Origin of the sequence: Blautia sp. JLR.GB0024 (genome assembly GCF_037000545.1) — a bacterium.
GTDB lineage: Bacteria > Bacillota > Clostridia > Lachnospirales > Lachnospiraceae > Blautia > Blautia celeris.
Genome location: NZ_JBANBF010000012.1, coordinates 1 through 57,671, shown reverse-complemented (window position 1 = coordinate 57,671; position 57,671 = coordinate 1). Strand labels below are relative to the sequence as shown.

General features: G+C 49.0%; 45 protein-coding genes and 6 tRNA genes (1 of these 51 running past the window's edge). 9 read left to right on the top strand and 42 right to left on the bottom strand.

All coding sequences use genetic code 11. From position 1 onward, the window contains the following. A protein-coding gene (locus tag V8Q34_RS21120; protein WP_033141453.1) for a YeiH family protein crosses the window boundary here: on the bottom strand, window positions 1-583 show its 5' portion. 449 nt of this gene lie to the left of the window's left edge; 583 of the gene's 1,032 nt are visible here — the first part of the coding sequence; the start codon lies at window positions 581-583; its stop codon lies beyond the left edge, outside the window. A 137-nt stretch (window positions 584-720) separates the two neighbouring features. Between V8Q34_RS21120 and V8Q34_RS21115 the strand changes: the two genes are divergently transcribed. Next, window positions 721-1,596, top strand: a complete 876-nt coding sequence (locus tag V8Q34_RS21115) for a LysR family transcriptional regulator (RefSeq protein WP_103732683.1) — start codon at window positions 721-723, stop codon at window positions 1,594-1,596. An 11-nt stretch (window positions 1,597-1,607) separates the two neighbouring features. Here the strand turns inward: V8Q34_RS21115 and V8Q34_RS21110 are convergent, their stop codons facing one another. The 3 genes from V8Q34_RS21110 to V8Q34_RS21100 all read right to left on the bottom strand — a co-directional run bounded on the left by V8Q34_RS21110 (window position 1,608) and on the right by V8Q34_RS21100 (window position 4,152). Then, entirely contained in the window at window positions 1,608-2,681 is a 1,074-nt protein-coding gene (locus V8Q34_RS21110) for an FUSC family protein (protein WP_033141455.1), read from the bottom strand. Between the two features lie 30 nt (window positions 2,682-2,711). Next, window positions 2,712-3,158, bottom strand: a complete 447-nt coding sequence (locus V8Q34_RS21105; protein WP_335836265.1) for a MarR family winged helix-turn-helix transcriptional regulator — start codon at window positions 3,156-3,158, stop codon at window positions 2,712-2,714. A gap of 124 nt (window positions 3,159-3,282) precedes the next feature. Next, window positions 3,283-4,152 (bottom strand): helix-turn-helix domain-containing protein, encoded by an 870-nt coding sequence (locus tag V8Q34_RS21100; protein ID WP_033141457.1) that lies wholly within the window; start codon window positions 4,150-4,152, stop codon window positions 3,283-3,285. A gap of 158 nt (window positions 4,153-4,310) precedes the next feature. Between V8Q34_RS21100 and uxuA the strand changes: the two genes are divergently transcribed. Both uxuA and V8Q34_RS21090 read left to right on the top strand, forming a co-directional pair. Further along, entirely contained in the window at window positions 4,311-5,378 is a 1,068-nt protein-coding gene (gene uxuA, locus V8Q34_RS21095) for a mannonate dehydratase (protein WP_018595261.1), read from the top strand. A gap of 2 nt (window positions 5,379-5,380) precedes the next feature. Then, window positions 5,381-6,991, top strand: coding sequence for a mannitol dehydrogenase family protein (locus tag V8Q34_RS21090; protein ID WP_335836264.1), 1,611 nt, complete (start codon window positions 5,381-5,383; stop codon window positions 6,989-6,991). Between the two features lie 56 nt (window positions 6,992-7,047). Here the strand turns inward: V8Q34_RS21090 and V8Q34_RS21085 are convergent, their stop codons facing one another. The 5 genes from V8Q34_RS21085 to V8Q34_RS21065 form a co-directional block, all read right to left on the bottom strand. Continuing rightward, complete coding sequence (locus tag V8Q34_RS21085) at window positions 7,048-7,407, bottom strand: YccF domain-containing protein (protein WP_033141459.1); 360 nt, start codon at window positions 7,405-7,407, stop codon at window positions 7,048-7,050. A 21-nt stretch (window positions 7,408-7,428) separates the two neighbouring features. After that, the gene (locus V8Q34_RS21080; RefSeq protein ID WP_033141460.1) at window positions 7,429-7,857 is read right to left on the bottom strand and encodes a hypothetical protein; all 429 of its coding nucleotides are present in this window, start codon (window positions 7,855-7,857) and stop codon (window positions 7,429-7,431) included. Between the two features lie 317 nt (window positions 7,858-8,174). Then, the gene (locus V8Q34_RS21075; RefSeq protein WP_335836263.1) at window positions 8,175-12,635 is read right to left on the bottom strand and encodes a diguanylate cyclase domain-containing protein; all 4,461 of its coding nucleotides are present in this window, start codon (window positions 12,633-12,635) and stop codon (window positions 8,175-8,177) included. A gap of 190 nt (window positions 12,636-12,825) precedes the next feature. After that, window positions 12,826-13,653, bottom strand: a complete 828-nt coding sequence (locus V8Q34_RS21070) for a MerR family transcriptional regulator (RefSeq protein ID WP_103731161.1) — start codon at window positions 13,651-13,653, stop codon at window positions 12,826-12,828. Between the two features lie 35 nt (window positions 13,654-13,688). Further along, complete coding sequence (locus tag V8Q34_RS21065) at window positions 13,689-15,995, bottom strand: EAL domain-containing protein (RefSeq protein ID WP_335836262.1); 2,307 nt, start codon at window positions 15,993-15,995, stop codon at window positions 13,689-13,691. Between the two features lie 157 nt (window positions 15,996-16,152). Here V8Q34_RS21065 and V8Q34_RS21060 point away from each other — a divergent pair, with 157 nt between their 5' ends. Further along, window positions 16,153-17,634, top strand: coding sequence for a GntR family transcriptional regulator (locus V8Q34_RS21060; protein WP_335836261.1), 1,482 nt, complete (start codon window positions 16,153-16,155; stop codon window positions 17,632-17,634). Window positions 17,635-17,679: 45 nt separating this feature from the next. On the opposite strand, the gene V8Q34_RS21055 is transcribed toward V8Q34_RS21060, so the two are convergent. Then, a tRNA-Arg gene (locus V8Q34_RS21055) sits at window positions 17,680-17,753 on the bottom strand. Window positions 17,754-17,986: 233 nt separating this feature from the next. Between V8Q34_RS21055 and V8Q34_RS21050 the strand changes: the two genes are divergently transcribed. From V8Q34_RS21050 to asrC, 4 genes are all read left to right on the top strand, one after another. Then, window positions 17,987-19,732, top strand: coding sequence for an ABC-ATPase domain-containing protein (locus V8Q34_RS21050; protein WP_033141464.1), 1,746 nt, complete (start codon window positions 17,987-17,989; stop codon window positions 19,730-19,732). 129 nt (window positions 19,733-19,861) lie between these two features. Next, a complete protein-coding gene (gene asrA / locus V8Q34_RS21045) occupies window positions 19,862-20,875 on the top strand; it encodes an anaerobic sulfite reductase subunit AsrA (RefSeq protein ID WP_335836260.1) in 1,014 nt (337 codons plus the stop codon). Beyond that, entirely contained in the window at window positions 20,872-21,666 is a 795-nt protein-coding gene (gene asrB, locus V8Q34_RS21040; RefSeq protein ID WP_033141466.1) for an anaerobic sulfite reductase subunit AsrB, read from the top strand. The genes asrA and asrB overlap by 4 nt, the downstream gene beginning before the upstream one ends. A gap of 12 nt (window positions 21,667-21,678) precedes the next feature. After that, window positions 21,679-22,647, top strand: a complete 969-nt coding sequence (asrC, locus tag V8Q34_RS21035; RefSeq protein WP_335836259.1) for a sulfite reductase subunit C — start codon at window positions 21,679-21,681, stop codon at window positions 22,645-22,647. 100 nt (window positions 22,648-22,747) lie between these two features. Here the strand turns inward: asrC and V8Q34_RS21030 are convergent, their stop codons facing one another. The 10 genes from V8Q34_RS21030 to V8Q34_RS20985 all read right to left on the bottom strand — a co-directional run bounded on the left by V8Q34_RS21030 (window position 22,748) and on the right by V8Q34_RS20985 (window position 38,317). After that, window positions 22,748-23,884, bottom strand: coding sequence for a glycoside hydrolase family 88 protein (locus V8Q34_RS21030; RefSeq protein WP_335836258.1), 1,137 nt, complete (start codon window positions 23,882-23,884; stop codon window positions 22,748-22,750). A gap of 27 nt (window positions 23,885-23,911) precedes the next feature. Then, on the bottom strand, window positions 23,912-25,093 hold the full coding sequence (locus tag V8Q34_RS21025) for a trimethylamine corrinoid protein 2 (RefSeq protein ID WP_335836257.1): 1,182 nt from the start codon (window positions 25,091-25,093) through the stop codon (window positions 23,912-23,914). Beyond that, entirely contained in the window at window positions 25,090-28,257 is a 3,168-nt protein-coding gene (locus V8Q34_RS21020) for a glycosyl hydrolase 2 galactose-binding domain-containing protein (RefSeq protein WP_335836256.1), read from the bottom strand. The genes V8Q34_RS21025 and V8Q34_RS21020 overlap by 4 nt, the downstream gene beginning before the upstream one ends. A gap of 140 nt (window positions 28,258-28,397) precedes the next feature. Further along, a complete protein-coding gene (locus V8Q34_RS21015) occupies window positions 28,398-29,897 on the bottom strand; it encodes an ABC transporter substrate-binding protein (RefSeq protein WP_227211443.1) in 1,500 nt (499 codons plus the stop codon). Window positions 29,898-29,974: 77 nt separating this feature from the next. Next, complete coding sequence (locus V8Q34_RS21010; RefSeq protein WP_227211445.1) at window positions 29,975-30,862, bottom strand: carbohydrate ABC transporter permease; 888 nt, start codon at window positions 30,860-30,862, stop codon at window positions 29,975-29,977. Between the two features lie 12 nt (window positions 30,863-30,874). Further along, the gene (locus tag V8Q34_RS21005; protein WP_227211447.1) at window positions 30,875-31,795 is read right to left on the bottom strand and encodes an ABC transporter permease; all 921 of its coding nucleotides are present in this window, start codon (window positions 31,793-31,795) and stop codon (window positions 30,875-30,877) included. Window positions 31,796-31,860: 65 nt separating this feature from the next. Continuing rightward, window positions 31,861-33,387: an ABC transporter substrate-binding protein gene (locus V8Q34_RS21000; protein WP_335836255.1), complete on the bottom strand. Its 1,527-nt coding sequence runs from the start codon at window positions 33,385-33,387 to the stop codon at window positions 31,861-31,863. A 286-nt stretch (window positions 33,388-33,673) separates the two neighbouring features. Further along, the gene (locus V8Q34_RS20995) at window positions 33,674-36,016 is read right to left on the bottom strand and encodes a helix-turn-helix transcriptional regulator (RefSeq protein ID WP_335836254.1); all 2,343 of its coding nucleotides are present in this window, start codon (window positions 36,014-36,016) and stop codon (window positions 33,674-33,676) included. Between the two features lie 197 nt (window positions 36,017-36,213). Continuing rightward, the gene (locus V8Q34_RS20990) at window positions 36,214-37,227 is read right to left on the bottom strand and encodes an aldo/keto reductase family protein (RefSeq protein ID WP_335836253.1); all 1,014 of its coding nucleotides are present in this window, start codon (window positions 37,225-37,227) and stop codon (window positions 36,214-36,216) included. 7 nt (window positions 37,228-37,234) lie between these two features. Further along, window positions 37,235-38,317 carry a zinc-dependent alcohol dehydrogenase family protein gene (locus V8Q34_RS20985; protein ID WP_197064107.1) on the bottom strand — a complete coding sequence of 361 codons (1,083 nt, stop codon included), beginning with the start codon at window positions 38,315-38,317 and terminating at the stop codon, window positions 37,235-37,237. 304 nt (window positions 38,318-38,621) lie between these two features. On the opposite strand from V8Q34_RS20985, the gene V8Q34_RS20980 reads away from it, so the two are divergent. Beyond that, window positions 38,622-39,485: a TraX family protein gene (locus tag V8Q34_RS20980; protein WP_335836252.1), complete on the top strand. Its 864-nt coding sequence runs from the start codon at window positions 38,622-38,624 to the stop codon at window positions 39,483-39,485. A gap of 139 nt (window positions 39,486-39,624) precedes the next feature. Here V8Q34_RS20980 and V8Q34_RS20975 read toward each other — a convergent pair whose 3' ends face one another. The 22 genes from V8Q34_RS20975 to V8Q34_RS20870 form a co-directional block, all read right to left on the bottom strand. After that, window positions 39,625-40,917 (bottom strand): M23 family metallopeptidase, encoded by a 1,293-nt coding sequence (locus V8Q34_RS20975; RefSeq protein WP_335836251.1) that lies wholly within the window; start codon window positions 40,915-40,917, stop codon window positions 39,625-39,627. A gap of 57 nt (window positions 40,918-40,974) precedes the next feature. Beyond that, window positions 40,975-41,289: a hypothetical protein gene (locus V8Q34_RS20970; RefSeq protein ID WP_335836250.1), complete on the bottom strand. Its 315-nt coding sequence runs from the start codon at window positions 41,287-41,289 to the stop codon at window positions 40,975-40,977. Between the two features lie 90 nt (window positions 41,290-41,379). Continuing rightward, window positions 41,380-41,940 carry a Fe-S-containing hydro-lyase gene (locus V8Q34_RS20965; RefSeq protein ID WP_033143673.1) on the bottom strand — a complete coding sequence of 187 codons (561 nt, stop codon included), beginning with the start codon at window positions 41,938-41,940 and terminating at the stop codon, window positions 41,380-41,382. Next, window positions 41,941-42,783 (bottom strand): fumarate hydratase, encoded by an 843-nt coding sequence (locus V8Q34_RS20960; protein WP_018595180.1) that lies wholly within the window; start codon window positions 42,781-42,783, stop codon window positions 41,941-41,943. It lies immediately after the preceding gene. A gap of 14 nt (window positions 42,784-42,797) precedes the next feature. Further along, a complete protein-coding gene (locus V8Q34_RS20955) occupies window positions 42,798-44,399 on the bottom strand; it encodes an FAD-dependent oxidoreductase (RefSeq protein WP_033143674.1) in 1,602 nt (533 codons plus the stop codon). A 12-nt stretch (window positions 44,400-44,411) separates the two neighbouring features. Continuing rightward, window positions 44,412-45,086, bottom strand: coding sequence for a 2Fe-2S iron-sulfur cluster-binding protein (locus V8Q34_RS20950; protein ID WP_033143675.1), 675 nt, complete (start codon window positions 45,084-45,086; stop codon window positions 44,412-44,414). A gap of 20 nt (window positions 45,087-45,106) precedes the next feature. Further along, on the bottom strand, window positions 45,107-45,961 hold the full coding sequence (locus V8Q34_RS20945) for an FAD/NAD(P)-binding protein (RefSeq protein WP_033143676.1): 855 nt from the start codon (window positions 45,959-45,961) through the stop codon (window positions 45,107-45,109). Next, window positions 45,961-47,001, bottom strand: a complete 1,041-nt coding sequence (locus V8Q34_RS20940; protein WP_033143677.1) for a 4Fe-4S dicluster domain-containing protein — start codon at window positions 46,999-47,001, stop codon at window positions 45,961-45,963. Before V8Q34_RS20940 ends, V8Q34_RS20945 begins: the two co-directional genes overlap by 1 nt. 3 nt (window positions 47,002-47,004) lie before the next feature. Then, window positions 47,005-47,979 (bottom strand): 4Fe-4S dicluster domain-containing protein, encoded by a 975-nt coding sequence (locus V8Q34_RS20935; protein ID WP_033143678.1) that lies wholly within the window; start codon window positions 47,977-47,979, stop codon window positions 47,005-47,007. Continuing rightward, complete coding sequence (locus V8Q34_RS20930) at window positions 47,967-48,410, bottom strand: hydrogenase iron-sulfur subunit (RefSeq protein ID WP_033143679.1); 444 nt, start codon at window positions 48,408-48,410, stop codon at window positions 47,967-47,969. The genes V8Q34_RS20935 and V8Q34_RS20930 overlap by 13 nt, the downstream gene beginning before the upstream one ends. Next, window positions 48,401-50,389 (bottom strand): CoB--CoM heterodisulfide reductase iron-sulfur subunit A family protein, encoded by a 1,989-nt coding sequence (locus V8Q34_RS20925; RefSeq protein ID WP_335836249.1) that lies wholly within the window; start codon window positions 50,387-50,389, stop codon window positions 48,401-48,403. Before V8Q34_RS20925 ends, V8Q34_RS20930 begins: the two co-directional genes overlap by 10 nt. 6 nt (window positions 50,390-50,395) lie before the next feature. After that, window positions 50,396-50,785: a 4Fe-4S dicluster domain-containing protein gene (locus V8Q34_RS20920; protein WP_033143680.1), complete on the bottom strand. Its 390-nt coding sequence runs from the start codon at window positions 50,783-50,785 to the stop codon at window positions 50,396-50,398. Continuing rightward, complete coding sequence (locus V8Q34_RS20915) at window positions 50,782-51,582, bottom strand: CoB--CoM heterodisulfide reductase iron-sulfur subunit B family protein (protein WP_335836248.1); 801 nt, start codon at window positions 51,580-51,582, stop codon at window positions 50,782-50,784. The genes V8Q34_RS20920 and V8Q34_RS20915 overlap by 4 nt, the downstream gene beginning before the upstream one ends. Window positions 51,583-51,607: 25 nt before the next feature. Beyond that, window positions 51,608-52,555: an L-lactate dehydrogenase gene (locus tag V8Q34_RS20910; RefSeq protein WP_033143682.1), complete on the bottom strand. Its 948-nt coding sequence runs from the start codon at window positions 52,553-52,555 to the stop codon at window positions 51,608-51,610. Window positions 52,556-53,134: 579 nt separating this feature from the next. Further along, on the bottom strand, window positions 53,135-55,405 hold the full coding sequence (locus V8Q34_RS20905; RefSeq protein WP_335836247.1) for a sensor histidine kinase: 2,271 nt from the start codon (window positions 55,403-55,405) through the stop codon (window positions 53,135-53,137). Then, a complete protein-coding gene (locus V8Q34_RS20900) occupies window positions 55,380-56,078 on the bottom strand; it encodes a response regulator transcription factor (RefSeq protein ID WP_335836246.1) in 699 nt (232 codons plus the stop codon). Before V8Q34_RS20900 ends, V8Q34_RS20905 begins: the two co-directional genes overlap by 26 nt. A 444-nt stretch (window positions 56,079-56,522) precedes the next feature. Further along, window positions 56,523-57,089 carry a GNAT family N-acetyltransferase gene (locus tag V8Q34_RS20895; protein ID WP_335836245.1) on the bottom strand — a complete coding sequence of 189 codons (567 nt, stop codon included), beginning with the start codon at window positions 57,087-57,089 and terminating at the stop codon, window positions 56,523-56,525. A gap of 119 nt (window positions 57,090-57,208) precedes the next feature. Beyond that, window positions 57,209-57,294 (bottom strand) — tRNA-Leu (locus V8Q34_RS20890). 4 nt (window positions 57,295-57,298) lie between these two features. Next, window positions 57,299-57,372, bottom strand: a tRNA-Asp gene (locus tag V8Q34_RS20885). A 34-nt stretch (window positions 57,373-57,406) separates the two neighbouring features. Then, a tRNA-Ile gene (locus tag V8Q34_RS20880) sits at window positions 57,407-57,480 on the bottom strand. A gap of 4 nt (window positions 57,481-57,484) precedes the next feature. After that, window positions 57,485-57,557: transfer RNA gene (locus V8Q34_RS20875), tRNA-Thr, on the bottom strand. A 36-nt stretch (window positions 57,558-57,593) separates the two neighbouring features. After that, window positions 57,594-57,665, bottom strand: a tRNA-Glu gene (locus V8Q34_RS20870). Between the last annotated feature and the right edge of the window lie 6 nt (window positions 57,666-57,671).

Genomic DNA, 57,671 nt, shown 5'->3' with positions numbered 1-57,671 from the left:
AAGAAGTATCATTGACAGCCGTCCCCGCGAAAATTCCGAAAGCTTCCCCGCTGTGCGTATCAAATCCGATCAAAGCTCCAAACGCAGGAAAGAGAACTGCCGCCAGAATATTGAATAGGAAGATAACGGAGATGGCCTGGGCCACTTCCTCGTCATCCGCGTCAATAACAGGCGCTGTAGCAGCAATGGCTGAACCGCCGCATATGGATGAACCAACCCCTACTAAAGTGGAAATTTTTCCGGGAATTTTCATAACCCTGTGCAGCACATAAGCGATAACCAGCGATGTGGTAATGGTGGATAAGATAATGGGAAGAGATTGTTTCCCCGTCTTCAGAACAACTGTGAGATTCATCCCAAATCCCAGAAGGATCACTGCATACTGCAGAATTTTTTTTGATGTAAAGGTAATACCCGGCTGCAAATCCGTCTTATCCTTCAGAAAGTGTGTTACTACCATTCCCAACAAAATGGCACAAACCGGACCGCCCACCACAGGGACCAGTTTTCCCAGATACCAGCCTGCTGCTGCAATGACCAGACAGAGCAGCAGGCCTTTCCAATTCTTTTTCACAAAATTCATACTTCCTTTCTCCTTTTAGCATTTTCTTTGGTATATCTTACCATGTTCTTATGATAAATAAAAATTATTTATATTTATTTTTCTATAAAAATACCTTATACTATAACCAGAATATATTTTTAGAGGGGGATAAGAAAATGCAGGATTTTCGTATGGAAACGTTTTTAACCGTATGCGAAGAATTGAATTATACACGTGCAGCCCATAAGCTTGGTCTGACACAGCCGGCTGTTTCTCAGCACATCCATTTTCTGGAAGAGTCCTACGGAACACACCTTTTCACCATACAGGGCCGGAAATTATATCTGACGGAGGCCGGAAAGCTTCTCCACGCCTCTGCCCAGACCATGAAAAACGATGAATCTCATCTCCGCCGCAGGCTCAGAAATGCGCAGCAGCCCAAAAAAGAATACCATTTCGGCGCCACTCTCACCGTAGCCGAATATATCCTTCCCGAGAAGATAACGAAAATCTTAAGCGATGACAAGGGCTGCCGCATGAAGATCACGGTCCAGAATACAAGAGAGCTGCTGCGCCAGATCGACACAGGGGTCATTGACTTCGCCGTGGTGGAAGGCTCTTTTCCCAAGGAAGAATACGACTTCCTGCCCTACAGCAAAGAGCCTTATATTGCTGTATGCGCCGCGGACTTTCCCCTTCCCAAGTGTCCCTGCGTTTTAGAGGACCTGCTGCCCTACACCCTGATCACCCGGGAAAAAGGTTCCGGCAGCAGGGATATCCTGGAGTCCATCCTGGCACAGCAGAACTTAAGGCTCGCTGACTTTGCCCGCGTGGTGGAATACGGCAGTATCGGCGCCATCAAGCGTCTGACCGCTTCCGGGTGCGGCATCACTTTTCTGTACAAAAAAGCCGCGGAACATGAGCTCCGCAGCCGAAAATTAAAAGAGATCAAATTACAGGAATTCCACCTGCTGCACGGACTTAACTTTGTGTTCCGCAAAGATACCATTTTCCGGGAGGAATACGCCCAGCTCTATTCCCTCCTGAAATGAGAAGAACACACTTACGCCGCATCCGCGGATTCCGTTCCCCGGGAGATACGTTCCGCCGCGCAGCATACCTTTTCAAACACAAAATCAAACACCAGACCATATACCACGCCGAACAGGTTATTTGCCAGCCTCAGCGCCACGGACCCTGTCATGCCGAACATTCCCGTAGCCATGGCAAGGGCCCCGAAGGAGTTGAACACTGTCTGCCACAGATAGGTTGCCGAGAATCCCACACCAACGCCGCCCAGCATACCGATACAGCCGTAAAAGCTCTCCGGCAGCACCGCGCACAGCCCGAAAAACAGAACACACCCAATGGCATTTCCCGGAAAACGGTATTTGAACCGATCGAGCAGATCCTTCCGGAAAGGCTGGATAATGGACATCATGGCAAATCCCGCCCACATCACTCTCGGAAGATGCAGGAGCTGCGCAAAAAACATGCCGGAGGAGATGCCAAGGGCCATGCGGAGCTGCCATTTCGTCCTGGCTGATGAAAGGGCAAATTCCCCCAGCAGATCCCTCAGTCCCCTCTTATAGGTAATCTCCCTGTGGTTTCTGTAAAAGACAAGCGCAGTCAGCAGTGCGCCCAATGCCAGCGCAAGGACCCGCATGAAATACGCATGTCCGGACACATCATTTCCCTGAAGCAGCAGATACCCCAGAACCCAGGTAGCGTGATTGGCCATGATAATGTTGTGGCATCCCAGCGTAAGGAGCAGAAGCAAAAAGACAAAATCCAGTAAAAACGCCCATCCCGCCGGCACCATATGGGTCAGCCTCGGCCCCACGGCCAGAACGGCAAACAAAATGACAATAACCCCCATACCGTGAGAGGCTTTGATTCCCAGATCCGCGGACCGGAACACCATCACGGTAAGCAGCACTACCACCCCGGCCACACTGTTGTCCTCCCCGAATATCTTTGTATAAGCTGTGACAAATGCCATACAGAATGCAAGCGTCAGAAATACTTTGAAAACATAGATGAGAAGATGCCTTCTCTTTTCCCTGCTGTCTTTACTGTTCCGGATCAGTGCCTTTGAACCGGCCTGATTCAACTGTAGTTCCTGATAAATACTCAAATGATCAACTCCCTGAATGATTGATTTCTGTTATTGTTTCATTTCCCCGGATTCCCCTGCCTGATGGTTCACCAGGCGGATCAGCTCCATAAGCCGGGCAAAGTTCTCCTCCCCGGCCCTGCGCCTCATGGAATACAGCGGTTCCAGATAATACTTATATGTGTGATCCAGCTCCTCCCGCCCTTTCTCTGTGATACACAGATAATAACTGCGGTGGTCTGCTGCACACGCCTCCTTCTCCAGTAATTCCTTTCTGCAGAGGCTATCCACCAGACGGCTGACTACCGGCTTGCTGATTCCCATCCCTGCGCAGAGCATATGGGATGTGAGTTTCTCCCCGGAGAGCGCCACCCTGGAGAGCAGATCCAGTTCCTGTGCAGAGGAGATCCCGCCTTTTTTTGCCCGCCTTACATGCAGACTGCAAAAAAGCCTGATATCCTGCATTCTCTCCATCATTTCTATCCAGTCGTATTCCATTTTTCTCTCTCCTGTATACGAATTTGTGAAATGTCCCTGTGGTTCTATTTAGTTAACATTATTAACTATCCAGATATACTACGCCAAATAGTTCATTTTGTCAACTATTTCCAGACATTTTATATTACAGCGTCACCTGCATATCCTTAAATTCCTTTGGCGATATCCCATACTCTTTCTTAAATGCCCGGTAAAAGCTGGAGTAATCCCCGAACCCGAACATGGGATACACCTCACTGATCCCCACATCCCCCAGTATGGCATCCCTGCAGGCGGACAGCCTTTTTTTGGTGATATACTGGTGGATGGACAGTCCCGTACTGTCCTTAAACACATGGGCTATATGGTACTTGCTCACATAAAACTGCTTCGCCAGATTCTCCAGGGACAAATCCCCATCCAGATTTTCTTCTATATAATCAGCCAGCCCCTGATACAGGTTCAGCTCCTCCCGCTCACTCTTCGGATAATTCTGTTCATGGACGATTCTGTTCAGGTGCAGGATCAGGTCATTGACACACAGGGATATCTTCGCCTCCCTGCCAAACCGTTTGGAGCGCATTTCATCAATAAGCCCGAAGACTTTAGAGCGGATGGTATTGAAGATCACCACATCCGTATGAAAAATGTAATTCTTCGTCACCTTTACATGCTGCATCAGATAGGCATAATCCGATGAAATTTCCATAAGACTGTTGCAGTATTCTTCCGTGATCCAGAATACAAAACGGCGGTATGGAAGCTCCTGGTCCCGAATCACAGCGTGGTGCCGCGCTTTCGGAGGTATCAGTACAATATCCCCCTGCCTCATGGAATACTCCTTCCCCTCGATGATCATACCCACATTCCCCTCCAGGAAAAAATAAAATTCATAGTAGTCATGCGCATGGTCCTTTACCTGGGACAGATAAAAATCACTGTAATAATAGACCTCAAAATCTTTGGAAAGCATATACTGCCTGGTGCTGAACGCTGTCTGCAGATTTTTTTTCACACCTGTCACCTCCGTCATTTTTTATAGATTATCACGAAACCGCAACTTTTGCAATGTAAACAACAAATCAGTCAATTGGCTTTTTCTCTGCAGTAATTATAATAATAGATAACAAAGTAAATGAATCCCAAGCGGAAAAGAGAAAGGATACAAAAACTATGGAAATGACATTAAGATGGTATGGTTCTAAATTCGACACAGTGACTCTGAAACAGATTCGCCAGATCCCAGGTGTGACAGGGGTTATCACCACCCTTTACGACACACAGCCGGGCGAAGTATGGAGCAGGGAACGCATCGCTGCCCTGAAAGAGGAAGTTGCCGCATCAGGCCTTCATATTTCCGGTATCGAGAGCGTCAACATCCATGATGCCATCAAGACAGGCTCTCCGGAGAGAGACATGTACATTGACAACTATATCGAAACTCTGGAAAACCTGGGAAAAGAAGATATCCATCTGGTATGCTACAACTTCATGCCTGTCTTTGACTGGACCAGAACAGAGCTGGCACGTGTAAGACCGGACGGCTCCACAGTTCTTGCGTACACACAGGAAGCGGTTGACGCCCTTGACCCGGAGAACATGTTTGAATCCATCGCAGGCGACACCAACGGCACGATCATGCCGGGCTGGGAGCCGGAGCGTATGGCTAAGATCAAAGAGCTGTTCGACATGTACAAAGACATTGACGACGAAAAATTATTCGAGAACCTGAAATACTTCCTGGAGCGCATCATGCCGGTCTGCAACAAATACGACATCAATATGGCAATCCATCCCGATGATCCTGCATGGAGCGTATTCGGCCTTCCGCGTATCATCATCAACAAAGCCAACATCCTGCGCATGATGGCAATGGTGGATGACCCGCACAACGGCGTTACCTTCTGCTCCGGTTCCTATGGCACCAACCTGGAAAATGACCTGCCGGATATGATCCGTTCCTTAAAAGGCAGAATCCATTTTGCACATGTGCGTAACCTGAAATTCAACTCTCCTACAGATTTTGAGGAGGCTGCCCATCTTTCCACAGACGGAACCTTTGATATGTATGAGATCATGAAAGCACTCTACGACATCGGATTTGAAGGACCTGTCCGCCCTGACCATGGCCGCATGATCTGGGACGAAGTGGCAATGCCGGGTTACGGCCTCTATGACAGAGCACTGGGCGCTACTTACTTAAACGGACTCTGGGAAGCAATCGTGAAAGGAGCAAGATAGTCATGCAGGTAAATGAACTGGGTTTAAAAAACAGAGAACAGTGGGAATGCAAAGGCTATTCCCTTCCGAAATTCGACAGAGCAGCCGTAACGGAAAAGACCATGGAAAATCCGTTCTGGGTCCACTTCGGCGCCGGCAACATTTTCCGCGCCTTTCAAGCAAATGTGGTGCAGAACCTTTTAAATGAAGGCGTTCTGGACCGCGGCCTGGTAGTTGCAGAGGGATTTGACTATGAGATCATAGAGAAAATGAACCGTCCCCACGACGGCTACAATATCCTTGTGACTTTAAAAGCAAACGGCTCTGTAGAGAAAACCGTTGTGGGCAGTGTTGTGGAATCTCTCACCGTTGACTCCGAGAATGACACGGACTTCAACCGTCTGCGTGAGATCTTCAAAAAAGACTCCCTGCAGATGGCCAGCTTCACCATCACAGAGAAAGGCTACAGCCTTGTTAACGGAAAAGGTGAGATGCTCCCCTCTGTTGTGGCTGACATGGAAAAAGGCCCGGAAAAACCGGAGAGCTACATCGGCAAAGTGGTAAGCCTTCTGTACACCAGATTCCAGGCAGGCGAAAAGCCTATCGCTATGGTGAGCATGGACAACTGCTCCCACAACGGAAGCAAACTCCACGACGCAGTCTTCGCATTTGCTGATAAATGGTCAAAGACGGGCCTGACAGACAAAGCCTTTGTGGACTATATCGAGAACCCGGCTAAAGTCTCCTTCCCCTGGTCCATGATCGACAAGATCACTCCCAGACCTGACCCGTCCGTGGAAGAGATCCTGAAAAAAGACGGCGTGGAAGAATTAGAGCCGGTGGTAACCTCCAAGAACACCTATGTGGCTCCCTTCGTAAACGCGGAGGAATGCCAGTACCTGGTCATCGAGGATGCCTTCCCCAACGGAAGACCCGAGCTTGAAAAAGGCGGCCTGATCTTCACCACCCGTGAGACCGTTGACAAGGTGGAGAAGATGAAAGTCTGCACCTGCTTAAATCCTCTGCACACCGCCCTTGCCGTATTCGGCTGCATTCTGGGATATGAGCTGATCTCCAAAGAGATGAAGGACGAGACCCTGAAAAAGCTGGTAGAGGGAATCGGCTACGCAGAAGGCCTGCCGGTTGTTATAAACCCGGGCATTCTGGACCCCAAAGAGTTCATTGACACGGTACTTGGTGTCCGTATCCCGAACCCGTTCATGCCGGATACCCCGCAGCGTATTGCCACAGATACTTCCCAGAAGCTGGCAATCCGTTTCGGTGAGACCATCAAGGCATATCAGGTGTCCCCCAAGCTGCATGTATCAGACCTGAAGCTGATCCCTCTTGTATTCGCAGGATGGTTCCGCTATCTGATGGGTGTGGATGACAACGGCAATGCTTTTGAATTAAGTCCGGATCCGCTTCTGGATACCGTACGCCCCTACGTTGCAGACGTAAAACTGGGCGAGGCCGTGGATGCGGAAAAACTGCTGAAACCGGTTCTGGAAAATGAAAAGATCTTCGGTGTGAACCTCTATGATGTGGGCATGGCTGACACTGTATGCAGTTACTTCTCACAGATGACAGCCGGTACAGGCGCTGTCCGCAGCACACTGGAAAAATACGTTTAAAACCCTTCGGGGCTGCACGAATCCTCCGCTCGTGCAGCCCCGATTTTTTCTTTTATTTAATATACTTCCGCTCCAAACGGCATAAGTGCCAGCTTGGCGATTTTAAAATGCTGCATTCCAAAAGGAATACCTACCACTGTGACACAGAGCAAAAAGCCGATCAGCAGAGATTCCAGAGCCAGGGGGATTCCTGTCACTATCATCCAGATGACATTGAGAAGCAGGGAGCCTGCTCCTCCGCCGTACTGCACTTCCTTCCCAAAAGGGAAAAAAGCCAGTGCAGCAAACTTAAAACACTGCATTCCCACAGGAATACCCACTATCGTGACACACCACAAAAGCCCTGCCAGACACCAGCTCAGCCCGCTGATACAGCCGCCGAACACAAACCACAGTACATTTCCAAGACATCCCATATAATTCCCTCCTATTCTATCTTATTCATTCAACAGGTCTCTCAGCTCCCCGAGAATCGCTCTCACCCGCATGATCGCGTCATCCACCTGCTCTCTGGCATCATTGATCTTCTTCTGCACCAGATAGTCAGCCACGATCCCATCAAAGAAGAAATCAGCAAAATTCAAAAATGAGCTGATGTCCATGCGCAGGTCAAGGGGAACCTGGACATCCCTAAGTTCTCTCTGGAAGACAAGGAGCTGGCTTTTTGCATCCTCCATATAAGCTGTGGCATCCGACATTTTTGAATGTTTTACCATGTCTGTGAAAAACCCGCCTCCCAGCATATCGAAGATTCCCCAGTTCTTTGCTCCCTGAAGCTTTTCTCTTGCATTTTCCAGGCTGTAAAGAGCCTTCTCACCTGCCGCTGCTGCTTCCTCAATCTCTCTTCTTCTCACTTCGTCTCTCATTTTTCTTTTCCTCCATTTTTTCAGCCGGCTTTCCTGCGGCGGATATCTGGAAGGTGTGCTGAAAATAGATGGAACTAAAAAAAGACCTCTATTATGACATCCGCCACAATAAAAGTCTTGCTATCTCATTTGATACGGACACCTCTCGGTATCGGTTGACGATTTCAAACCCGTTCATCTCTGAACGTTCAGCTACTCCCTTTCGATTGCTTGTATAGAATATAGCACAGAGCACACAACTTGTCAATATATTCCTTTATAAAAGCAGAGTTGCGGGACATCTTTCCGCAAGATGCCCCGCATTCTCCTGTTTTCACTCAGCTTTTCTGATCCTTGCCCTTTTGACTTCCCGCTTTCTGGTACTGCCTGTCAAATTCCGGCCTGGGAAGAGGTTTGTTGAAATAATACCCCTGAATATAGAAGCATTCCAGATTCTTCAGCACCTCAAGCTGTTCTCTGTTCTCCACACCCTCAGCCACCACTTCCATCTGCAGCTCCTGGCAGAGCGCCAGGATGTTCTTCACAATGATACGCGCGTTTTCATTGGTAAGAAGATTATTGACCAGCCCCTTGTCCAGCTTCAGGTGATTAAAACGGATTGCGGACAGGAAGGAAAGGTTGCTGTATTTGGCTCCGAAATCATCCAGAGCTATATGGTAACCTGCCTGGCAGATCTGCTTTCCGATCTGGGCCACTGTGTTGCGCTCCACCTCCCCCATACTCTCCGTGATCTCTATCTCCACGTACCGTTTGTCCACGCCATAGCGGAAAATGATCTCCTCCATCCGCTCTATAAGCTGCTCCTCCAGCAGGGTTGCCCTGGAAAAATTAAGGGAGACGGGAATCAGCTCCACACCTCTGCGCTCCCACTCTTTCAGGATTCTGCACACTTCTTCAAAGACAAAGAAATCTATATAATGTATCAGGCCCGCTGTCTCCAGATAAGGGATGAACTTCCCGGGCGGCACGATTCCCTTCTCCGGGTCCTGGTAGCGCACCAATGCCTCTGCGCCGCAGAGTTTGTTATTATATGTATCAATCTTAGGCTGGAGATAGACTGTAAACCTTCCCTCTGCGATCTCCTTTAACAGCGCCTTCAATACCCCTGCGTTTCTGTGGACTTCTGCGTAAGGATGCTCACTGTAGTAATCCTGTTTTGCTATCATTCTGCGCTCGTCCGCACTGGCGATGAGAAAATCCAGGCTGATATCCGTATCCGACCAGGCGCTTCCCACAGAAATGCCTGCCACATCCCGCATCCTCTCCCTCATTTTCTTCAGACGTTTTATGAAAGAGTCGTGGGATATATTTTCGCTGACCAGCAGAAACTCGTCACCGGTAAAACGGTAGATCCTTGCCGCCGGAAATTCTTCCTGCATGATACCCGCAGTAAATTGTACCACATTGTCACCGTATGCATTTCCATATACCCTGTTGATATCCTTTAACCCGTTAATGTCCAGGGAAACGACGCCAAGTGAGATCAGGCTCTCCTCCTTAAGACCGGAACAATATTCTTTATAACTGTTCCGGTTGAGCACGCCTGTCAGCTCATCGTGATGCATGAGAAATTCCTGCTTTTCCTGCAGCCTGCGCTTTGTCAGTTCATTTGCCATAAAATACTGCATGGTACTGAGAACTGCCGTATGCTCTGTGTTTCTTGTGGGATTGTCAACGCCCATGTAGCCAATCAGCTTATCCCCTTCCTCAAGCCCTGCCGTAAAGCAGGACTCAATACCCAGGCTCTTCATAGCTTTATACAGCCCCCGGCGCTTCTCCCTCCACGGTTCCACATCACGAATGTACTGAAGCTGCCTTAATTCCTCCCATTTCCAGCCGCCCGGGCCTCCCGGGTACAGATAAGGCCTCATGCCGGAACAGATGGAAGACGCTCCCTCCTTCTTCCACTCATAGACATCCCTGATACCTCTGCTCTCCGGTTCACATTCGATCACATACGCCCGGTCCGCACCGTAATAGACAGCCAGGGATTCCAGCACCTGTTCCAGTGAATGCCCAAAATCCATCGCGCCGGTCAGCGCAAACATACTCTGCAGCACCACCTTTTCTCCCTCACTGTCATGCTCTGTATGGGGCATACACTGCCCGGTTCCCCTTATGCCGGGATTATCCGGCTTATATTTCTTCAACTGCTCGCTGTAGACAAAGACACCGCTCCTGCCCATGGATACGCCTGTCTCCAAGGCTGCCCTTGCCTTCTGGTACAGTCCCTGAAAAATATTGTCGGACCTGCTGTCAAAAATAATACCGCAGGACACATTGACCGCCCGGCTGATATTGGGAAACATATAGGGAAGTGCAATCGCCCTGACAACCTCCTCCGCGCACTGCCGTACAAATTCCATCCTGGGATTGTTATACACAAAGACTACAAACTCATCCCCGTAGAATCTGCCGATAATGGCGTCCTCTATAAACCTCATTTTTAACTGGTTGCTTATCTCCTTCAGCACATCATCCGCAGCCACATAGCCGATTTCATGTACCAGCTTTGTAAAAAAGTCCACATTGAATACCAGCAGCGCATAGGACTGTCTTCTGCCGTGGTTTTTCAGCAGTGCATCACCTATCATCTGTATGGCGGTATCTTTGTTGTACACACCTGTCTGCACATCATACTCCGCCCGGAATTTCAGGGCAAGCTCCAGATTTTTCTTCTCGTTGATATCCTCCAGTGTACCATAGACATAGAGGTCTCCGTTCTGTACATCCCGCACCAGACGGGCCACGGCATTGACCCAGGACAGCCTGCCGCTGCCTTCTTTTCTGCGGTATTCAAAATTAATGGTTGTATTTCCCTCTTTATAGGCTCTGCAAAGCGCCTCACGGTTCATGAGTTTCAGCAGACGCAGTTTGTCTTCCTCGTTGGCTATACTTTCATTGTGAAGCACCATCAGCTCCTCATATGTCATTCCCGGAGAATACTCCCTCCGAACTTTTCCGTCTACATACTCTACACAGTTCTGATCAAGATTACACCGGAAGCTGGCGATCACACCGCCGTCATAGGTCAGCCTGAGCTGCATCTCCTGCTGGCAGATCATCTCTGCTTTTTTCTGCTTTGTGATATCCTCCCCCACAGCAACTGCGCTGCAGGGCACATGCTCCCCGTCATAGAGCATGGCATAGGTGACCCGTTCCCACCACCAGTAACTTCCGTCTGCTGAGCGGGTGAGAATATCCGCCTGCACATGGCTCTGCCCCTTCTCCAGCCTGCGGTACAGGTCAAGCAGATCCTGACGGCTCCGCGGATGTATATACCCCTCCTTAAGCAAGGCTTCCGGCGCATTGGCCATCTGCCGAAAGCCATGGCTCTCCTGTGCTCCCTCTGTCAAAAACAGCGTACGGGTCTTCAGATCATATTCCCATACATTGATGCAGGCTTCCTTAAGCGCTGTCCGGTAAACCATCTCCTTATGGGAGGACTCCTTCATTGGAAGCAGGGCGGGGACTTTTAGTTCCTCTGCTTCTTCTGCCGTGTTCGCCCTTCGTTCTCCATATATACTGTACTGTCCCTTGCCGTTTTTCTTTGCCTGGTACATGGCAGCATCCGCTTTTGCGAACAGGGACATAAAATCCGTGCCGTGTTCCGGGTAAAAGCTGACTCCGATGCTGCATCCGATACTGCAGATAGTCTCCCCGTTGGTGTAATGGTCAAAGATATTGCGTATGGCATTTACTTTGCTGTCAATCACATTGTTCCTCTGCAGATTGGTCATAAATACCACAAATTCATCCCCGCCGATCCGTGCCGCAATGTCCTCATGTCTGAAAATGGCCCTGAGGCTTCCCGCGGTTTCCCTCAGCACCCTGTCACCGAACAGATGCCCATAGGTATCATTGATCTGTTTGAAATTATCCACATCAATGAGAAGCATCGCCGCGGGATTATGCCCCTGCTGCATATAACGCTCCACTCTGGCCTCACATTCCCTCCGGTTCAGAAGTCCGGTGAGAGGATCTAAGGCAGCCGCTTTCTGAGCTCTTATGATCTCCTTTTTTCTCTGGTCAATATCTGAGATAATGCCCAGGATCTTCAAAAGCTTCCCGTCCCTGTCCCGAAGCGCAGTCGCATGGACATCCACCCAGAGATAAGAGTTGTCCTTTGCTTTGAGACGGTACTCACATTCCATCTTGTCATTCCCCTTTAAAATGGCCTGAAATCCGCTCCGAAGTCCTGCCTTATCCGCCTCATACACAATATCTGTGGCAAACATGGAATCCGGGAAACCATCTGATGGAATCTGATACCCGAATTTTTTCTCAAAATTAGGGGAGTAATATATTTCATAGGTGACACAGTCCAGCTCAAAAATAATATCCTGCATCTGGGAGAGCACGATCTCATACCGCTTCTCACTGATAGCGAGCTGTCTCTGTGCCTCCTTCTCCCTGCTGATATCATGAAAGATACAGTGGAACCAGTCTCCCTGTTCCTTATCTTCTATAAGCTCTGCACTGATCCAGGCCCAGCAGATCGTGCCTCCTTTTTGGACCAGACGGTTTTCGTACATGAAAACCTTGCTGTTCTTCAACTGTCTGTGTATCTCCTCCATGACCATTTTCCGGTCACCCTCATAGACGGTGTCCAGAATATGGTCGTGAAACAGCTCCGAAAATTCTTCCCTGGTATATCCTAAAAACTCAAACAGATAATCATCCGCATCGATCAGGGTGAAATACCTGTCATACCGGCAGTTAAATACGCCTCCGCCGATCTCCTCCATCCCGTCAGAACTGTTCTCTTTTTCATTCATCCTCAATCGGCCTCCTTCTGTCTTCTGCTCCCTTTCCTCCCACACCCGTTTATATAACTCCTATTGTATTACAACTTTGACGGTTTTTAAACTTTTCCGGGTAAAATTGTAATTTTTTTCCATATATCCGGGCAGAGTGCAGGCAACTTGCAGCAGTACAGAACAGAAAAGACCTGCCGCAAAGGCAGGCCTAACTATCCGGCTCCGTCAGGATCGTCACCTGGGTGACATATTGTTCTATATCCGAGACTGCTATTTCATTCATTCCGATTTCATAGGCATATCCTGTGATCCGTAAGCCGTGCTCTTCCGCAAAAGCCAGCATCCGGCTGTAAAGTCCGGGCAGTCTGTCCCAGCTTCCTGTACAGATGCCCCGCAGATAAGTACCTTCCGGCTTTCTGTAAAATCCCTCCACCCGCACAGGACTCTCTAACTGGGTATATAATCCGTCATAGATTTCAAATTCACCCTGCCGGATTTTTTCCACAGACAGTATGCTGCCGCAGCTTGTCTTATATTTGCTCAGATCCCAGGTCTTCTGCAGATGCTCCAGCAGAGTGGGCATATCCACGAATTCTCCCTGCTGTGCCTCAGAGGACAGTGGTGTTATAAAAACATACTCCTCCTCACAGTTGATCAAATCAATCTGCCCGTCCTCCACCTCCATACAGAGCCGCAGCATATCCTGTTTCTTCTTCAGAACGTTTTGCAGGTTCTCCAGATTGCGGATGGTATCTTCAATCTCCCCTATCTTTTTCTCTGAAAGAGATATAAATCCCTGGGCTGTGGGCTTGTTCAGATATTCTTTGATCTCCCCGATGGACATATTCAGCTCCCGGAGCGCCAATATACTTTCCAGTTCCGCACTCTGCCGGTATGTATAGTAGCGATATCCGTTCTTTCCCTTGTATGCAGGAGAAAAAAGGCCGATGTCATCATAGTAATGCAGTGTCCGCTTGTTTAAATGATGCAGCCTGGCAAACTGCCCTGCTGTAAAAAGTATGGAATTCTGAAACATGTCCTACCCCCTTGCGTTTTATCCTCTGTACGCTCTCAGACCATTATACCACGCACATATTTTTCTTCAAATGCATCAGCCGGCATCGGCCTTGCATAGACATACCCCTGTATCATATCACAATTTACCTGCCGCAGATACTCCACCTGCTCCGGTTCCTCTATTCCCTCCGCCACGGTCTTCACATTCAGCTTCTTTGCCAGCTCCATCAGACATGCGATCACATCTCTTGCCTTCTCACTGTGCATATCCAGAAAGAAGAGACGGTCCAGCTTCAGAGCATCCACATCAAATTCTTTTAAAAGGCCCAGGGAGGAAAATCCGGAACCAAAGTCATCCAGAGAACAGGTAAATCCCAGTGCGTGCATCCGATGTATACTGTCCTTTACCACATCAATCTGCTCCTCATCCAAAAATATGGATTCTGTCAGCTCAAATTCCAGCATCTCTGTCCTGACACGATACTGTTTCGCGATACCGGAAAACTCCTCCAGAAAGCCCGGTTCCCTGAAATGCTGTCTTGACAGGTTGACAGAGACAGGAATCAGCCTTTTTCCCATTCGCTCCCACTTTGCCATGAGAGCGCACACCTCCCGGAACACATATACATCCAGCCTGCATATCTTTCCGTTTCTCTCAAACAGCGGGATAAAATCCGATGGACAGATCACGCCCCGCTCCGGGTGCTGCCAGCGCACCAGCGCTTCCGCCCCCTCTGCCTCACCGGTCCTGGGGCTGACCTTTGGCTGCAGATATACCCGGAAATGACGGCTGCGGAGGGATTCCTCAAACAGCTCGTTCATCTCCTCCTCCCATTTCAGGCGCTTTACAAAACTCTCATCATAGAAGACACATTCCTCCCCAGCCTTTTTCTCCACACTCTGCTCCGCCAGGCGCGCATGATCCTGCAGAATGGTGATCTCCTCGCCTGGGTGTTCAATGATACAGGCTCCCTGACGGAATGCCACAGGATGGCGGGGAGTTTCGGATCCCGAAAATGCATTCACTTCTGTAATAATATCCCTGAGCCTTGCCCGGATACGCGCAGGCTCCGCATCCCGAAGACACAGGAAAAAATTGTCCGATTCATTTCTGGCGGCAAATTCATCGTCAGATGGTTTGATATGACGCTGCAATACCCGGTGGATATGGCGCAGCATCTCATTGCCTCCCTCAATGCCGAATCTCTCGTTGACCATTTTAAAGCCTTTTACATTCATCATGACAATACAGTTGGAGGAGGGGGCCATTTTACAGGCCAGCTCCTCATATTTCAGACAGAAAGCCGCCTGGTTCATGCCTCCGGTCACATGGTCCTCAAACGCATAGCGCTCTAGTTCCCTTCTTCCTGTGCTGAAAAAGCGGTACACCTTTATAAGGAAGATAAAAAATACGGCCATGACAAATATGAGGATCAGAAAAAATCTCCATATACTCCCCTCTGAGCTGCCTGCGATCAGGTCTGAAGGTATGATGGTCAGCAGAACCCAGTCATTTACTCCCAGCGCGTCATAGGACAGATAGAGTTCATCCTGATGCGTGGATGTAAATGCCAGGATTCCGCCTGTGCCCCTCCGCATATTTTTCCGCATCTCATCAATCTCAGATACAACTTTCCCGTCTTTGCTCTTCTTGAAAATATCATCCAGCTGCAGAAATGGCTTTAAATCCGTGGGGGAGAGAATCACCTTACCGCTGCTGTCTATGATACAGCTCAGGCTTTGTCCGTCAAAGCTCTTGGACGCGATCATATCCTGCATTTTTTCCTTGCTGCGGATGCCGACCATGACATATTCCACGGATTTCTCCCCATCGCCGCCATAAACCGGCACGGAATAGATGATTTCCTGACCCCCGAGATAGCTGGTTCCTGTTCTCCCCTTAAAGGCTGCCCTGACACAGTCCAGTTCTGCCATTCCCTTCAGTTCCGCCTTGCCAATGGTCTCCGGCACCTCTGTATGCACCATTTTTCCCTGCCTGTCAATAACCGTCAGAAAATTAAACTCCAGCACTCCGGCCTTCTCTTCCAGAAAATTTTGAAGCTCTGCCGTATCCTCTCCCGACCCAAAGGAATCCGGCAGATACCCCGCGGCAAACTCTGATATCATTGCCAGGTCCTCGGATTTGTGATGCATGGTATTGCCAATCTCCCCTGCCATACGCATTGTCACATCATTTAAATATTCCTCCGTGCTGTGATCCAGCACCTTCCGGAGGTCAATGGCATTCCAGGCGGAAATGAGCAGCGTGATCAGGATGACCACCCCGATGATCCCCACCTGCATTCCGCTTATCAAAAAAGGCCCCTGATATACGGAGCCTTTTCCCACCCTTCGTCTCATGTTCCATACTCCTGCCAAAATACGATTCTGTTTTTCCTATTTTTTCTCTTTAGAATATTTTACACTGAATTTATTTTGAAGCGCAATCTTATATTTGTGTACATATACATATAGTATTATAATAGAGATATACTATCAGCATAAGGGAGGCTGCACCATGGAACAGAAGAACAGATTATTTGATTTTTTATACCAAAGTCTGAGGGAACAGATTGAGACCGGACTTCTTCCTTACGGAAGTGCGCTCCCCTCCATGAGCCAACTCTGCGAAATATACCATGTGGGAATGCGCACAGTCCGGGAGGTACTGAAAGCCCTGGCAAAGGAAGGTCTCATCCAGACAGCCGAGCGGAAACCCTCCCGCGTCATATACCGCCCTTCGGGGAACCACTCTCCTGAGGAACCGTCCGTGCGCACAGTCCTGGAGCACAGAGACTCTATCCTATCTGTGTATGAGACCATGACTATCCTGATGCCTCCTCTCTTTTCCTTCTCTGCCCTGGTCTGCGGGGAGGAAAAGATGCAGCACTGCCTCTGGATTCTGGCGCATGAGAAAAAAGTGCGCAGGAATAAGTGGCAGACCTATTCCATGTTCCTGCATGAAATTCTCTCCGCCTCCGGCAGTCTGCTGTTCCGTGACCTGTATATCAGCTTGGAACTCTATGCCCAGATTCCCTTTTTCTGGGAGCGCAGAGGTTCCATTGTAAGACCCTGGGAAAATGTAATAAGTCATAACACTTTCTGGGACACCGGACTGCTGAAGCCGGAAAACGCCGAGGAGGCTCTGCACTATTTTACCGCGCTTTATCGTTTTACGACAGATATCATACAGGAACATCTGAAAATACTTGTCTCAGAAAACCCACAGGTAAAGGCAGCCGGTAAAAACGTCTACTCCTGGAACGCCGACCTGGGACGTGATCATTATTATATGCAGATTGTACGGGATATTATTGACAAGATCGGAATGGGCCTCTATAAGGACAGGGAATTTCTGCCTCCGGAGGGAATACTCGCCGGACAGTACCAGGTCTCTGTCTCCACGGTGCGCAAGGCGCTCTCTGACCTGAACCGTCTGGGCTTCTGCAGAACCTACAATGTCAAAGGAACACAAGTCACCCTCTTTAATGACGAGGCAACCTTTGTCTGTATGAAGGATAGAACCTATAAAAAAGACACGCTGCTGTACTTAAGCGGCCTGCAGTTCATGGCGCTTGCCGTCCCCCCTGCTGTCAGGCTGACCTTTGACCGGATAACGGATGAGATCCTGGATTCCCTGGCGCAGAGATTCCGAGAACCCAATGCTATTCCCCTTGATTTGATCATGGACTGTATCATAGAGCAGATGCCTCTGTACCCTTTTCGTATCATTCTTAAGGAAGTGAGAAAGACACTGCACTGGGGATATTATTTCTCTTTCTATGCGGAAGGCAATCAGATGTCCAATATCATTAACCAGATGGGGCTGCAGGCTTTTGAATATCTCTGCAGGAGAGACCGAGCTGCCTTCACGGAGCAGCTCAGTGCATGCTACTGCCATATCCTGACTTTTGTCCGCAACTTCATGACCGGCTGCGGCCTTCCCGAAGCTTCCGATATCGCGGCACCGGATATGTCCTTTATCCGCCTGTATATCTGAACAAAAAGAAACCCTTGTAAAATTTTCATTCTACAAGGGCCTTGACGTGCGCGAGAGGATTCGAACCCCCGACCTTCTGGTCCGTAGCCAGACGCTCTATCCAGCTGAGCTACGCGCACATCCAATAATTGGATAGATATTAATTTGTTATTGCCTCAGCAACGAAACTTATTATATCCTATGGTGCGAAAAATGTCAATAGGTTTTTGAAACTTTTTTTAATCACTCTTTTACCGTCATACTTAACAGATGACTGCCGGAAGCAAACAGTTACACTTGCCATTTTTCAGCGGATTGTTTATAGTAAAGGGTAAGCGCAGTCTGCTTATTTATATAAAGGAGTGACAAGAATATGAAATCATCATCAGATCTTAAGACCATGCTGGCCTCCATCCACCGGAAAAGCTATCCTGCCTACAAGGATTTGCGGGGTATCTACTCCTTCGGTGACTATACATTATCTATCGATCATGTGCAGGGGGACCCCTTTGCGGCGCCCTCCAGTCTGAGTGTAAAAATCCCCCTGAAGACCGCCGGTTTTCCTGCCCATTATTATAAGGAAAGGCATACCAGAATCGCCCTTCAGGACTATCTGAACAGACAGTTTGAACAGCAGGTATACCATTTCAGCTTCAGGGCCAAAGGCTCGGGAAAGAGCGGACTCATCTCCGTCAGCCGCTGCGGGCAGGAAATCCTGGACCGCACTGCCTGTGAGATCACCGATACCGACGTGACCGCCCGCTTCACTGTGGGCTTTCCGGCAAACGGCAGGACCATCAACGCTCCTGAGCTGGAAAAAATCCTGTTCGAATTTCTGCCTGTATGCGTGCGGAAATCTTTCCTGTATAAAAACCAAAACGCAAAAACTGTGGAAAATGTGTTTTTTCTGGCAGAGGACCAGCAGTTCATCCGGGAGGAACTGAAAAAGCGTAAGCTGGCTGCCTTCGTGGCTGACAACGCCATCCTCCCAAGACAGAGCGGTGTATCGGACAAGCCGCTTTCCGACTGTGTCCCCTTCATCTCCCCGGACTCCATGCGCACTGAGCTGACTCTTCCCCACAAAGGGAAGATCACCGGCATGGGCATCCCGGTGGGCATCACCCTCATTGTAGGCGGCGGCTACCACGGAAAATCCACTCTGCTGAATGCCCTGGAATCCGGTGTATACAACCACATCGCCGGGGACGGCAGGGAGTATGTTATCGCGGACGACACAGCAGTGAAGCTGCGCTCCGAGGACGGACGTTTTGTAAAGGATGTGGATATTTCCATGTTCATCAATGACCTTCCCAATAAAAAGGACACCCGCTGCTTCTCCACCCCGGACGCCAGCGGAAGTACGTCCCAGGCTGCCGCTATTGTGGAGAGCATGGAGGCAGGTTCCCATCTGTTTTTCATAGATGAAGACACTTCTGCCACCAACTTTATGGTCCGCGATACCTTTATGCAGCATGTGATCAGCCGCCATAAGGAGCCGATCACTCCGTTTTTGGAGCGCGCCCGGGATCTGTACACCGAGGCCGGTATCTCCACCATCTTAGTGGCAGGCAGCAGCGGTGCCTTTTTCCACATTGCAGACACCATTATCCAGATGGACTGCTACCGCCCTGTGGACATAACACATGCCGTGAAGGAACTCTGCAGAGACTTTCCGCTGCCCCCGGCAGACACGCCTGCCTTTGCGCTGCCTCAAAGCCGCAGAATCATGACCACACCTGATTTTCGTGAGCCCCAGGGACGGTCAAGGGGCCGCAGACCGGAGGAACACAGCCACGGACAGAGAGAAAACAGAGGTCTGAAGACCAAGACACATGACCGCTATACCTTCTCCATCGGCAAAGAATCCGTGGACCTGCGGTATGTGGAACAGCTTGCGGACTACGAACAGACGGCAGCTCTTGCCTCCATCCTGCGCTATGCATGTGAGAACCTCATCGACGGCAGAAAGACCCTGGACCAGGTAGTGAAGCTGCTTCTGCACCAGCTTGAGACAAAGGGACTGTCCTCTGTCTGCGGAACCTCCTACACGCCCTGCGGGCTGGCCATGCCCAGGCCTCAGGAGATTTACGCCTGCTTTAACCGGTTCAGAAGGCAGTAAAGCACAAAAAACTTTATAAATCGTGAGAATTATCACGGCATTCCCAGACTGCTGCGGCTATACTTATCTGAAACGAGTGAAGCCGCAGCTTTTCTGCGCCCTCACACCATTTATGAAAGAGGTGAAATTATGGGTTATTGTTACAAGACGCAGGATTTACAGCAAGTCTTTTCTGCTCTTACCGAAACTTATGACCTTTACGCTCCCAGACTTTTTCCGAATAAGGGAGCCTTTTCCGATACGAATCTGGTCCGCTATGACAGGATCACTTCCCCTGAGGAAATCGTACTTGACAGGAAGTCACGCTTCTCTCCCAAGGAAGTGCTGCTCCCCATTTCCCAGACCTTATTTTATTTCACAGAGGACAAGGTAACCGAACCGAATCCGCCAAAGAAGGATGCTGTCATCTTCCTGAGAAGCTGCGACCTTCACGCCATACGCCGTCTGGATTATATGTATCTGGAAAACGGCCCTGAGGATTCCTACTACAGGCAGCTCCGCGACCATGTAAAATTCGCGCTTCTGGGCTGTTCCTCCTGTTTTGACTCCTGCTTCTGCGTGGATATGGGAACCAATAAAAACACGGATTATGATTTCAGCCTGGACCTTACAGGCGATACCTGGAAAATAGATGTAAAATGGCAGGAGCAGGAAGAACTCTTCCGAAAATATGCCGTTTCCCAGGAAACCGTCTCCCCGGCTTTCGTGACAGAGACAAAGACCCGCGTACATATTCCCGAAAACCTGACAGCCAAAGCCGCTAAAAGCTCTGTCTGGAAAGAATATGACAGCCGCTGCATCAACTGCGGACGCTGTAATTTTTCATGTCCGACCTGTACCTGCTTCACCATGCAGGATCTGTTCTATACAGACAACGGCAAGGTGGGCGAGCGCCGCAGAGTGTGGGCCTCCTGTATGGTGGACGGCTACACGGACGTGGCAGGCGGAGGAAGTTACCGTAAAACCAACGGGGAACGTATGCGCTTTAAAGTCATGCATAAAGCACTGGATTTCAAACAGAGAGCGGGCTATCAGATGTGTGTGGGCTGCGGACGCTGTGACGATGTCTGTCCGGAGTATATTTCCTTCTCACACTGCCTGAACCGCCTTTCTGATGCCATGAAGGAGGTGGAAGATTTATGATAAAAAATGAATATATTCCTTTCCGATCAGAAATAAAAGAAGTAATTCGCCACACAGCAATTGAGTACACCTTCCGCATGGAATACACAGGTGATGTGAAACCGGGCCAGTTCTTTGAGGTATCCATCCCCAAATACGGCGAGGCTCCCATCTCTGTCAGCGGCATCGGCGACGGCTGTATAGACCTGACCATACGCCGGGTTGGCAAGGTCACAAACGAAGTGTTTGAGCAGTATGAGGGGGACACCCTGCTGCTGCGCGGACCTTACGGAAACGGATTCGACCTAGAAAATTATAAAGATAAAGAGCTTGTTATTGTGGCAGGCGGCACCGGTGTTTCCCCTGTCCGCGGGGTGATCGACTACTTTGCACGCAATCCCGGGGCGGCCAAAAGCGTCACCGTAATTGCAGGCTTCAAAACGCCGGATGACATTCTGTTCCGCCGGGATCTGAAGCTCTGGGAAGAGAATTTAAACCTGATCCTCACAGTGGACAGCAGGGAAGGTGACGAGTCTTACAGAGAGGGACTGGTAACTGCCTATATCCCTGACCTTGAATTTGGTAATATGGATGACGCCTGCGCCATTGTTGTAGGCCCGCCCGCCATGATGCGCTTTTCCACCATGGCCCTTATGGACCGGGGCCTGAAAGAAGAACAAATCTGGATTTCCCAGGAGCGCAAAATGTGCTGCGGCCTTGGAAAATGCGGCCACTGTAAGATCAATGATGTCTATGTATGTCTGGACGGCCCTGTCTTTAACTTTACCAAAGGCCGCCAGCTGCTGGATTAGGAGGTGCAGGGAATGGATGTCAATACAAAGGCTTTAAAGAAAAATGCATTCCGCGTCACAAAAGAGCGCGGCAAAACAGCCTCCCGTGTCCGTGTACCGGGCGGTCATATGGATGCCTGTTATCTGTCCATGATACAGGATATCGCTGAAAAGTACGGCAACGGAACCGTACACATTACCAACCGCCAGGGATTCGAGATTCCCGGCATTGACTATGCAGATATGCCCAAAGTCAACGAAATGCTGCAGCCCATCATTGAAGGACTGGACATCAATCAGACGGACCCGGGCACAGGCTATCCGGCTTCCGGGACCAGAAACGTAAGCGCCTGCATCGGCAACCGCGTATGTCCTTACGCCTGCTACGATACCACGGCATTTGCAAAACGGATCGAGGAGGCCATCTTCCCAAACGATCTGCATTTCAAGATTGCCCTGACCGGATGTCCCAATGACTGTGCCAAAGTCCGCATGCATGATTTCGGCATCATGGGAATGACACTTCCCCGTCTGGACCCCAGCCGCTGTGTAAACTGCGGTGCCTGTGTCAAATACTGCCGCCGCAAATCCGTGGAAGCTCTGGAGACTGTAAACTACCGTCCAAAGAGAAATGAAGAGAAATGCATCGGCTGCGGTGAATGCGTTCTGAACTGTCCTGCCTCCGCATGGACCAGGGATGAAAAGAAATATTACCGTCTCACCCTTCTGGGACGTACAGGAAAGAGAAATCCGCGTCTTGGCGAGGATTTCATCAAATGGGTGGATGAGGACAGCATCATCAAGATTATCCTGAACACCTATAAATATGTAGAACACTACATTGACCGTTCCGCTCCCGGCGGCAAGGAACACATCGGCTACATTGTGGACCGCACCGGATTTGAAGAGTTTAAGAAATGGGCGCTTGAAGGCGTGGAACTGCCTGAAATTGCGGAAGTTACCACTCCTGTGTACTGGAAAGGTGTCCATTATACAAAATAAATGTCCGGTCCGCCGGACTTACGCGTCGAAGCGCGGCCATGTCGGCCGCCCATTCCAGCGCACAGAGAACCTCCTCCTCACTTCTCTGTGCGCTTTGCTTTTACCAAAGTGAAATCAAATGATACGCTTTCTTTGCCAGCAGCTCCATAAAAAAATAATCCCCGAACAGAGTATAGTGATGCAGCCCGTTAGACTCCCGCACCATTCCCGGAATCTGTGTATTGCTGTCAAAATATTTTTCTTTTATCAGCTCTCTTGTCACCTCATCGCAGTAGGACCTGAGCTTCTCGTTGCCTCTGTATTTTACGATCTCACAGATCGCACTGGCTGTAATCGCTGCGGCAGATGTGTCCTTTGCCTGCTCTTTTTCTTCCGGCAGCCTGAAATCCCAGACAGGTATCACTGCATCCACGCTGTCCGCCTTCACGGAATCTATGAACTTCTCACAGATCCGTTCCGACATATCCAGATATTTCTCATCCCCGGTGTGGATATAGCAGTCTGCAAATCCATATATGGCCCAGGAAGCACCTCTGGCCCAACTGGATTCTTTCCCGTAGCCGCAGTAGTTTTCCCCTCCCAGCGCCCTGCCCGACTTCGGGTCAAACCTGTATGCGTGATAGACCGTGCCGTCCTCCCTTACAAAATATTTCATGACCGTATCGCTGTGCCTCACCGCAACCTCCCGGTAAAACGGATTTCCTGTCACCTCACTGGCCCAAAACAGCAGAGAAAGGTTCATCATACAGTCAATGATCGCCACACCTGCCCTGTCATCCCCCTGGTCCCCGGCACATCCCCAGGCGCGCAGGAAACCGCCCTTCAGATTAAACCGCTTTGCAAGCTCATCTGCCGCCTTCAGAGAAATAACCTTATATGTCTCCTCCCCGGTGCTCCTGTACATTCCCACAGAATAGAGGATATAGAGGAAACCCAGATCATGCATGGTCTGCTCACTGTGCAGAAATACTTTATCCCTGTAAATCTGCCGGAATCCTTCCAGCCATTTTATATACCGCTCATCCCCTGTCACCTCCCAGGCGATCAGTGCCTGCCCCGTAAAAAAGGACGGCTGCCATGTCTCTGTATTCATAAAATCCTGCGGCGCCTGCTCATATCTGTGAAAATAATCCCCTGTGCTGCACGCATAATATTCCGGCAGGGAACGAGGCATATCCCGCATGGTGTTTTCCAGCTTTTTCAGACAGATTTCCAATACATTTCTGATCTCTCTCATATCTTTTCCTCATATTTTCCGGACAGGTCATGCCCGGAAAGTACCCTCCACATCGCTCCAGTTCTTATCCGCGTATTCCAGCAGCCTTTCCGCCTGTTCCATGGACATCTCCGGGAACATGAGGAAAAGGCTGTGAGAGCCGTACTTCTGTACAATCCTGTCCACATTACTGAGCCAGTCCTCAAACTCTCCGGAATACACCTTTACCCAGAGAGATTTTCCCGCAGCTCTTGCCTTGTCGTAAATGGCGTCCCACTCTTCCAGCGTTCCGTCAGGCCCGGCATCCCCGCTGGTCCACTGAAGTGCATCAATTTCCTTGATCTCCATAAGGGCGTCCAGATGACGGATTGCCTGCGGCCCGTCCAGATGATAAAGCACCTGGTCTGCTCCCTGTGCCTGTTTTCTAAGAGACTCCTGTACAAAATCCCTGAAATACTCCGGAGAGATCATGGCTGACAGATCACACTGCAGCTTCACTGTGCGCCCCGGTCCCCAAATCTGGAATACTGTGTAAGCATTGCCGCCCTCCTCATCCCGAATCACATCATAGAACCTGTCATAGTATTGGTAATACAGGTCATCCACCTGTTTTACTCTCTCCCTGATACTCTCCGGGTCCTCCAGCATATCGCAGAGAAGCTCCTGTGCATTTTTAAGAGAAGCCAGCACATCCAGATTTTCCATCAAATCCGGCATATCCACATAGAAATCATCTCCTGCCAGCTCCCTGCACTTCCTGACAAGATCCAGATGTTTCCGGAACCAGGGATTTTCCGGGTCAAATCTGAGAACAGGTGCCTCATCCCAGTCTTCAATACAGGGATGGAACCAAACCGTGTCCTCCTTGAAACTGATGTCAGAACCGAGATACGCTGCCAGGGAGCCGGGGCCGAAATCCACGTTCAGATTTGGAAAGCTCTCCCCCAGAAAATCATGGGTCTCACAAAAATGACGATACCTGCCCACGATCTGTTCCGCATTCAGATATTTATCCTCCATACTCTTCCATTTCAGTTCCTCGGGCAGATCATAAAAGAGCCCCTGGCAGATAATATCTTTACATCCGCCCTCCACAGGCTTTCCCTCCGAGAACTTTTCAACCTCCGGTTTTCTGGCGATCACACACATAAGAGGTCTTCCGGTATTCTGCTGTTTCCAGTAATTTCTCCATTTTACTCTTGCCTCTTCCCAGTTCTTTTTATATTTCATTTCTCTTCCTCTCCTTTTCTCTCTCTGTTTTCGGGGCTTATCATCCGCACAGCAAATTCTTTTGCCGCCGGGTTGTCTTCCATACGCCCTGCTAATTTCACCTGGCAGATATAGATTTTTCCCTGTCCCATGGGTATCTCTGCTGCCGCGGCAGCATGGCCCCACTCGCCGTTTTCATCTGTGTTTCCGCTCTGCAGTATGGGGATAAATCCCTCTCCGGTGAATGTTGTCTCCAGAATGGGTGTGATCCTGTCTGCACTGCGGTCATACCAGTTTCTGAAATCACAGGGGCCAAAGCCTTTTGTCAGCCTATGCCCTGTATCGGAAGACACAAAATGCATGGGCAGCATGCCGCTGTCCTTCACAGTGATGACAGCCTCCCCTATGCGGTAGGTACCGGGATCCAGCTCTAAAAAGATTATCTTAAATCCCTCTGCTGCCTTATCAAGAACCTCTTCTTCCATCCTCTCAAACACACTCCAGTCATCCGCCAGGAACACATCTCCCGGCTTCATTTCCCCCATCTGTCTTATCTGCAGTCCCAGTTCGCGGGCCGCCTCAGAGGCTTTTCCTTTATCTCCGATCAGACAGACGCCCGTTCCATCCGGTACACTAAAATCCCTGCGCACCTGCAGCTCCATTTGGTTATAATGAAGTAATTCTCCGTCTTCCTTCCGGATACCCGCAGTGAGAAGAAGAGTCCCTCTTCCTTCTCTGCACCCAAGCTCTCTTGGAATCTCAAAGTCTACACTTCCCAGGTAAGAACTGCTGCATGCAGGAAGGTTTTTCACCGCGGTCCCCTGTCCGATCAAAATTCCCGGACATGCATTCCCCGGCTGCTCTGTCTCCCCGTACCACTCAGCCTGATAACAAATGACGGCATTCTCATACCTTCGGTTCTCATCATTGCATCCCCATACCTCCACAGATACCCTCTGCTCCGGGCAGTAAGACATCCTGTCTGCCCTTAGGCTCAGCATCACCGGAGTCAATGCATCCCTGTAGGCAAAATAGGCAGGCTTCGGATTCCTGTCCGCATCCATGACAGCCTTCATCCATCCTGCAGGAAACGCGTCGATGAAAAGATGGAGCGCCATGGAGACCATTCTCTTGTTCCTCCTGAACGCCTCTGTCATCCATTTTGTGGCCCGGGCCTGATGCTCCTGTGATGCCTGTATCCACCCTTTCAGGGTATGGGGTGTATCATAGAAGAAAAAGTGGAAATTCCAGGACTGGGATGCCACAATTTCAGCCGGGGTCCAGTCCTTCTCCCCGCAGGCAGCATCCGGCAGCCATTCCCCGGGATAATACTTTTCCATCATCTCCAGAGAGTCCAGACCCTCTGTACCGAATTCACCGCAGCCGTAATTCCAGTCCTTTTTCACAGGAAGCCAATATCCTTTATACAATGCCCCCGCGTCCACTCCGCTTCCGTTGTACCACATGGTATAGCAGTGATTGTCAGGCAGGGTTGTACTTGGGGGATCATAGTCACCGTCCACATGTTTTGTCACACGTTCCGGGTTGTTCATCCTCACCACCTCATCTGCACATGTGAAAAATCTCATCAGATCCGTTCTGGAGAGATGGCGGTGCGGCTGGTTGTAGGCATTTGGAAATGGCTCATTGATATAGGAAACCAGAATATTACACGGATGTTTCCGCACTATCTTCTCCATCTCCTCTGCCTGTCTGAGCGCTTCCGCGAACTGCGGGATCCGCAGCACGCCGAACAGGGGCAGATCCGTCTGGGTCATCAGGCCCAGCATATCACAGTACTCATAGACCTCCTCCTGCACCGGCCTCTGGGTCAGGCGGAGAAAATTCATGTTGCATATTTTTGCCAGCAGGATGTCCTCCGCAAGCTGTTCCATATCGCCCTTCATAACGCACTGCTGTTCGTGTCCCATGGTGTTCGCCCCCCGGAGCCTTATCTTCTCTCCGTTCAGATAAAAGTTCCCTCTGGGAATTTCCTCTGTGTCCATGTAAAAGCTGCGCATTCCAAAGCTCTGTGAAGCTCTGTGCAGCACACAGCCTCCTCGGTCCCTGAGCTCTGCCTGTATCTCATACAGATAAGGTGCCTTCTGTGTCCACCACCTGAATCCCTTCATGGAAATGGGAATCCTAAGATAATTCATACCCTTTTCCATAAAAAGCTGTACGGGCCTTTCAAGCTCCCCTGTGGCGGTCAGGTTTGCCTCTGTAAAACTGTCTCCCAGGCCGACAGCACAGCCGGTAGACGGCTTGTAACACAGATTTTCAAAGACTGTTTCCCGGAAATTACGGCCGTAAAGGGATAGATTTACCTGTATTTCCTGATATCCGGGGTCACTTTTGAAGATTTCCATCCAGACTTCCGCCCTGTCTTCTTCGGGCAGAGGCCGCACATAGATATCCCGGATGGAACACCTGTTTTTCACTTCCACATACACAGGCTGCCAGATTCCCATTCCGGGCGGGCAGTGATGCCAGCCCATCTGCGGGTCATCGTATCCCGGGCCTGTCGCCGCATAGATTTTATCCCCGCCGTACATGGTCTCACCACGCCTGCGCTCATTCCTTTTATGGACAAAATCATTCTTCACACGCACTACCAGTGTATTTTCCCCTGCCTTTACATATTTTGTTATGTCCAGCTCAAAGGGCGCAAAGAACCCTTCATGGCTTCCCGCCAAAGCTCCGTTCACAAACACATCCGCAATATAATCCACACCTCTGAACAGAAGATAGATTCCCTCATCGCCGTTTCTCCCCGCCGAAAATCCGGTCCTGTAATAAGTGACCGCATTTCCCAGAGGGCCGCCGTAGTGGGGGATTGTAACCTTCTGCCATTCTCCGCGTCCCTCCAGCACGCCCGGAAAATCGGTCCTGTCCGCCTCTGTCTCCTCCCTCCAGTAAAACTCCTTCAGTTCCTGTCTCTGCTCCAATGTCTCAAAAGCAGGAGCCAGTTTTCTCATAAACGGGCGGTATTGCTCCTTCTGCCTTTCCAGCTCCCGGTACAGTTCCTCCCTGGTATGCATTTTAGGGGGGAATGTATAGGGTGCTTCTGCGGATTCCAAAGTCCAGACCTCTTTTGTGAACACCTCCGGTTTTGGTGCCTCCAGCCCCTTTCCCTCTGTGCTGACGCCGCCTGCCGCAATATTGGCAAATTCATCATTCCTCATCTTGGATATCACCTCTTACTCCTTTTGCCCTTATCATAGCGGAGAGCACTGTGCGTTTCTACTACAAGAAAAAGACATTTATTTACTTTTGCGGTGAAAAGCAGATAAATGTCTTTTTTACAGTATGATTCCATTTTGCACTATGGCCTGTTCTCTGTCCAGTCCCGAAGCTGGCGCTCCATTTCCTCAAGGATTTCCCGGCTTCCGGCCTCCTCCAGTTTTTCCAAAAATGCAGGGTATTCCCTGCCGGGGTCGGTCATCCCCGTATCCAAAGGCACTCTGTACTGGGACAGCACAGCCTGTACTGCCGCAATCTGGCTGTTCACCCGGCTGGTGTCAAAGGAAAAACCGAGAGCCGGGGACCGCTCTGCCTTTTGGTTCTCCTCTTTTGTCTGTTCCCATATGTCCGGATCCTGTCCTTCCCTGGGCATTGCCAGATACTGATTGCCGAAAGCCCAGTCTGCATTGGGATGATAGCCGCCGTCCTCCAGGACATGGACCGTGCCGTCTTCATTCACGGTGTAATGCTCCCCCTCAATACCGAAGCATAGCAGGTTATAAAGCGTTTCATCCGTATTTACAAGGGTCAGAAGCCGGAACGCTTCCTCCGGATGCCTGGATCTGGCACTGACCGCGTTGATGCTGGAGGATATGCTCTCTGTCGTCATCCACGGGTCAGAGAGCGTGGCAAAGACTACTTCCCTGCCGCCGAAACTGGATGTTTCAATCGCCTCCACTCCCGGCTTGAACGCTGCATTTACGCTGGCAATGGCAGTTCCGGCCTTCATGTCCTCCAGTCCGTTATTGGACACCATGGCCGCATCCTCCCTCACAATACCGTCCGCGGCCCAGCGGTGCACCAGCTCATAGTAAGACTTTACCGCATCTAGGCTGTACTGATTCACCACGGTAAGCCCCTCATCCCCCACAGATATGGCACCCGGCAGAAACTCTCCTGCCAGATTCTCAAACCCCAAGGCAAGCTGTATCTTCCCCATAGCTCCCGCTTCGGAGAGCGCCAGAGGAAAGATTTCTTCATGATCAGCCTTAACCTTATGGAAAAAGTCATCCAGATCTTCCAGCCTGTGCACCTTACTCATATCCAATCCATACGCATCCGCGTATTCTTTCACCACAGTCACATAATTCTGTTTGAAAAACACCTGATTGGAGGGAATCCCGTAGATTTTCCCCTGTACGGTGACTCCTTCCCATACTTCCGGCAGAATCATCTCCTTCAGCGTCTCCTCCCCCTCCAGATACGCATTTAACGGCAGGTATTTTCCTTTCCCCGCATAATAGTAATAATTGCTGCTCCAACTGGATGTATAGCAGATATCATACTCCGCGTCAGACGCCAGCACCATTTTCATCTTATCTCCGTATCCGGCAAAATCATACATGACCAGATCCAGGTCCAGATTCATGTGATACTTCTCCTGCAGATACCTGCCTGCGGCCTTCTCCACTGCCGCCTCATCCCTCTGCTGCCCCTCGCTGCACAGATACCATGTAAGCCGCACTGTCCCCGGCTCCTCCGGGGCCTTGTCCGGCGTGCTTTCACCTCCGCATCCGGCCAATATTCCGGCCAGCAGCATTCCCCCTGCGGCACGAAAATATTTTTTACCTGGTCTTTTCATCTCTCCTCCTCCTGTATTACAGAACAAAAAACACCTGTTTTCTACATTCTAATAGAAATCAGGTGTTTTTACAATCCTTATCCTTTTACCGCTCCAACGGTAAGCCCCTTTACAAAATACTTCTGGAAGAATGGGAAAACTACCAGCATCGGCCCTGCGGCCAGAATACAGAGCGCCATTCTCGCTGTCTCACTTGGAAGGCTGGCGATATCAATGGAAATGTTGCCCGCCTGCATGGAGGTGCTCAGATACTGAATATTATTCATGATACGGTACAGATAAAACTGCAGGGAGTTAATATCCGGACTGTCAATATACAGCATAGACTGGTACCAGTCATTCCAGTAGGTAAATGCAATGAACAGGCCCACTGTGGCAAGTGCCGGTTTGGAAATGGGCACTATGATCTTAAAAAATGTCTTGACTTCCCCGGCTCCGTCTATTTTAGCCGCCTCGATAAGTGAGGTCGGGATATCCGCCAGGAATCCCTTCATCAAAAATACATGCCAGGGCATGATAATGTAGGGAAAGATCAACGCCCAGATGGTATCCTTCAGATGATAGTATTTTGTCAGCATAATATAGGTTGGCACCAGGCCGCCGTTAAAAAGCATGGAAAAGAATATCATGAAGGCGAACACACGCCCTACTTTAAAATCCTTTCTGGCGATCACATAGGCCAGCATGGTGGTGACCAGAAGGCTGACAGCCGTTCCGCCCAGGGTGACCAGGATCGTCACCCCATAGGCGTTGATAATGGGCTTCGGACTTTCCAGTATGTACTTGTATGCCTCCAGAGAAAAGCCCCTGGGCAGAAGGGAATACCCTTCCTTTGTGAGCTGTATCTCATCGGACAGTGAAGCGGACAGAATATACAGGATGGGCACTACGCAGAACAGTGCCAGCAGTATAAACAGCAGGGTAAGGACTTTATCCGCTGCCTTCTCTTTTTTACTTTGTACCATAACAGAACCTCCCTAAAATAACGCGTAATCTTCGTTGCGCCTTTTGACGATCAGATTCGTGACCAGCACCAGGATAAAGCCTACCAGGGACTGGTAAAGTCCTACGGCAGAGGACATACCGATATTTCCCATAACCCTCAGCATTCTGAATACATAGGTATCAATTACATCCGTCACCGGATACAGCACCCCTGAATTTCTCGGCAGGAACCAGAACATTCCGAAATCCGCATAGAATATCTTACCAATCATCAGCAGTCCCATGAGTACGATCGTAGGCATCAGATGGGGAATGCAGATATAACGGATCCTCTGCATTTTAGTGGCCCCGTCGATGGCAGCCGCCTCATGCTGGCTGGTGTCCATTCCCATGAGAGTGGCGTAAAAAATAAGCGCATTGTATCCCACATGCTTCCAAAAATAAGAAGTGGTCAGGATAAACGGCCAATACTTTGGCTCACTGTAAAAATTAGGTGCCGCAAGGCTGAATTTCTCCAAAAGGTTGGGAATCACACCCATATCCGGACTCAGCAGGGCATAGATCACGTAACTTCCCACTACCCAGGAAATGAAATACGGTACAAAGAGGCATGTCTGGAATATTTTCACCTTTCTCTTGGACAGTTCAAACAGCCCAAGCGCCACGATCACGGATAAAACCAGAGTCATGGAGATGAAAACGGCATTCAGCCCTATGGTATTTCTCGTTACGGTCCAGGCATCCGGGGACTGGAAAAAGAATTTAAAATTATCCAGTCCGCACCAGTCGCTCCCGAAAATCCCCTTTGCCACATCCATCTTCTTAAACGGTATCACCAGGCCGAAAAGCGGGACATAATAATATGCGATCAAAAAGAATAATCCCGGTACAGCCAGCGCCAGAAGGCCCCAGTTCATAGCCTTTCTCTTTTTCTTTACTTTTCCGCTGTTCATATATTTTACTCCTTTTCTGAAAACAGAGGACGGAACCTCTCTGCCCCGTCCTCTTACATCCGCTGTTATTTATTGGCTGACTTCCACTCGTCAATCTGGCGCTGCATTTCCTCAATGATCTTGTCAGCACCTGCTGTCTTTAATTTCTCCTGGAATTCAGGCAGTACGGATGCCGGGTCAGTTCCGCCTGTCTCCAGGGATTTCCCGTACTGGTCATACACGGCACTCACGCTGGCGATCTCGTTGGTGACAGTTGTGGAGTCAAAGGCAAATCCCAGGGCTTTGGATTCCACTGCGGAGTCGTTGATCTTCTTTGTCTCCTCCCACACGTCTGCATCCTGACCTTCCCTTAAAAGTCCGTTGAACTGATTGCCCATCATCCAGTCCACATTGGGGTTATAGCCCTTGGCGTCATCTGTCTTCACAGTGCCATCCTCATTCAGGATGTAGTGTGTTCCCTCCACGCCGAAGCAGAGCAGGTTATACAGATCTTTGTCTGTGTTCACCAGATTCAAAAACTGTACTGCCAGTTCCGGGTGTTTGGAAGTCTGGCTGACTGCGTTCAGACTGGAAACCAGGTTCTCTGTTGCCAGGTATGGCTCAGACAATGTGGCAAATACCACCTCTTTGCCGCCGAAGTTGCCGGATTCCAGAGTTTCCACACCCGGTTTGTATGTAGCATTGATGGCTGCAATATGTTTTCCCGCCTTCATATCAGGCACCGCGTTGTCCGCAACGGTAACCGCATCCTTGCGTACAAGGCCTTCCTGTGCCCAGCGGTACATCATTTCATAGAATTCCTTTACCTCCTCTGACTCAAATTGGTTATATACTTTCAGTCCGTCATCCCCGATTTTCACAGCACCGGGAATGTTGACGCTGACAATGGATTCATATCCCAGGGCCACGTTGTGTTTTCCCATAAGCCCGTTGCTGGATGCGGCAAAGGGATACATATCCGGATTGTCCTCTTTTACTGCCTTGAAAAATTCCTCCAGGTCGCTGAGCTTCCGGACTTTGCTCACGTCCAGTCCGTACTTATCCGCATATTCCTTTACAATGACAACGTAATTCTGTTTCGGAAATATCTGCTGGGAAGGAACACCGTAGATATTTCCCTTTACGCGGACAGCATCCCAGATGGATGTGTCCATAGATGCAAGCAGTTCGGGAGCTTCCTTCTCCAGCAGCTCATCCAGTGGGATAAATGCATTCTTGTTCACATTGTCATAATAGTTGTTGTTCCAGCTTGAAGTCCAGCAGATGTCATATTCCTCTCCCGATGAAATGACCATCTGCATTTTCTGGGGATAGTTTGCGTAGTCTGTGGCAATGATCTGAAGGTCCACATTCATATCATAGTTGTCCTTCAGGTATTGGTTCACTGCATTCTGGACTGTAACTACATCTGCCTGGGGGCCGGAACCTGCCAGATACCACTTTAAGGTGACTGCCTCACCTTTATCTGCTGTCTTCTCCTGTGCTGTGCCCTCACCGGATGCTTCCTCTTTTTTGTCACCGCAGCCTGCAAGACATCCCGCTGCAAGAATGCCTGCCATGCCAAGTGCCGCCCATTTTTTCAGTTTTCTCATTTTTGACCTCTCCTTCTTTTTCTTTCTTATTTTTGCGTAACATATGTGCCGCCTGTACCTCACGATTCTGTACACTGTACGGCTGCATTTTCTGCTTCGGCATTTTGTTCTGCCGCTCTTGCTGATAACCCGATTCTAGCAGGGGTTTATGGGTTCTGACTACTGAAGGATACGGATAAACACTGCATATATGGCAGAGATGTTTCGATTTTACAGTCCCTTTTTCAAAAGTGAAGTGTTTTCAGCCAAAAAAAGAATCCGGCAGGCCGGACTCTTCTTATACACTCTAATCTTTTCTGTTTGAGAACTCTCTTGGGGTACATCCGTAGACTTTCTTAAACAGGCGGTAGAAATAATTCTCATTCTCTATCCCGATATTGTCCGAGATCTTATTGACCGGCAATTTGGAATGGAGAAGCAGCTCCGCTGCCTGTTTCATGCGGATATCCAGGATATATTCATTCAGGGATATCCCTGTGCACTGTTTGAATTTCTTCATAATATAACGGCCGGACATATTCATGTAGTCCGCTATGGACTGGGAAGAAAGGTTTACATCCGTGTAGTTCTGGTTTACAAACTCCATGACAGTCTGCACAAAGATTTTCTCTTTGTCATTTTCCTTCTCCTTCTTCTGGTAAGTCTCAGAGAGAATGGAGCTGATGTATTCGGACAGTTCCTCAAAAAGCGTGCTGATGAATTCCACCTCGATCACTCTTTTGTACATCTCATTAAAATGTATGGTCACCGGAAGGTTTCTCGCCATGTTGATCTCGTTCATCACTGTATTTACCTCTGTCACCAGTGACATCATGCTGATACTGATATTATCGCAGCTTAGTTCTGACACCGCCTCCTGTATTTTGTCCAGGACGCCCCGGATCTGCTCCATGCTGCCCAGCTTCAGGCTCTCTTTCAGTCTGCGGTTCAGTTCCCTGGGATATGTACTTTCAGTGTTTGACATATTTTTCCTGCACTCTTTTTCACCCAGAAGACTGCCCGGACCGTATACCAGGCGGTATCCTGCGTATTTTCTGGCCTGTTCATAGAGAGACGACAGTTCCTCCGGCTTCCGGCTGGAATGGCTGACCGCAGCAGAAATGGTCACGTCAAAAGCTGTCTTCATATATTTCTGTGCATAGCTGATGCGGTCCCTTACGTCTGCTGTGTCCAGCAATTTCTCCTTGCTGCCCAGAATGATAACAAGGCAGGAATTTTCCTTTTTCACCGGCTCCGCAATGTAGCCGGCCAGCATTTCCGTCATGACATTGGATACAGTCTCCAAAAGCAGGGAGCTGTCCCCGGGGGTGAAGCCGTATTTATTTTCCGTATAGGAATCCAGGTAGAAAATCGCCACTGCAAGCTCCCGCTCCTCTTTGCTGGACAGTCCGCTCTCCGGCATGCTCTTTCTGTATTTTTCCCAGTTTTTTTCCGTGCTCTCCTCCAGCAGGTTTGCCAGCAGATATTTTCTCAGACTTTCCCTTGTGGATTTCTTCTCCTGGAGAAGTTTTTCTTTTACATCATTGGTCCTCTGGTACACATCCCTCAAGTGGGCGAACTCGTCCTCGCCTTCCATGGCGGCCCGGCTCTCACTCTCCCCCTCCAGCCCGGACACATATCCAACCAGAGAATTGACCGGACGGTATATTTTCCAGGACAGATGGATCAGCATGAAAATACCGATGATTCCGAAAATGCAGCAGAGCACCAGAAAGTCGTTCCGAAGCTGAATCAGATTAGAAAATATCTGCTCATATGCCTGCACCATAATAATATAATTGCCTCTGTCCTCCAGATCAATATAGGATACCAGGAACTTCTTTCCTTTGTATTTTTCCACATAATATCCCTGATTCTTCTCCCCGGCCTGGGCGGAAATGTATTTCTGCATACATTCTCTTACAAGTTCCTCCTCATTTACGGAGGTTTCTTCCTTCTGATAGCCGAATATATCTCCTGACTCCCCCGCCAGATAAAGGGAGGATGGCAGGCTTTGAGCCACTGCCCCGGTCAGGTTGTCAATCAGCCAGCTTGCATTCTGGTTCAGTACAAGATAGCTGTCCTGCCCGGATGAAGGATCCTGATATTCATACATAAAATAAGAAAAGACATACTGGCTCGTCTCTATCTGCCCGTTGATCTCACTTAATTTTCTCAGAATGGGCCGCAGCTTTGGCGTACTGTTCTGTTCTCCCACAAACTGCTGCAGAACCTCTCCCTGTGCCGCCGCATCCGAATCCGTGGAATACCATTCCTTTCTCTGTCCATTGTAGATCTGAATGGAGGAGAGGCTTGGCTGGGACTGGAGCACATTGTCCCTGAGATTCTTCAAAGTGAGGTAGAGCTGGTTGTAATCCACCTCGCTGTTATACATCACCGCATTCACATCATATCGGAAAAAGGTAGAGAGGCAGAGCGCTGAAATGTTTTCCGAGAAATAGGTGTAGTTGAATTTCATCTGCCTTAAGACCTGCTCATTGGACTGATTGATATTTTTCAGCATGTTCTGCTGAGATTTCCGGTACAAAAGTGCAGTGAAGGGCAGGATCACTGCCAGCACAAATGCAAACATGAGAATCAGTATTTTTTTATAGTATGATTTGTGTGTTTTTCCAAAAATCTTTTTCATATTTCTCCGCCTTCTGCTCTTCCCGGCCCTTCCCGGTCGGTGGTCTATATGCTTATTTTGACTGTAAAATCGGCATATGGGTAATGCTGTTATATTCAGTTTAGCAACGCAAAATGGCACTGTCAACGGACAGTGCCATTTTCAGAGTATATGGCGCATTTTTATAGTATGTGACGCCCACAAACTACCCTGCATTTCTATTTCGTGATCGTCCCATCCAAATCCCACAAATCTTCCCAGCTCTCTGCCCCCGGCCAGAGGAATACCTGGCCTTTTACCAGGCGGCAGTTCTTGTCGGCAAGGCGGATTTTCTCCATCTCCTCTTCTGTCAGAGGATCTTCGGTGGTACATTTCAAATTGCTGATATACTGCGGTTCCTTCACAGAGAAAGGAATGGGCACCTGCCCCCGCTGTACCGCCCATTTCAGGCACACCACCGCCGGATGTATCTGATGGGCTTTGGCGATCTCCAGAATCTCGGGCATCTGGGTGTCCGCAACGTCCTCAGAGGTCCTGTCACGCTCCGGGCGTGAGGGAGAACCAATGGGGCAGTAGCCGATGGGCACGATCCTGTGCTCCAGCGCGTACGCAAACAGCTCGGGCTGCTGAAAGCCCGGGTGAAGCTCCATCTCAATGGCTGCGGGCTGTACTTTGCAAAAGGGAAGCACAGCCTCCAGCTTCGGTATGGTCATATTGGACATACCGATGTGGCGCACAAGACCTTCCTCTAAAAGCTGTTCGCACTGTCTCCACACACTCATGAACTCCTCTGTGGAAAAGGGTTTTGAATCCGGGTTCCTGGAATCCCCGTCACAGCCCGGCGCGTGGTAATTCGGAAACGGCCAGTGTACAAAGTACAGGTCCAGATAAGAAAGCCCCAAATCTGCAAGGCTCTGCTTACAGGAAGCTATAACCTCCCCTTCCCCGTGCATGTCATTCCACACTTTCCCTGTGATGAACAGCTCCTCTCTCTTTACAACTTTGTTGTCAAAGAGACGTCCGAGCACAGCACCGATCTCCTTTTCATTCTGATAGACGGATGCACAGTCAATGAGGCGGTATCCGTTTTCCACGGCACCGTAAACTGCATTTGACACCTGCTCTGCGGAATACTTGTCAGAGCCAAAGGTACCTATACCGATCGCCGGCATTCTGGCTCCTGTATATAAAGTTCTGTAAGGCACTTTTGCCGGGTCTACTCCTTTTGTCATCCTGTGCCTACCTTTCATCCTGGTCGCCGAAGACTACAGCTACCTTGCCGCACTGTCCGCCGGCCATGAGTTTATATGCTTCGCCCGCTCTCTCGATGGGGAACTCGTCTGTGATCAGATCTTCCGGATGGATATTCCAGCGCACCAGCCTTTCCACCAGTTCTTCCATTCTCCACAGGCTTGTCACCCAGGAACCAAAGATTGTCTTCTGTCCGTGAATGATATCCGGGCTTGGGTTAAATGTACAGGTTCCGCCTTCACCTACGAAGGCAATTTTGCCCCATTCTCTTGTGGCGCGGATGGCAAGCTGACGGCCAGCATCATTGGCGCTGGCATCAATCGCACGTTCAACGCCGTATCCTCCCGTCACTTCCAGTATCTCATCCACGGTATTCTCGCCCGGTTTGAAGACATGGTCCACAAGACCCAGTTTTTTAGCCAGTTCAATACGGTAGTCATTCATTTCCACACCGATCAGTTTATTCGCGCCCAGCGCTTTGGCAAGCATGAGGGCTGCCAGGCCTACAGGTCCAAGTCCCGTCACCAGAACCGCATCATTTCCGCTGATGCCGATTTTCTCAATTGCCTCGTAAACCGTACCGAATCCGCAGGCAACCTGCGCACCGTCTTTGTAGGTGAGTTCATCGGGCAGGGCGATCAGGTCCTTCTCCTCCGCCAGAATGTACGGAGCCATGCCGCCGTTTCTCTGCCAGCCGTATGCCTGACGGAATTTGCTCTTACAGGAAATGTAATATCCTCTTCGGCAGTCATTGCACACACCGCATCCGGAAATGTGATATACGATCACTCTGTCACCCTTTTTAAACCTGCGGAGGCCTTCGCCCTCCTCCACGATCACGCCGCAGGGCTCATGACCTGCCACCATACCCGGAATATATCCTTCCGGTCCTTTTCCCACGTGTTCTCTGTAAATGCATCGGATGTCACTGCCGCAGATCGTTGTTGCCTTTGTCTGGATCAATACCTGTCCGTGACCCGGCTTCGGAACATCGAACTCCTTCATTTCAACTGAGCTGTTGCCCGGAAGTATTGCACCTGCCATCTTTTTCGGAAGCATTTTTACTGCCATAACTGTTGTCCTCCCAACCGTAAATTCCAGCATTTTCTGCTGTTTTTTATTTGTCCTTATTATACCATTCTGCGCGGAGGTTATTAGAGATATCTGCGACACCTTGCCGTCTTTCATGTCGTGTTTTCGTATATTTTTTAAACTGCCTTCCGTCATGCAGGCCCTTCTGTATACTTACGGACATCCCCGCCAAAGGTGACAAAAATGTAATAAAAGTTCCGAATTTGTAAGGTAAATCGATGGCAGATATCCCTGTCATACCCTATAATCAACACTGTAAAACAAATATCACGGAGGGTTTGAAATGAACGAGATTGCAATACCAAATAAAACAGCCGCTGCCAAATCGGGGTTCACTTCCTATTCTTTGAAGGTTCTGGCGCTTCTGCTGATGACACTTGACCACATTTATTATTACCTGGGAGGCGGGATTCTGCCGGTCCCCCACATATTTACTCTGCTGGGCCGGATCTCAGCACCCCTGTTTCTGTTTGCCATGGCGGAGGGCTTTTCCCATACACATGACCGGAAGGCGTATCTCAAACGGCTGTATATCGCCTCTGTGCTTATGTCCGTGGGAAATGGCCTGGTCAATGCCTTTCTGCCGCATCCCGGCGGGGCTATGGTCATTAACGGTATGTTTGCCACTTTATTTCTTGTGGGGCTTTACATCTGGGCCATTGAACTGCTCATGGAAAGCGGAAAAGAGAGAAAATGGAAAAAAACAGGAACTGCTTTGGTGATGCTGCTCATTCCCGTGCTCTCGGGAATTGCGGTTATCCTGTTTATGGGAAATACGGCAGAGCTTTCACCTGTAGGCAGAATTGCCTTCCAGGCATTGTATACTCTGGTACCCTCACCTGTTTTTGTGGAGGGCTCTGTAGTCTGGGTAGTCCTTGGAATCGGATTCTACTTTCTCAGGAATAAGAAAATTGGGCTTTCTGTCTTCTATGTACTTATGTCCGGATTCTTCTTTTTCTCGGCAGCCGGTGCGGGACTGACCTATGAAAATCTGTTCATCCTGAATGACCAGTGGTTTATGATCTTATCGCTTCCTTTTATTCTGCTCTACAACGGTCAGCGGGGGCGAAAAATGAAATACTTCTTTTATGTTTATTATCCGCTGCATGTATATCTGCTTGTGATACTTGCCAGGATTGTGGCCTAAAGAAAGAACTGTTATAAAATGTAAAAGAGACCTTATCAAAAGGACAGTATTGTTTCACTGCTCCCTTTCATAAGGTCTCTGATCTTACAAAACAGATAAGTATTTATCGCCGCTTTTCCGAAGCACTGACCGTTGTCTGCTATCTTGTATGGGCATCTGCCGGCTGTTTTTCCGTATTGCCGCCTGTTGTCTTTTTTTCTTCCGCTGACTTCAGATATTCCAGAGCCTCCGGGTCTTTTATCTGCATTGCCCTGGACCACTCTTTTGTCGCATCGTCCCTTACCACCTCTGACTGGTTCTTATACAGGAATTTGACCAGTTCATAGACATCCACCCAGATTTCATGATTTCCCTCTCTCTGGGATTCGTCAAAAATAAGCTGCAGGCCAAAATGCAGATGGGTTGTATCAATGTTATTCACATTTTCCTTTGCGCTGTACCCGGTGCGTCCCATATAGCCGATCACATCACCTGCCTGCACAACGCTGCCCACTTCCAGGGATTTGCAGTAAGGGAAATTCTGACGCAGATGAGCGTAATAATAATATCGCCTGCCGTCAAAACTGCTGATTCCCAGACGCCATCCGCCGTACTGGTTCCAGCCCATAGCTGACACATAACCGGACTCCACCGCCACAATGGGTGTACCTGTCTGCCCCATCATGTCGTGCCCCAGGTGTTCTCTCTTATAACCATAGCTCCTGGCCACACCGAAATCATCATAGTCATTATAGGGAAAACTTTTCGCAATCGGACTGAATCCTTTCAGTCCATACTTCTTTGTCCAGTTTACCGTCCCCGAACTCTCCCGGTCATTCTGATTCTCTTTACGTCCCTGCTCCGCCTGACTGTCCCGGCTCTGCACTTCCTGCCCTTCATTTTCTGCCTCTATTTCATACTCTCCCACCAAACCATCCAGGACTGCACCGTAGGCCTCACGGTAGTAGTCAAAAGACTTTATCTCCGCAGACAGCTTTTCCACGGTAGTTTCCCCTTTTTGGAGCCTGTCGGCAATCTCATCCATATCTTTTGCCTTATACTGTTTAAAATCTCCGCCGTATCTGGCTCCCAGATAGGCCAGCAGATTCACCCAGTTTAGATGACCTTCCTGCCCATATGTATCCACATCGTAGGCACATGCCCGACGCATGGCTTCACTGGTCACATGGAAATCCACCCATTTTATGTAGTCTTTTCCCGCACTGTCTGTGCCGGAATCCTTTCCACTGCCGGCGGCAGAACCCTCTTCGCCATTCGTGCCGGATTTTTCCTCACACGTGGTGCCGGATTCCGGTACATTTGCTGCCGGGTCCGTGCTCCTTCCGGCAGTAAAGGCACCTTCTGAGACATCTTTCCAGCAAAGCACTGCCGTCAAAGTCAGCACAATAACTTCCGCTATAAAACCATATTTTTTCCATCTCTGTCTGTTCATGTCCGGCCCCCGGTCACATTCTGTATCAGTTTATGTAATGGGGCGTGAACTTAGAACTCAGGCTTTTTCTCTTGCTTTATCCAGTTTTACATTTCTCAAATAGAGTGCCATGTCAATGGAAATCTCAACAATATTCAGTATGTAGAAGAACCATCCCAGATAAAACAGCCAGTCAAGAGAAGTTCCTGCTGATCCGGCTTCCATCCACAGAATCACTTTGCGGGCAATACCGAACACGTAACCAATCCAGATAAAGAACTCAAAGAAAAGGCTCTTTCCTTTTGCTGTTCTGGAAATCCAGGATTTACGGATTGAAATCGGCCACGACAGGCCGAAGCAGAGTATCATAAGTGCTTCTAATAAGTTTGTCATTCTATTTTCTCCATTCCCTCTTTTAATGTGGTGCAAAGACCGCCTCTGTTCTTTCAGAAGCGGTCTGTCTTACGTCCCTCAGATTCTGTCTTACTCTTTATGCTGTGCCAGATAAGCGGCTCTGCCCTCTTCGTACAGGTTCTTTCCTTCGCTGTCGATGATGACAAACAGAGGCATATCCTCCACATATAATTTTCTCAATGCCTCCGCGCCCAGATCTTCATACGCGATCAGTTCCGCTTTTTTTATACATTTTGCCAGCAGTGCGCCTGCTCCGCCGATCGCGCCGAAGTAAACGCCGCTGTATTTTTTCATAGCTTCAATGACTTCCGGAAGGCGGGCGCCTTTTCCGATCATGCCTCTTGCGCCTACGGACATCATAGTCGGTGCATAGGCATCCATACGTCCGCTGGTGGTAGGGCCTGCGGAGCCGATGACCTGGCCCGGTTTCGCCGGTGTGGGGCCCACATAATAGATGGTAGCGTCAGTGGGGTCAAAGGGAAGTTCCTCACCTCTTGCCAGTGCTTCGCACATGCGCTTGTGGCCTGCGTCACGTGAGGTGTAGATGGTTCCTGTTACATATACGGTATCTCCCGCATGAAGAGTTTTTGCCAGCTCTTCGGTAAGGGGCAGTGTAATATGTTTTTCCATTTAAATCACCTCCGTTTTGTGGCGGGTCACGTGGCAGTTGATATTGATGGCACACGGCATACCTGCAATATGTGTGGGCATGGTCTCAATGTTCAGTCCGATGGCAGTGGTCTTACCCCCGAATCCCTGCGGTCCGATGCCGAGCTTGTTGATCTTGTCCAGCATTTCCACTTCCAGATCCGCATAGTACGGGTCCTCATTGGAGGAATCAATGGGCCGCATCAATGCTTTTTTCGCAAGAAGGGCAGCCTTGTCAAAAGTACCTCCGATGCCCACGCCCACAACCATAGGCGGACATGGGTTCGGGCCTGCTGTCTCGACTGTCTCCAGGATGAAATCCTTGATTCCCTGCAGGCCTGCTGACGGTTTGAACATGCGGATAGCACTCATATTCTCACTTCCGAAACCTTTCGGTCCCACTGTGATCTTAATCTGCTCACCCGGAACGATCTCGGTATAGATCATGGCCGGTGTGTTGTCGCCTGTGTTGCCTCTGCGCACCGGGTCTTTTACTACGGATTTTCTCAGGTATCCCTTATCGTATCCGCGGCGCACGCCTTCGTTCACAGCCTCGCTTAAATCACCGCCTGTGATATGTACGTCCTGTCCAATCTCCAGGAATACGCATGCCATTCCCGTATCCTGGCAGATTGGTACATTCTGTTCGTCAGCGATCTCAAAGTTCTCAATAATATTGTCCAGAACGCCCTGTGCAATTTCCCAGTCTTCACATGCTCTGCAGTTTTTGATCGCACATTTCACATCCTCAGGCAGATGTTCATTGGCCTGGATGCAAAGGTTCTCAATGACATCTGTTATCTGGCTTGCCATTATTTCACGCATATACGTTCACTCTCCTATCTCTCGTGGCGGGCATATTTAGGAAGCAGCAGCGGTGATACATCATCGGAAGCAATGCCTGCGTTATTCAGTTCTTCCGCATATTTCTCAATATGCTCCAGTGTCATGGTGCCAAGCTCTGTCTCTTTTGCCCTGGCTGCTGCGGCCTTACCTGCGTTGCGGCCGAATACAATGATATCCAGAAGAGAGTTGCCCATCAGACGGTTTCTGCCGTGGATTCCGCCTACCGCCTCACCGGCTACCAGCAGATTGCTGATCTCCTTTGTAAATCCGTCTCCGCCGATCTCCAGACCTCCGTTCTGGTAATGAAGAGTCGGGTATACAAGAATCGGCTGTTTTCTCATATCAATGTCATAGTTCATGTACATACGAAGCATGGCAGGGATACGTTTCTCAATGGTACCCTCTCCGCCGATTCTCTCGATCATGGGCGTATCCAGCCATACACCGCTGCCAAGAGGTGTTGCCACGCCTTTACCCCTGTCGCTGCACTCGCGGATAATGGAAGCTGCTGCCACGTCACGTGTCTCCAGAGGATGCATAAATGCCTCTCCGTCAATATTTACAAGCATGGCTCCCAGAGAACGTACTTTCTCTGTAACAAGAGCGCCGAAGATCTGTGCCGGATACGCAACACCTGTAGGATGATACTGAATGGTATCCTGGTATAAAAGCGGAGCGCCTGCACGGTATCCCAGAACCAGACCGTCTGCGGTTGCACCATAATGATTGGATGTGGGGAAATTCTGATAGTGGAGACGTCCTGCGCCGCCGGTCGCAATGATAACCGTCTTTGCTCTTGCCACCATATAGTCCTCTGTCTCCATGTTCTGAAGAACAGCCCCTGCCACTTGACCTTTTTCGTCCTTGATCAGCTCCACTGCGGATGTAAATTCCACAACGGGGATCTGACGGTTTAAAACCTCATCGCGCAGAGTACGCATGATCTCCGCACCGGAGTAATCCTTGCAGGCATGCATTCTCTTTCTGGAGGTACCGCCGCCGTGGGTGGTGACCATATTTCCCTCTGCGTCCTTGTCAAACATAACACCCAGCTTGTTCAGCCACTGAATCGCGTCCGGGGCTTCCATAACCAGTCTTCTCAGCAGTTCCGGCCTTGCTGCAAAATGTCCGCCGCCGAAAGCATCCAGATAGTGCTGTACCGGGGAGTCATTTTCCTTGTCTGCTGCCTGGATACCGCCCTCTGCCATCATGGTGTTGGCATCACCGATACGCAGTTTTGTGACGATCATAACGTCTGCGCCTGCCTCGTGAGCTTCAATCGCAGCGGAAGAACCTGCTCCGCCGCCGCCGATCACCAGCACGTCCACGTCATAATCCACTTTGTTCAAATCTATATCCACATTTAACAGACGGCTGTTGGAGTGGAGTAAATGTCCCAGCTCTGTGGGGGCTTTCTGGCCCTTGTTTGGTCCGATCTTGATCTCTGTAAAGCCGTCTTTTTTGTAGTCCGGATGATAAGCCTTCAAGAGGGCGTCTTTTTCATCAGCGGTCATACGCCTGGGTTCCATGCCCATACGTTCGTCTCTGGTCGCTTCCACCTTTTTAATGGACTCAAGCATTTCTGGTGTAAACATGGCTATCCCTCCTTATTTCTCAATCTCTCTTGTGTTGTAAAGTTCCTGCATTTCCGTAATGGGTTTCTGCATAACCTGCTCGATCAGTTCATCATAAGCACCCTTGTGGATCTCCTCCACGCGGCTTTTCAGATGTTTTGTCTCAGGCGCGATATATTTTCCTGTGAGGCGCCTTGCAAGAAGACCAACCATAGGATGAGAAATGCCGGCCGGGCATCTTACGGAACAGCAGCCGCAGCTTACACAGTCAAAGGACTCCTCTGCGCATTTCTCAAATTCCCCTCTCTGTGCGTAAGCAATGTACTGCATAACGTTCAGATCCTGTGTACAGGCTTTTGTACAGGCATTACATCCGATACAGCTGTAGATCTCCGGATAGAGTTCCATCATGATCTGCTGAGTCGGTTTGATCTCCTCTATATCATAAGTTCTCTTATCTGTGGGGAAGAAGGGGATGCTTGCCACATACATGCCTTCCTCCACCTGTGTCTGACAGGCAAGACAGGTCTTTAACTCGTTCTTTCCCTTGATTCTGTATATTGTAGCACATGCCCCGCAAAAGCCGTGACGGCAGCCGCATCCTCTTTTCAGGGTGTAACCGGCATATTCCATGGCTGTCATGATCGTCAGATCTGCAGGCACGCTGTATTTCTTACCAAAGAAATATACATTTACCATTTTTTCCATTATAGGTACCAATCCTTTCCTTAATACTCATTCGGTAATTCATCAATCTCATCACAGCGGAATACCGGTCCGTCTTTGCACACGTACTTGGAACCGATGTTGCAGCGTCCGCATTTGCCTACGCCGCATTTCATGCGCAGCTCCAGAGTTGTGTACACCTGCTCTTTGGAGAATCCCATCTCCTGCAGAGCTGCCAGCACGAACTTGATCATGATCGGCGGGCCGCAGACAAGGGCTGTCTTGTCTGTGGTAAAGCCCACTTCTTTCAGGTAGTTCGGTACGAATCCCACATGGCCGTCCCAGCCTTCCTGCTCCCGGTCGATGGTCAAATATACATTCACGCCCTCTGTCTTCATCCAGACTTCCTGGATCTCTTTTAACTGGACCAGATCGTCTGCGGATCGGGAACCGTAAAGGATGTCCACAGTGCCGTAGTTCTCTCTGTTGTCCAGCACATAGTTGATCACGGAGCGCAGAGGCGCAAGGCCGATACCACCTGCGATAAACAGCAGGTTTTTACCTTTTAACTCAGTCTCTACCGGGAAATGATTTCCGTACGGCCCTCTCACGGTAATCTCGTCGCCCACCTCAAGGCTGTGGAGATAATCGGTGAGGACACCGCATTTCTTGATGCTGAATTCCTGGAATTCTTTGTTAGTCGGTGAGGAAGTAATGGAAAACATACCTTCACTGATGCCTGGTGCACACACCATGGCACACTGTCCGGGCATATGTTCAAAAAGCTTTCCGCCCTCCGGCGCGTTTACGCGGAAGGTCTTCACATCCGGCGTCTCCTGGCGGATATCCGTGATGACTCCCACCTGGGGGATCAGCGTATCCAGTGTATAATTCTTATGACAGGTACATTCACTCATTATTTGTCACCTCCCTGGTTCTGAAAGGATTTGATAACCTTTACGATATTTAAGGAAGCCGGGCATTTTTCCACACATCTGCCGCAGCCTACACAGGAATACATCCCGTCGTTGTTTGCCGGGAAATATACCAGTTTATGCATAAATCTCTGACGGAAACGCTGCATCTGGCTCGTACGGTTGTTCCCGTGTGCCATCATGGTGAAATCCGAGTACATGCAGGAATCCCAGCAGCGGTATCTCTTGATTCCGTGGCCTGTGTCGTAGTCCTTGATGTCATAGCACTGGCAGGTTGGACATACAAAGGTACAGGTTCCGCACGCCAGACATGGCTTGTACAGTTCTTCCCAGAGTTCTGAATTGAATTTTTCGTTTAATGCCTCCCCGTTCCATCCTTCCAGGGAAAGATTGGAGTAAGGCAGCTTCTCAACGATTCCGCGGATGGATGCTTTCTCTTCCTCCACTTTCTTCTCGTCCTCAGCGTCTGCCTCAGCAAGAAGGCTTTCTGCAGATTTCGTAAGGGCATCTCCCTTTTCTGTGAGGGATTTCCAGTAAAGCTCCTCGCCTGTCATCCACACGGCCACATCTGCCGCCGGCTCTGCACAGTCTGCGCCAAACACTTTACAGAAGCAGGTCTCTTCCGGCTCATGGCATGCCATAGCCACAATAGTACCGTGCTCACGCCTTGCCGCATAGAAAGAGTCTACCGGGTCAGCTAAAAATACTTTATCTAAAACCTCCACACCTTTCACATCGCAGGCCTTCATTCCAAATACCACAAAATCCTGCTCTTTCAGTGCTTCCGGTTCAACTGTCAGCTTTTTTCCGTCCTTTCTGCAGGTATACAGATCCTCACTCTGGGGGAAGAACGCGTCTTTTGGAGATTTCACCGTCTTCAGTGTATCAAGATCCACCTCCGCGTCCTCGCTCCATGCTCTGAAGTTCACCTGTCCGCTCACTTTTACAGGAAGGTATAATTCCCGGGAGCCGGCGATCAACTGGAATAATGCCGCCAGATTTTCTTTTGCTATCTTATACATACATTATCCCCTTTCTGCCACAATGCCTGGCTCTACGTCATCAAAGGTAAAGTCTGTCAGCGGTCCTCTGGAATCTGTGTCTTCACCGGCCTGATATTCTCCGTAGAACTCATTGATGTCCTTGATGAATTTCCGGTTGAACAGATGAAGGGGTATTCCCTGGGGACATACACGGCTGCACTCTCCGCAGTCTGTACAGCGTCCTGCCACATGGAAAGCACGGATGATGTGGAACATCTTCTCTTCAAAGGAGTCCACATTAGCTTTCTGGGAACTGTCAAACTTGTTGCTGTCAAATACACATTTTCTGCAGCTGCATGCAGGACATACGTTTCTGCAGGCATTGCAGCGGATACATTTGCTTAACTCCTTCTGGAAAAACGCAAATTTCTCCTCCGGGCTCATGGCCTCAATGGCAGCCACACTGTCAAAACGCTCTGCGTCTTTTGTCTCTTTTGATTCTCCGATCAGCTCATCGTATATCTTATGCTCTTTGCCTTTGCACACATGGCATCTCTCCAGCATGGCATCTGCATAGGAACATGTCTTCTCTCCGTAGAGGGTCTGTATGGTCAGGGTATCTGCCTCATCTGTGATATCAGCGCCGGAAATACTCTCGATTCCCTTGATCCCCATACCTTTGATCTTTTCAATATCCAGCTTGCCTTTGCAGCCCACACCGATAATATAGGCTTTTTCCCTGTCCACCCTGTGCTCCTTGATGAGCTGGTTAAAGCTGTAGGTATCACACGGTTTCAGGCATACCAGGGTCTTTCCCTCCAGTTTGGAGGCTTCAATCATATATTTGCTTAAATTGGCTCCGCAGAATCCGTTGTATACGAAATTCTCAAAGTCCTCTTCCTTTTCAAAATATGCCGGTTCCGGATTGTAAGGCAGGTCTCCCGCTTTCCAGCCGAGAACACGGGCTACGGTACCGTCCGCTAACAGCTCTTTTGCACGGTTAATCAATTCCTGCATCTCAAATCCTCCAATCTTACGTTTTTGCCCAGAGAGCGGACTTTTTCCACAAACTCATTCATGGTAGTGGAGAATTTGACACCCTCTGCGGCTGACACCCATTCCACACGGGTACGTCCGTTTTCCACGCCGATATAATCCAGCATGGAGAATAAAAGTGTCATACGCCTTCTGGCATAGTAGTTTCCTGTGCTGTAGTGGCAGTCTCCCGGATGGCATCCGCAGAGGATCACGCCGTCCGCACCTTTCTCAAATGCTCTCAGGATGAACATGGGATTTACACGGCAGGAACATGGCACACGGATGATCTTCACATCTGCAGGATAGGAAAGGCGGCTGCTTCCGGCCAGATCCGCACCTGCATAACTGCACCAGTTACAGCAGAATGCCACAATTTTAGGTCTGAATTCTTCCTTTGTTTCTATCGACATATTGCATCCACCTCCGCTATGATCTGTCTGTTCGAGAATCCCTGTAAGTCCATGGCTCCTGACGGGCAGGCAACGGTACAGGCTCCGCATCCCTGGCAAAGCGCATTGTTCACAACTGCGATACGGCGTGTCTCACGGATTCCGTGGTCATTCACCTCTTTGTCCTCGTAAGTGATGGCACCGTACGGGCACACATTTGCACAGGTGGAACATCCGTTGCAGAGAAGTTCGTCGGATTTGGCTGTACATGGGTTTGTCATCAGCTTGTCTTTTGCAAGAAGCCCGATGGCTTTCACTGCCGCTGCTCCTGCCTGGGAAACAGTCTCAGGTATGTCCTTGGGTCCCTGGCAAACGCCTGACAGGAAGATACCTGCCGTTGGGGATTCCACGGGACGAAGCTTGGGATGTGCCTCGGTCAGGAAGTTGTTGGTATCTATGCTGGCTGTGAGCATGGTGGCAATCTTCCTTACAGAAGAATCCGGTTCAATGGCTGTAGCCAGAACCACCATATCTGCCTCCATGAGGATCTGCTTGTTATCAATGAGGTCAACGCCCTGTACTAATAACTGTCCGTTTGGCTGGGGAGCGACTTTACCCACCTGGCCTTTGATGTAGTTCACACCGTATTCCTCCACGGCTCTTCTGTAGAACTCATCAAAGTTTTTGCCCGGGGTACGGACATCAATGTAAAATACAGTCACGTTCACATCCGGATATTTATCGCGGATCAGCATGGCGTGTTTTGCTGTGTACATACAGCATATCTTGGAGCAGTAGCTCTTTCCTCTCTTGTCCGCGCAGCGGCTTCCCACACACTGGATAAACACCATATTCTTCGGCGCCTTCCCATCGGACATGCGTTCCAGATGGCCTTTGGTAGGTCCTGCTGCGTTCATGATACGCTCCAGCTCCAGGGATGTGATCACATCCTTGCTCTGGTTGTACGCATACTCATCGTAATTATCCAGCTTGATGGTGTCAAAACCGGTGGCAACTACAATGGCACCGTACTTCTCTGTAAGGATCTCGTCCTTCTGCTCATAATCAATGGCACCTGCCTGGCATACCTTGGCGCAGACACCGCATTTTCCTGTCTTGAACTTAATACAGTTCTCTCTGTCAATGACAGGAACATTGGGGATTGCCTGGGCAAACGGTGTGTAGATGGCGCTTCTTGTATTCAGGCCCCTGTTGAACTCATTGGAATTCTTCTTGGACGGGCATTTCTCCTGGCATACGCCGCAGCCTGTACATTTGTCCATATCCACACTTCTTGCTTTCTTGCAGATATCCACTGTAAAATCACCTACAAAGCCGGAAACCTTTTCCACCTCGCTGTATGTATAGATGTTGATCTTCTCATGGGCGGATGCCTCCACCATCTTAGGTGTCAGGATACAGGCAGAACAGTCCAGTGTAGGGAAGGTCTTGTCAAGCTGTGACATTCTTCCGCCGATACTCGGTGTCTTCTCCACAATATCCACTTCGTAACCCGCCTCTGCAATGTCAAGAGCAGTCTGGATACCTGCAATACCGCCGCCGATCACCAGGGCACGTTTTGTGACAAGGCTCTCGCCCGGCTTCAGGGACGCGTTCAAATTCACTTTCGCGATTGCCGCTCTTGCAAGGATGACTGCCTTCTTGGTAGCCTCCTCCATATCCTTGTGGATCCAGGAACAATGTTCACGGATATTGGCAACTTCCACCATGTATGGGTTTAAGCCGGCTCTCTCCGCTGCCTTGCGGAAAGTGGTCTCGTGCATACGCGGTGAACAGGAACATACCACAAGCCCTGTCAGTTTTTCATTTTTGATAGCCTCTGCAATCTTGGACTGTCCTGCTTCGGAACACATATACTGATAATCTTCCGCATGGACAACTCCCGGCTCCATTTTAGCCATTTCCACTACTTTTTTTACATCTACCGTAGCAGCGATGTTGCTGCCGCAATGACAGACGAATACACCTATTCTCTGCACTTAACCTCACCTCCTGTATCTTCTGAATGCACTGACTAAAAGCTGCTGCGGAAGTTCCGGGTCCAAAAGCTCGGGGATTTCATCAGCCATCAGGTAATCCCCGCCCTTCTCGCGGACCACAAGCTGTCTTGCCGCATCAATGAGTTTGCCCGGTTTTACATCCCTTGGGCAGCGCTCCACGCATGCAAAGCAGGAAAGGCATTTCCAGAGAGATTTTGAGTTCACCAAAGACTCGATATCTTCATTCTGCACATAAGATACAAACTGATGGGGTTTGATGTCCATTTCATTGTAGGATGGACAGGACGCAGAACATTTGCCGCATTTCATACATTTCAGCGGATTGACACCGCTGATTTCCTTAATCATTTCAGCCTGTTTTTTTGGAGTATTCATGCTTTTGCTACCTCCTCTTTCACGCCGAGAGCTTCTGCCAGAAGTTCTGTAAAATAGTATACCGGAAGTCTGCTGCCGCAAGTGCTCTTATTCAGGTTATACAGGCATAATGGACAGGCTGTGATCAGCATGTCAGCTCCAAATCCGGATGCGCTGTCCATGATCTTATCACACATGGTTTTTGACATCTCTTTTTCCTTCAGGGATATGTAGCCGCCGCAGCACTCGTTTCTGTACGGATAGATCACCGGCTCTGCACCGATGGCCCAGATGAAGTCCTCGATGATGGACGGATTCTCCGGATCGTCGAATTCCAGAAGCCCGCTTGGGCGAAGAAGCAGACATCCGTAGTAAGCGCCTATCTTTTTGCCGGTAAGGGGAGCTGTCACTTTCTCCTTTAACGTGTCGAAACCTATGCGGTCACGGAGTACCTCCAGAAAATGGAGCACTGTCGTCTCACCTGCATAGGGTTCTTCTAACTGCATATAATTATTTGCTCTGGTGCGAATATCGTCTGCGTTCTTCATATCATCATTGACACGTTTTATCACATGATGACAGGCAGAACAGAGTGTTACCAGATCCTGGCCTTTTTCTTTGGCCTCATTGAGAGCACGGACGGAAGAAAGTTTTGTGGCGATCTCGTCAGTGCCCAGCGGATAAACTCCGCCGCAGCACTGCCAGTTTTCAATTTCTTCCAGTTCAAATCCCAGTGCCCTTGCAGAAGCTCTGGCATAAGCATCCAGCTCAACTGCTTTTGTTTTCAGGGTACACCCCGGATAATAACTGTACTTCATAGTTCCTCCTGTTAAAAATCCTGTTTTACAGTTCTATCTGTTTGATAACTTCTTTCAGTGCATTGGCACTTGCCTGAAGTTTTGCAATCTCTTCTTTGTTCATTCTCATCGGCACTTTGCCCTGAATACCGTTCGGTCCAACCAGAGTCAGTGTGCTGACGCAGACATCCTCAATGCCGTATTCCCCGTGCATCATGGATGAAACCGTTGCGATGGAATCGGAGGATGCCAGCAGGATTCCGCACAGCTTACATACTGCCGCTGATACCGCATAGAAAGTAGCGCCTTTGTTCGCAATCACCTTGCCGCCGGATTTCTGCACATAGGTCAGCATCTCGTCCTTATCAAGCTCTTCCACGTCTTTGCCCAGGTTCTTTGCCAGTTCATAATACTCATCCAGGCTGACACCTGATATATATGCTCCAGTCCAGGGGATGAAGGAAGTATCGCCGTGCTCACCGAATACATAAGCGTGGATGTTCTTCTGAGCAACTTTAAAGTGTTCAGACAGTCCGCAGCGGAGGCGCGCCGTATCCAGAATCGTTCCGGAACCGATGATCTGATTCTCCGGCAGTCCTGAGATCTTTGTAAATACATAAGTCATAATATCAACAGGATTGCTTACAATGATGTAAAGCGCGTTTGGCGCAGCCTTTACAATTTCCGGTGTAATGCTCTTTAAAATATTCACATTTGTCTGTGTCAGCTCAATTCTTGTCTGACCCGGTTTGCGGGCGATTCCTGATGTGATGATCACAATATCGGAATCCTTTGCATCCTCGTACTCTCCGGCAACGATGTTGATCGGATCGCGGAAACAGGTACCCTGTGCGATATCCATAACTTCTCCGGCAACCTTTTCTTTGTTGATATCAATCAATACGATCTCTGATGCGATATCCCCGTTAGATAATGTGTAAGCAATTGTTGAGCCAACGCTTCCGGCTCCGATGACAGTAATTTTACTACTCATGCTTGCTCCTTTCCCCTTCCCTTGGGTGGTCCTTATTGTCTTTTTTTTAACAATTAATATTCAAAAAAATGTGAAATCACAAATTCTATCTCTCTGAGTATGTTTTTCTGTTAAAACATATTTACTCATCCCCCCTGGTTTCAGGGCCTTTTGAGAAGAATCTGATTTCGCGCTACGAATTAAGGATATCATATTGATAAGAAATTAACAACAACTTTTTAACGATTTTTTGTACTTTTTTGCCTCATCTACTACGTTAATGTAGAAAAGTGCACTTTCGGCCATCTTGTTTTTTGTGCGTGCATTCAAAAAATTAAAAATGCTTAAATTACTTGTATTTTTATGCGTGCAATTTATTTTTGGACTTTTTTTGTCGATTATTTTTTCGATTATTTTCCTGGAATATTGGGGCAGATTCATGTATGTATACAAAAAACAAAAAATGGTTTTTTCTGAATTTATCACACATTTTTAAGGTGTGCTTACAAAAGCACGCTGTATTCAAAAAAAGACTGCCCCTGCCAGCTCCGTCATTCCGGCACCGCAGGGGCAGTCTTTTTATCTATCAAACATGTTAGTTTAAATATCTTTTATCGGAAATTCCACTGTCACCACAAACAGATCCGCATCCACTTCAATCCCGAACACACCTCCGCACGCCTCTGTAAAACTCCTGGCAATAGAAAGGCCCAGTCCGCTTCCGCCGTCGGTACGGCTCTCATCTCCGCGTACAAACCGCTCGGTAAAATCAATATCCGACGGGATCTCCTCCTGGGAAATATTTTTTACCGTGGCCCTTGCTGTTTTATTGTCTGTTTTCAGTGTTATGAAAACGCGTGAACCATCCAAGGAATACTTCAGGGCGTTCTGCAGAAGGTTCTGGAAAACTCTGTAGAGACGGCTGCCATCCGCATGGATCACCACTGCCTCTGCCGAAATCTGTGCTTTAACCGTCACAGAGCTTTCTTCTATCTGTTCCTCCATATCAGCCAGTGTCTGGCGGAGAAGCTTGCCCAGATCTAAATCCTCTAGATTTACGGGGAGCTGCTTGGAGGCCGCTTTGCTGATCTCAAAAACATCCTGCACCATGGATTTCAGACGCTGGGACTTTATATCCAGAATGCGGATATAATCCTTGACATCCTCCGGCAGGTTCTCCTCCTGCTTCATAAGTTCCACATAACTGATAATGGAGGTCAGAGGCGTTTTGATGTCATGAGAAACATTTGATACCAGCTCCACCTTCATACGCTCACTTTTCATTCGCTCCGACAGAGCCGTATCCATACCGTATTGGATATCATTTAGCTGCTGGACAGCGTCATACAGGTCCGAATCCTCCGGCACTTTCAGCTTATCCGTCATATTTCCGTCATGGACTTTTTTTATCTGACGGATCAGATCACCCATCTCTTTGGCGAGTATCCGGTTGTCAGATGCATATTGTCTCATCATACCCGCCAGCAGTGCGATCACCGCCAGTGCCACAAGCAGCAGCACCACTGCAAGGCTTCCGCCATTATCATACAAATAATAAGATGACACAAAGCAGGCCAAAGCCGCAATCACTGACAGTACGATTCCGGATATCATCACCGGTGAAAATTTACGGATCATTTTTTTTTGAAAAGGATACTCCATATCCCTTATCTGAAATAATTTCTGTATATCCCTGACCAGTATCTTTCTGGGTTTCTTTCTGTTATATCTGTAATCATTGATCAGGAGATATAAAATCCAGAAACATATCAGCAGCAGCATGGGATTTGCCAATAAAGAATACATCATCGGATACAATATCTCTGATGCATACTCATAGTACCCCCATCCGTAAAAGACACCCATGTAGTTGTTAAGTCCTGCAATTCCTCCCACAATCACAAGAACTGCCAGAGCGACCTTACATTCCAGCCAGATTTTTCCCGTATAAACCGCAAGGAATCTGTCTCCGTCCTTTTTATACTTTCTCAGTGCCAGGTAAACGCCCAGAAGCACGAGTCCGGCAATAAACTCCACGATTTTGGCAATGTAGCTGCGCTTTGCATGTTCCATATTTCGGACTATATCATACAGGCTGCTTGTCCCATAATAACTGCCCGAACTGCCGGAATAATTACCCTGCACATAATTTACCGGAGATTTTATCACTGCCATGCGAACTTCTGCCTTTTTTGTTTTTTCATCCACGGTAAAATTCTTATAGCCGGGAATACGCCACTGGCTGTCATCACGGTATACCCCATCCCCATATACATCTACAGCTTTCTTATCTTTGAATACAGACGCCTTACCCTCTGCAAAGACCATATAAAAATTGTAATCTGAAGGCAGACTCTTTTCTCCCTCTTTCAAAATTCCATTCTCATCGTTGGTATATACAGACTTTCCGTTATACCGGATATCATAGACCAGGTTTTTATCGTTTTTAATCGTCTCATGCACTTGTTTTGCGGAAGTTTTATACTCCCAGTCCTCTGAGGTGTAATCCCCATCCCAAGCCGATTCTGCACTTTCCTCGATTACAGTAGTCGCCGCACTCTCCGCAATGCCGCTTCCCCAGGAGATGTCATAAGAATCATCCAAAGCTGCATCTCCATATCTGCTGTACCAGTCCACCGGACCTCCGGCTGCCATGGCAAGAAACGTATCCAGATAGTCTGACACAAAGCTGCGAAACTCCTCAGTCTCTTCAAAATCCGAGGTAAGCGCATCCTTAACGCTCACCCCCCGGGGGCCGCTCCCTGTCAGAAGATTCAGGCCGGTCAAACCACTCTCCACAAGCAGACAGATACTCAGGAAAAATGCTGCCCAGGCTGTTATCACTTTACATTTTTTCGATTTTATATCCAATTCCCCACACCACCTTTAAGTATTCTGGCTCCTTTGGATTCAGTTCAATTTTTTCACGAATGCGCCGGATATGCACCATAACCGTGTTCTCCGGAGCAAATGCCTCTTCTTCCCAGACACGGCGGTAAATTTCCTCTGCGGAAAATACACGTCCCAGGTTCCGCATAAACAGATCCACAATCTTTGTCTCCGTGGCAGTGAGCCGAATGGACTCCCCGTCCGCATACAGCACCCGCTCCTCAGCATGGTAACAGAGACGGCCGCTTTTAAACTCCTTGGAGCCGCTGACCGCATGGATATCTCCCAATCTGGTATAACGCCTGAGATGGCTTTTTACCCTGGCAACCAGCTCCTGTGAATTGTAAGGCTTTGTCACATAATCATCCGCTCCCATAGAAAGCCCCAGCACCTTGTCTGTGTCCTCACTTTTGGCACTCAATACAATGATAGGTATATTTCTTTTCTCTCTGATCTTCATAATAGCAGACAGGCCGTCCATACGCGGCATCATGACATCCATCAATATAAGCTGAACCTGATTCTGCGCCAGAAGATCCAGCGCCTCCAATCCATCATAGGCCCGCAGGACTTTGTAGCCCTCCCTCTCCAGTAAAATAGCTATGGCCTTTACGATCTCTCTGTCATCATCTGCCACAAGAATACATTCGCTCATGTCTCCTCCTCCTTAAAGCTTGTATTTATAATACCCCCTCTGTCTTACAAAACAACTGACAGATTCCTTACAGATTTCTTACAATGCTGTCCTTTCTAAAATAGGAGAAGCACCCGCGGTACTTCTCCTACTGTCTCATACATCCATATTCTTATAAGTATAAAGCATAATCGGCATTTATACAAGGCGAACCGAACTGGCTCCTCTGCCCATTTAACACCCCTGCTGTTGCCTGCATGCACATCTTTTCTATTACCCAGACTGATGGCCACATGCTCCGGCACATTATCTCTTCCGTAAATAACAATACTGCATAAACTGCCCTCACGAATCCCGTACTGTCAGTCCCGCCTAAAAGATTATTTTCCTCTACTTTAAATATTATAAATACTGATAAAATAATGCGATGAATAATACACGTTTTTCGCCCGCATTGTAGTTTTACTAATCCCGGCATAATACAAAATACGAATCATATTCTGTTCCATTATGTCCTACTAATTTTTCTTCTGAGCGTTTAAATCCTAAATCTTTCAATGCCGCAATACGTTCTGTCGCTGCTATCATAGCTTTTGTAGCAATTTTATCACAACCAAACAAGGTATATGCAGGTTCAATTATCAATCTTAATATCTCTATAATCTCACTTGAAATTTCATAGTCACTTCGAATATCTAATCTAAGTAATCCGCAATTTGTAAAATAATCGGCAGCATCTCTGTGGAATAATTCAATTGTTCCGATTGCTTCATCCGTTGTTTTTGATACAATAGCCCACCGAACAAATCCCTGTCTGTTATACTCCCAAAGCCAATATTCTATTGCCTGTTCCATTCTATTTTCCGTTGTATAATGAAAGTCGTCCCCACCACAATTATCACTATTAAAAAATGGTACTGCCTTATCATCAGAGTATACCTTTAATAGATCTTTTTTGTCCTCTTTTCTTACCATTCTCAATATATAACTCTCGTTCTCATATTCGGGACAATTCTTATATACATCCACCATACTATTCCTCCTGGAAAAATTCCGAATCTATCGACCTGATACTAACCTTAGTAAAACAAAATCCTCCTAAAAAAATAAGAGAAACGCTGAAAATCAACGTTTCTCCTACCCTTACTTACTGCCGCAGACCGGAATCGAACCGGTACGGGTATCACTACCCACGGGATTTTAAGTCCCGGGCGTCTGCCAGTTCCGCCACTGCGGCAAAACGACCCAGAAGAGACTCGAACTCTCGACCTCCGCCGTGACAGGGCGGCGCTCTAACCAACTGAGCCACTGGGCCAAAACTTATTAACTTGTAACCTTTAACTGATAAATGGACCTTCGGGGACTCGAACCCAGGACCGACCGGTTATGAGCCGGTTGCTCTAACCAACTGAGCTAAAGGTCCATAAAGCCGATGATCGGACTCGAACCGATAACCTGCTGATTACAAATCAGCTGCTCTGCCAATTGAGCCACATCGGCGTACCTGTTTAACTTATTGTTTCAATCCTTATTGAATGACTCCAAGGGGATTTGAACCCCTGTTACCGCCGTGAAAGGGCGGTGTCTTAACCGCTTGACCATGGAGCCAAAAAA

Coding starts and splice junctions, on each gene's coding strand:
- V8Q34_RS21115 (WP_103732683.1), top strand. CDS start 721: ATGCAGGATTTTCGTATGGAAACGTTTTTAACCGTATGCGAAGAATTG.
- V8Q34_RS21105 (WP_335836265.1), bottom strand. CDS start 3,158: ATGGAATACGACTGGATAGAAATGATGGAGAGAATGCAGGATATCAGG.
- uxuA (WP_018595261.1), top strand. CDS start 4,311: ATGGAAATGACATTAAGATGGTATGGTTCTAAATTCGACACAGTGACT.
- V8Q34_RS21090 (WP_335836264.1), top strand. CDS start 5,381: ATGCAGGTAAATGAACTGGGTTTAAAAAACAGAGAACAGTGGGAATGC.
- V8Q34_RS21085 (WP_033141459.1), bottom strand. CDS start 7,407: ATGGGATGTCTTGGAAATGTACTGTGGTTTGTGTTCGGCGGCTGTATC.
- V8Q34_RS21080 (WP_033141460.1), bottom strand. CDS start 7,857: ATGAGAGACGAAGTGAGAAGAAGAGAGATTGAGGAAGCAGCAGCGGCA.
- V8Q34_RS21075 (WP_335836263.1), bottom strand. CDS start 12,635: ATGAATGAAAAAGAGAACAGTTCTGACGGGATGGAGGAGATCGGCGGA.
- V8Q34_RS21070 (WP_103731161.1), bottom strand. CDS start 13,653: ATGTTTCAGAATTCCATACTTTTTACAGCAGGGCAGTTTGCCAGGCTG.
- V8Q34_RS21065 (WP_335836262.1), bottom strand. CDS start 15,995: ATGAGACGAAGGGTGGGAAAAGGCTCCGTATATCAGGGGCCTTTTTTG.
- V8Q34_RS21060 (WP_335836261.1), top strand. CDS start 16,153: ATGGAACAGAAGAACAGATTATTTGATTTTTTATACCAAAGTCTGAGG.
- V8Q34_RS21050 (WP_033141464.1), top strand. CDS start 17,987: ATGAAATCATCATCAGATCTTAAGACCATGCTGGCCTCCATCCACCGG.
- asrA (WP_335836260.1), top strand. CDS start 19,862: ATGGGTTATTGTTACAAGACGCAGGATTTACAGCAAGTCTTTTCTGCT.
- asrB (WP_033141466.1), top strand. CDS start 20,872: ATGATAAAAAATGAATATATTCCTTTCCGATCAGAAATAAAAGAAGTA.
- asrC (WP_335836259.1), top strand. CDS start 21,679: ATGGATGTCAATACAAAGGCTTTAAAGAAAAATGCATTCCGCGTCACA.
- V8Q34_RS21030 (WP_335836258.1), bottom strand. CDS start 23,884: ATGAGAGAGATCAGAAATGTATTGGAAATCTGTCTGAAAAAGCTGGAA.
- V8Q34_RS21025 (WP_335836257.1), bottom strand. CDS start 25,093: ATGAAATATAAAAAGAACTGGGAAGAGGCAAGAGTAAAATGGAGAAAT.
- V8Q34_RS21020 (WP_335836256.1), bottom strand. CDS start 28,257: ATGAGGAATGATGAATTTGCCAATATTGCGGCAGGCGGCGTCAGCACA.
- V8Q34_RS21015 (WP_227211443.1), bottom strand. CDS start 29,897: ATGAAAAGACCAGGTAAAAAATATTTTCGTGCCGCAGGGGGAATGCTG.
- V8Q34_RS21010 (WP_227211445.1), bottom strand. CDS start 30,862: ATGGTACAAAGTAAAAAAGAGAAGGCAGCGGATAAAGTCCTTACCCTG.
- V8Q34_RS21005 (WP_227211447.1), bottom strand. CDS start 31,795: ATGAACAGCGGAAAAGTAAAGAAAAAGAGAAAGGCTATGAACTGGGGC.
- V8Q34_RS21000 (WP_335836255.1), bottom strand. CDS start 33,387: ATGAGAAAACTGAAAAAATGGGCGGCACTTGGCATGGCAGGCATTCTT.
- V8Q34_RS20995 (WP_335836254.1), bottom strand. CDS start 36,016: ATGAAAAAGATTTTTGGAAAAACACACAAATCATACTATAAAAAAATA.
- V8Q34_RS20990 (WP_335836253.1), bottom strand. CDS start 37,227: ATGACAAAAGGAGTAGACCCGGCAAAAGTGCCTTACAGAACTTTATAT.
- V8Q34_RS20985 (WP_197064107.1), bottom strand. CDS start 38,317: ATGGCAGTAAAAATGCTTCCGAAAAAGATGGCAGGTGCAATACTTCCG.
- V8Q34_RS20980 (WP_335836252.1), top strand. CDS start 38,622: ATGAACGAGATTGCAATACCAAATAAAACAGCCGCTGCCAAATCGGGG.
- V8Q34_RS20975 (WP_335836251.1), bottom strand. CDS start 40,917: ATGAACAGACAGAGATGGAAAAAATATGGTTTTATAGCGGAAGTTATT.
- V8Q34_RS20970 (WP_335836250.1), bottom strand. CDS start 41,289: ATGACAAACTTATTAGAAGCACTTATGATACTCTGCTTCGGCCTGTCG.
- V8Q34_RS20965 (WP_033143673.1), bottom strand. CDS start 41,940: ATGGAAAAACATATTACACTGCCCCTTACCGAAGAGCTGGCAAAAACT.
- V8Q34_RS20960 (WP_018595180.1), bottom strand. CDS start 42,783: ATGCGTGAAATAATGGCAAGCCAGATAACAGATGTCATTGAGAACCTT.
- V8Q34_RS20955 (WP_033143674.1), bottom strand. CDS start 44,399: ATGTTTACACCAGAAATGCTTGAGTCCATTAAAAAGGTGGAAGCGACC.
- V8Q34_RS20950 (WP_033143675.1), bottom strand. CDS start 45,086: ATGGAAAAAATGGTAAATGTATATTTCTTTGGTAAGAAATACAGCGTG.
- V8Q34_RS20945 (WP_033143676.1), bottom strand. CDS start 45,961: ATGAGTGAATGTACCTGTCATAAGAATTATACACTGGATACGCTGATC.
- V8Q34_RS20940 (WP_033143677.1), bottom strand. CDS start 47,001: ATGTATAAGATAGCAAAAGAAAATCTGGCGGCATTATTCCAGTTGATC.
- V8Q34_RS20935 (WP_033143678.1), bottom strand. CDS start 47,979: ATGCAGGAATTGATTAACCGTGCAAAAGAGCTGTTAGCGGACGGTACC.
- V8Q34_RS20930 (WP_033143679.1), bottom strand. CDS start 48,410: ATGTCGATAGAAACAAAGGAAGAATTCAGACCTAAAATTGTGGCATTC.
- V8Q34_RS20920 (WP_033143680.1), bottom strand. CDS start 50,785: ATGAATACTCCAAAAAAACAGGCTGAAATGATTAAGGAAATCAGCGGT.
- V8Q34_RS20915 (WP_335836248.1), bottom strand. CDS start 51,582: ATGAAGTACAGTTATTATCCGGGGTGTACCCTGAAAACAAAAGCAGTT.
- V8Q34_RS20910 (WP_033143682.1), bottom strand. CDS start 52,555: ATGAGTAGTAAAATTACTGTCATCGGAGCCGGAAGCGTTGGCTCAACA.
- V8Q34_RS20900 (WP_335836246.1), bottom strand. CDS start 56,078: ATGAGCGAATGTATTCTTGTGGCAGATGATGACAGAGAGATCGTAAAG.
- V8Q34_RS20895 (WP_335836245.1), bottom strand. CDS start 57,089: ATGGTGGATGTATATAAGAATTGTCCCGAATATGAGAACGAGAGTTAT.